General features: G+C 71.9%; 51 protein-coding genes and 1 pseudogene (2 of these 52 only partly in view). 35 read left to right on the forward strand and 17 right to left on the reverse strand.

What is annotated here, in order from left to right:
* From pheS to ACH45E_RS17890, 5 genes are all read left to right on the forward strand, one after another.
* Positions 1–316 carry the final stretch of a phenylalanine--tRNA ligase subunit alpha gene (pheS, locus tag ACH45E_RS17870; protein ID WP_361440854.1) on the forward strand. Its footprint begins 806 nt before the window's first position, so 316 of the gene's 1,122 nt are visible here — the last part of the coding sequence; its start codon lies off the left edge, out of view; the stop codon is at positions 314–316.
* Positions 316–2,838, forward strand: a complete 2,523-nt coding sequence (gene pheT / locus ACH45E_RS17875) for a phenylalanine--tRNA ligase subunit beta (RefSeq protein WP_361440857.1) — start codon at positions 316–318, stop codon at positions 2,836–2,838. The genes pheS and pheT overlap by 1 nt, the downstream gene beginning before the upstream one ends.
* A 198-nt stretch (positions 2,839–3,036) precedes the next feature.
* Positions 3,037–4,074 carry a PP2C family protein-serine/threonine phosphatase gene (locus ACH45E_RS17880; RefSeq protein WP_361440860.1) on the forward strand — a complete coding sequence of 346 codons (1,038 nt, stop codon included), beginning with the start codon at positions 3,037–3,039 and terminating at the stop codon, positions 4,072–4,074.
* Between the two features lie 132 nt (positions 4,075–4,206).
* Positions 4,207–5,547, forward strand: coding sequence for a transcriptional regulator (locus ACH45E_RS17885; protein WP_361440863.1), 1,341 nt, complete (start codon positions 4,207–4,209; stop codon positions 5,545–5,547).
* A gap of 57 nt (positions 5,548–5,604) precedes the next feature.
* Entirely contained in the window at positions 5,605–6,141 is a 537-nt protein-coding gene (locus tag ACH45E_RS17890) for an NUDIX hydrolase (RefSeq protein ID WP_132853692.1), read from the forward strand.
* Here ACH45E_RS17890 and ACH45E_RS17895 read toward each other — a convergent pair.
* Both ACH45E_RS17895 and ACH45E_RS17900 read right to left on the reverse strand, forming a co-directional pair.
* Complete coding sequence (locus tag ACH45E_RS17895; RefSeq protein WP_361440866.1) at positions 6,138–6,395, reverse strand: hypothetical protein; 258 nt, start codon at positions 6,393–6,395, stop codon at positions 6,138–6,140. The genes ACH45E_RS17890 and ACH45E_RS17895 overlap by 4 nt on opposite strands.
* Before the next feature lie 195 nt (positions 6,396–6,590).
* A complete protein-coding gene (locus tag ACH45E_RS17900) occupies positions 6,591–7,463 on the reverse strand; it encodes a 3-hydroxybutyryl-CoA dehydrogenase (protein ID WP_361440869.1) in 873 nt (290 codons plus the stop codon).
* A gap of 177 nt (positions 7,464–7,640) precedes the next feature.
* Here ACH45E_RS17900 and ACH45E_RS17905 point away from each other — a divergent pair, with 177 nt between their 5' ends.
* Complete coding sequence (locus tag ACH45E_RS17905) at positions 7,641–8,864, forward strand: family 10 glycosylhydrolase (RefSeq protein WP_361440872.1); 1,224 nt, start codon at positions 7,641–7,643, stop codon at positions 8,862–8,864.
* 4 nt (positions 8,865–8,868) lie between these two features.
* Here ACH45E_RS17905 and ACH45E_RS17910 read toward each other — a convergent pair whose 3' ends face one another.
* Positions 8,869–9,075: a DUF1918 domain-containing protein gene (locus ACH45E_RS17910; protein WP_361440875.1), complete on the reverse strand. Its 207-nt coding sequence runs from the start codon at positions 9,073–9,075 to the stop codon at positions 8,869–8,871.
* 13 nt (positions 9,076–9,088) lie between these two features.
* Positions 9,089–10,009, reverse strand: a complete 921-nt coding sequence (locus ACH45E_RS17915) for a DMT family transporter (RefSeq protein ID WP_361440878.1) — start codon at positions 10,007–10,009, stop codon at positions 9,089–9,091.
* On the opposite strand from ACH45E_RS17915, the gene ACH45E_RS17920 reads away from it, so the two are divergent.
* From ACH45E_RS17920 to ACH45E_RS17930, 3 genes are read left to right on the forward strand one after another with little or no spacing between them, the layout of a single operon-like run.
* Positions 10,008–11,459, forward strand: coding sequence for a PLP-dependent aminotransferase family protein (locus ACH45E_RS17920; protein WP_361440881.1), 1,452 nt, complete (start codon positions 10,008–10,010; stop codon positions 11,457–11,459). The genes ACH45E_RS17915 and ACH45E_RS17920 overlap by 2 nt on opposite strands.
* Positions 11,456–11,914: a GNAT family N-acetyltransferase gene (locus ACH45E_RS17925; RefSeq protein WP_361440884.1), complete on the forward strand. Its 459-nt coding sequence runs from the start codon at positions 11,456–11,458 to the stop codon at positions 11,912–11,914. The genes ACH45E_RS17920 and ACH45E_RS17925 overlap by 4 nt, the downstream gene beginning before the upstream one ends.
* 53 nt (positions 11,915–11,967) lie before the next feature.
* Positions 11,968–12,564, forward strand: coding sequence for a histidine phosphatase family protein (locus ACH45E_RS17930; RefSeq protein ID WP_361440887.1), 597 nt, complete (start codon positions 11,968–11,970; stop codon positions 12,562–12,564).
* 97 nt (positions 12,565–12,661) lie between these two features.
* On the opposite strand, the gene ACH45E_RS17935 is transcribed toward ACH45E_RS17930, so the two are convergent.
* Positions 12,662–13,105 (reverse strand): DUF6314 family protein, encoded by a 444-nt coding sequence (locus tag ACH45E_RS17935; protein WP_361441474.1) that lies wholly within the window; start codon positions 13,103–13,105, stop codon positions 12,662–12,664.
* Positions 13,106–13,271: 166 nt separating this feature from the next.
* Here ACH45E_RS17935 and ACH45E_RS17940 point away from each other — a divergent pair, with 166 nt between their 5' ends.
* Complete coding sequence (locus tag ACH45E_RS17940) at positions 13,272–15,755, forward strand: alpha-L-arabinofuranosidase C-terminal domain-containing protein (RefSeq protein WP_361440890.1); 2,484 nt, start codon at positions 13,272–13,274, stop codon at positions 15,753–15,755.
* On the opposite strand, the gene ACH45E_RS17945 is transcribed toward ACH45E_RS17940, so the two are convergent.
* On the reverse strand, positions 15,742–16,182 hold the full coding sequence (locus ACH45E_RS17945) for a carboxymuconolactone decarboxylase family protein (protein ID WP_361440893.1): 441 nt from the start codon (positions 16,180–16,182) through the stop codon (positions 15,742–15,744). The genes ACH45E_RS17940 and ACH45E_RS17945 overlap by 14 nt on opposite strands.
* A gap of 321 nt (positions 16,183–16,503) precedes the next feature.
* On the opposite strand from ACH45E_RS17945, the gene ACH45E_RS17950 reads away from it, so the two are divergent.
* The 8 genes and pseudogenes from ACH45E_RS17950 (at position 16,504) to ACH45E_RS17985 (ending at position 26,398) form a co-directional block, all read left to right on the forward strand.
* Positions 16,504–19,185 carry a YfhO family protein gene (locus ACH45E_RS17950; RefSeq protein ID WP_361440896.1) on the forward strand — a complete coding sequence of 894 codons (2,682 nt, stop codon included), beginning with the start codon at positions 16,504–16,506 and terminating at the stop codon, positions 19,183–19,185.
* An 86-nt stretch (positions 19,186–19,271) separates the two neighbouring features.
* Positions 19,272–20,006 (forward strand): HEAT repeat domain-containing protein, encoded by a 735-nt coding sequence (locus ACH45E_RS17955; protein ID WP_361440899.1) that lies wholly within the window; start codon positions 19,272–19,274, stop codon positions 20,004–20,006.
* 166 nt (positions 20,007–20,172) lie between these two features.
* Positions 20,173–21,513, forward strand: a complete 1,341-nt coding sequence (locus tag ACH45E_RS17960) for an MFS transporter (RefSeq protein WP_361440902.1) — start codon at positions 20,173–20,175, stop codon at positions 21,511–21,513.
* Between the two features lie 59 nt (positions 21,514–21,572).
* Positions 21,573–22,601, forward strand: a complete 1,029-nt coding sequence (argC, locus tag ACH45E_RS17965) for an N-acetyl-gamma-glutamyl-phosphate reductase (protein ID WP_361440905.1) — start codon at positions 21,573–21,575, stop codon at positions 22,599–22,601.
* Positions 22,598–23,749 carry a bifunctional glutamate N-acetyltransferase/amino-acid acetyltransferase ArgJ gene (argJ, locus tag ACH45E_RS17970; RefSeq protein ID WP_361440908.1) on the forward strand — a complete coding sequence of 384 codons (1,152 nt, stop codon included), beginning with the start codon at positions 22,598–22,600 and terminating at the stop codon, positions 23,747–23,749. Before argC ends, argJ begins: the two co-directional genes overlap by 4 nt.
* A complete protein-coding gene (gene argB, locus ACH45E_RS17975; RefSeq protein ID WP_361440911.1) occupies positions 23,746–24,657 on the forward strand; it encodes an acetylglutamate kinase in 912 nt (303 codons plus the stop codon). The genes argJ and argB overlap by 4 nt, the downstream gene beginning before the upstream one ends.
* A complete protein-coding gene (locus ACH45E_RS17980) occupies positions 24,654–25,850 on the forward strand; it encodes an acetylornithine transaminase (RefSeq protein ID WP_361440914.1) in 1,197 nt (398 codons plus the stop codon). Before argB ends, ACH45E_RS17980 begins: the two co-directional genes overlap by 4 nt.
* Before the next feature lie 7 nt (positions 25,851–25,857).
* A pseudogene (locus tag ACH45E_RS17985) lies at positions 25,858–26,398 on the forward strand (arginine repressor).
* A gap of 194 nt (positions 26,399–26,592) precedes the next feature.
* On the opposite strand, the gene ACH45E_RS17990 reads toward ACH45E_RS17985, so the two are convergent.
* From ACH45E_RS17990 to ACH45E_RS18010, 5 genes are all read right to left on the reverse strand, one after another.
* On the reverse strand, positions 26,593–27,396 hold the full coding sequence (locus tag ACH45E_RS17990; RefSeq protein WP_361440918.1) for an FAD:protein FMN transferase: 804 nt from the start codon (positions 27,394–27,396) through the stop codon (positions 26,593–26,595).
* Positions 27,389–28,168, reverse strand: a complete 780-nt coding sequence (locus ACH45E_RS17995) for an FMN-binding protein (protein ID WP_361440921.1) — start codon at positions 28,166–28,168, stop codon at positions 27,389–27,391. The genes ACH45E_RS17990 and ACH45E_RS17995 overlap by 8 nt, the downstream gene beginning before the upstream one ends.
* A 49-nt stretch (positions 28,169–28,217) precedes the next feature.
* A complete protein-coding gene (locus ACH45E_RS18000) occupies positions 28,218–29,600 on the reverse strand; it encodes a ferredoxin reductase family protein (RefSeq protein WP_361440924.1) in 1,383 nt (460 codons plus the stop codon).
* A gap of 61 nt (positions 29,601–29,661) precedes the next feature.
* Entirely contained in the window at positions 29,662–30,159 is a 498-nt protein-coding gene (locus ACH45E_RS18005) for an FMN-binding protein (RefSeq protein ID WP_361440927.1), read from the reverse strand.
* A gap of 21 nt (positions 30,160–30,180) precedes the next feature.
* A complete protein-coding gene (locus ACH45E_RS18010; protein ID WP_361440930.1) occupies positions 30,181–31,533 on the reverse strand; it encodes a ferredoxin reductase family protein in 1,353 nt (450 codons plus the stop codon).
* Positions 31,534–31,683: 150 nt separating this feature from the next.
* On the opposite strand from ACH45E_RS18010, the gene ACH45E_RS18015 reads away from it, so the two are divergent.
* Together ACH45E_RS18015 and ACH45E_RS18020 are read left to right on the forward strand one after the other, a co-directional pair.
* Entirely contained in the window at positions 31,684–32,424 is a 741-nt protein-coding gene (locus tag ACH45E_RS18015) for a response regulator transcription factor (RefSeq protein ID WP_361440933.1), read from the forward strand.
* The gene (locus ACH45E_RS18020; RefSeq protein ID WP_361440936.1) at positions 32,421–33,899 is read left to right on the forward strand and encodes a HAMP domain-containing sensor histidine kinase; all 1,479 of its coding nucleotides are present in this window, start codon (positions 32,421–32,423) and stop codon (positions 33,897–33,899) included. Before ACH45E_RS18015 ends, ACH45E_RS18020 begins: the two co-directional genes overlap by 4 nt.
* On the opposite strand, the gene ACH45E_RS18025 is transcribed toward ACH45E_RS18020, so the two are convergent.
* The 3 genes from ACH45E_RS18025 to ACH45E_RS18035 form a co-directional block, all read right to left on the reverse strand.
* Positions 33,886–34,584: a L,D-transpeptidase family protein gene (locus tag ACH45E_RS18025; RefSeq protein ID WP_361440939.1), complete on the reverse strand. Its 699-nt coding sequence runs from the start codon at positions 34,582–34,584 to the stop codon at positions 33,886–33,888. The two genes, ACH45E_RS18020 and ACH45E_RS18025, sit on opposite strands and share 14 nt — an antisense overlap.
* Positions 34,585–34,587: 3 nt before the next feature.
* The gene (locus tag ACH45E_RS18030) at positions 34,588–35,175 is read right to left on the reverse strand and encodes a pyridoxamine 5'-phosphate oxidase family protein (protein ID WP_361440942.1); all 588 of its coding nucleotides are present in this window, start codon (positions 35,173–35,175) and stop codon (positions 34,588–34,590) included.
* 118 nt (positions 35,176–35,293) lie between these two features.
* Positions 35,294–36,220, reverse strand: a complete 927-nt coding sequence (locus ACH45E_RS18035; protein WP_361440945.1) for a hypothetical protein — start codon at positions 36,218–36,220, stop codon at positions 35,294–35,296.
* A 192-nt stretch (positions 36,221–36,412) separates the two neighbouring features.
* On the opposite strand from ACH45E_RS18035, the gene ACH45E_RS18040 reads away from it, so the two are divergent.
* The 5 genes from ACH45E_RS18040 to ACH45E_RS18060 all read left to right on the forward strand — a co-directional run bounded on the left by ACH45E_RS18040 (position 36,413) and on the right by ACH45E_RS18060 (position 42,395).
* Positions 36,413–37,606, forward strand: a complete 1,194-nt coding sequence (locus ACH45E_RS18040; RefSeq protein WP_361440948.1) for an argininosuccinate synthase — start codon at positions 36,413–36,415, stop codon at positions 37,604–37,606.
* A 98-nt stretch (positions 37,607–37,704) separates the two neighbouring features.
* The gene (gene argH / locus ACH45E_RS18045) at positions 37,705–39,132 is read left to right on the forward strand and encodes an argininosuccinate lyase (RefSeq protein ID WP_361440951.1); all 1,428 of its coding nucleotides are present in this window, start codon (positions 37,705–37,707) and stop codon (positions 39,130–39,132) included.
* 112 nt (positions 39,133–39,244) lie between these two features.
* Entirely contained in the window at positions 39,245–40,216 is a 972-nt protein-coding gene (locus tag ACH45E_RS18050) for an aldo/keto reductase (protein WP_361440954.1), read from the forward strand.
* A gap of 104 nt (positions 40,217–40,320) precedes the next feature.
* Complete coding sequence (locus tag ACH45E_RS18055) at positions 40,321–40,872, forward strand: helix-turn-helix domain-containing protein (RefSeq protein ID WP_361440957.1); 552 nt, start codon at positions 40,321–40,323, stop codon at positions 40,870–40,872.
* Positions 40,869–42,395 carry an MFS transporter gene (locus ACH45E_RS18060; RefSeq protein WP_361440960.1) on the forward strand — a complete coding sequence of 509 codons (1,527 nt, stop codon included), beginning with the start codon at positions 40,869–40,871 and terminating at the stop codon, positions 42,393–42,395. The genes ACH45E_RS18055 and ACH45E_RS18060 overlap by 4 nt, the downstream gene beginning before the upstream one ends.
* A 112-nt stretch (positions 42,396–42,507) precedes the next feature.
* On the opposite strand, the gene ACH45E_RS18065 is transcribed toward ACH45E_RS18060, so the two are convergent.
* The gene (locus tag ACH45E_RS18065; protein WP_361441477.1) at positions 42,508–43,179 is read right to left on the reverse strand and encodes a lysophospholipid acyltransferase family protein; all 672 of its coding nucleotides are present in this window, start codon (positions 43,177–43,179) and stop codon (positions 42,508–42,510) included.
* Between the two features lie 366 nt (positions 43,180–43,545).
* Between ACH45E_RS18065 and ACH45E_RS18070 the strand changes: the two genes are divergently transcribed.
* The 3 genes from ACH45E_RS18070 (at position 43,546) to ACH45E_RS18080 (ending at position 45,856) form a co-directional block, all read left to right on the forward strand.
* Positions 43,546–44,730, forward strand: coding sequence for a glycerophosphodiester phosphodiesterase (locus ACH45E_RS18070; protein WP_361440963.1), 1,185 nt, complete (start codon positions 43,546–43,548; stop codon positions 44,728–44,730).
* 76 nt (positions 44,731–44,806) lie between these two features.
* Complete coding sequence (locus tag ACH45E_RS18075) at positions 44,807–45,313, forward strand: sigma-70 family RNA polymerase sigma factor (protein WP_361440966.1); 507 nt, start codon at positions 44,807–44,809, stop codon at positions 45,311–45,313.
* A 45-nt stretch (positions 45,314–45,358) separates the two neighbouring features.
* Positions 45,359–45,856 carry a GNAT family N-acetyltransferase gene (locus tag ACH45E_RS18080; RefSeq protein ID WP_361440969.1) on the forward strand — a complete coding sequence of 166 codons (498 nt, stop codon included), beginning with the start codon at positions 45,359–45,361 and terminating at the stop codon, positions 45,854–45,856.
* A gap of 92 nt (positions 45,857–45,948) precedes the next feature.
* Here the strand turns inward: ACH45E_RS18080 and ACH45E_RS18085 are convergent, their stop codons facing one another.
* Both ACH45E_RS18085 and ACH45E_RS18090 read right to left on the reverse strand, forming a co-directional pair.
* Positions 45,949–46,374, reverse strand: coding sequence for a hypothetical protein (locus ACH45E_RS18085; RefSeq protein ID WP_361440972.1), 426 nt, complete (start codon positions 46,372–46,374; stop codon positions 45,949–45,951).
* Between the two features lie 2 nt (positions 46,375–46,376).
* On the reverse strand, positions 46,377–46,736 hold the full coding sequence (locus ACH45E_RS18090) for a hypothetical protein (protein WP_361440975.1): 360 nt from the start codon (positions 46,734–46,736) through the stop codon (positions 46,377–46,379).
* An 86-nt stretch (positions 46,737–46,822) separates the two neighbouring features.
* On the opposite strand from ACH45E_RS18090, the gene ACH45E_RS18095 reads away from it, so the two are divergent.
* From ACH45E_RS18095 to cobT, 7 genes are all read left to right on the forward strand, one after another.
* Complete coding sequence (locus tag ACH45E_RS18095) at positions 46,823–47,473, forward strand: HAD family hydrolase (protein ID WP_361440978.1); 651 nt, start codon at positions 46,823–46,825, stop codon at positions 47,471–47,473.
* A 392-nt stretch (positions 47,474–47,865) separates the two neighbouring features.
* The gene (locus ACH45E_RS18100; RefSeq protein WP_361440981.1) at positions 47,866–48,909 is read left to right on the forward strand and encodes an ATP-binding cassette domain-containing protein; all 1,044 of its coding nucleotides are present in this window, start codon (positions 47,866–47,868) and stop codon (positions 48,907–48,909) included.
* On the forward strand, positions 48,906–49,643 hold the full coding sequence (locus tag ACH45E_RS18105; RefSeq protein WP_361440984.1) for a methionine ABC transporter permease: 738 nt from the start codon (positions 48,906–48,908) through the stop codon (positions 49,641–49,643). Before ACH45E_RS18100 ends, ACH45E_RS18105 begins: the two co-directional genes overlap by 4 nt.
* A 133-nt stretch (positions 49,644–49,776) precedes the next feature.
* Positions 49,777–50,610 (forward strand): MetQ/NlpA family ABC transporter substrate-binding protein, encoded by an 834-nt coding sequence (locus ACH45E_RS18110; RefSeq protein WP_361440987.1) that lies wholly within the window; start codon positions 49,777–49,779, stop codon positions 50,608–50,610.
* 131 nt (positions 50,611–50,741) lie between these two features.
* Positions 50,742–51,380 carry a GNAT family N-acetyltransferase gene (locus ACH45E_RS18115; RefSeq protein WP_361440990.1) on the forward strand — a complete coding sequence of 213 codons (639 nt, stop codon included), beginning with the start codon at positions 50,742–50,744 and terminating at the stop codon, positions 51,378–51,380.
* 165 nt (positions 51,381–51,545) lie between these two features.
* Positions 51,546–52,766 (forward strand): precorrin-6y C5,15-methyltransferase (decarboxylating) subunit CbiE, encoded by a 1,221-nt coding sequence (gene cbiE, locus ACH45E_RS18120; protein ID WP_361440993.1) that lies wholly within the window; start codon positions 51,546–51,548, stop codon positions 52,764–52,766.
* 394 nt (positions 52,767–53,160) lie between these two features.
* Positions 53,161–56,688, forward strand: the 5' portion of a protein-coding gene (gene cobT / locus ACH45E_RS18125) for a nicotinate-nucleotide--dimethylbenzimidazole phosphoribosyltransferase (protein ID WP_361440996.1). Its footprint extends 261 nt past the window's final position; the window shows 3,528 of its 3,789 coding nt (coding positions 1–3,528); it begins with the start codon at positions 53,161–53,163; its stop codon lies beyond the right edge, outside the window.

Here is a 56,688-nt window from a genome sequence, read left to right on the forward strand (position 1 = left end):
GCCGAACTTCTTCCCGTTCACCGAGCCGAGCGCCGAGATGGACATGCTCTGCTACGTCTGCAAGGGCGACTCGGTCGGCAACCCCGACCGGCCCTGCCGCACCTGCTCCAGCGAGGGCTGGATCGAGCTGGGCGGCTGCGGCATGGTCAACCCGCGGGTGCTCACCGCCTGCGGCGTCGACCCCGAGAAGTACAGCGGCTTCGCCTTCGGGTTCGGCATCGAGCGGATGCTGATGTTCCGCCACAACGTCGAGGACATGCGAGACATGGTCGAGGGTGACGTCCGGTTCACCCGGCCGTTCGGGATGGAGATCTGATGCGGATCCCGCTTTCTTGGCTGCGGGAGTACGTCGACCTGCCGGCGACGGAAACCGGCCGCGACGTCCAGGAGAAGCTCGTCTCGGCCGGCCTCGAGGTCGAGACCGTCGAGCAGCTCGGCGCCGACCTCAAGGGCCCGCTGGTCGTCGGCCAGGTGCTGACCATCGAGGAGCTGGAGGGCTTCAAGAAGCCGATCCGCTTCTGCACCGTCGACGTCGGCCGGGCCAACGGCACCGGTGAGCCCCAGGAGATCGTCTGCGGCGCCCGCAACTTCGCGGTCGGCGACAAGGTCGTCGTGGTCCTGCCGGGTGCCACCCTGCCCGGCGGCTTCTCCATCGCCGCCCGCAAGACGTACGGCAGGACGTCGCACGGCATGATCTGCTCCGGCGACGAGCTGGGCATGGGCGACGACGGCAGCCACGGGATCATCGTGCTGCCGCCGGAGACCGAGGTCGGCAAGGACGCCATCGAGCTGCTCGAGCTGGTCGACGAGGTCCTCGACATCGCCGTCACCGCCAACCGCGGCGACTGCCTGTCCATCCGCGGTGTCGCCCGCGAGACCGCCATCGCCTACGGCCTGCCGCTGCGCGACCCGGCGCTCATCGACGTACCCGGCCCGAACGCCTTCGGATACCCGGTCCAGGTCTCCGACCCGCACGGCTGCGACCGCTTCACGGCCCGCACGGTCACCGGCCTGAGCCCCGAGGCGCGCTCCCCGATCTGGCTCCAGCGCCGGCTGCAGAAGGTCGGCATGCGCCCGATCTCGCTCGCCGTCGACATCACCAACTACGTGATGATGGAGCTGGGCCAGCCCCTGCACGCCTACGACCGGCAGCTGGTCCAGGGCACGATCGGGGTGCGCCGGGCCGAGGAGGGCGAGAAGCTCGTCACCCTCGACGGCGTCGAGCGCAAGCTGCACGCCGAGGACCTGGTCATCACCGACGAGCGCGGGCCGATCGGCCTGGCCGGCGTCATGGGCGGCGCCAACACCGAGATCGCGGACCACGAGGCCCCCGAGAACGGCGCGAACGCCACCACCGACGTGGTCATCGAGGCGGCCCACTTCGACGCCGTCGCGATCGCGCGCACGGCCCGCCGCCACAAGCTGCTGTCGGAGGCGTCCCGCCGCTTCGAGCGCGGCGTCGACCCGCAGGCCGCCGCTGCCGCCGCCCAGCGCACCGTGGACCTGCTGGTGCTGCTCGCCGGCGGCACCGCCGAGGCGGGCGTCACCCAGGTCGTCGCGCCCTCCGCGCCGCACACCATCACCGTCCCGGCCGACCACCCGGACAAGGTCGCGGGCGTCGGCTACGGCCGTGAGACGGTCGTACGCCGTCTCCAGGACGTCGGCTGCGACGTCTACGGGCAGGACGAGCTGATCGTCACCGTTCCGTCCTGGCGGCCCGACCTCGCCGAGCCCAACGACCTGGCCGAGGAAGTCATCCGCCTGGAGGGCTACGAGAACCTGCCCTCCACGCTGCCCAAGCCCCCCTCGGGCCGCGGTCTGACGCACCGCCAGCGGCTGCACCGCAGGGTCGGCCGGGCGCTGGCCGGTGTCGGCTACGTCGAGGCGCCGAACTACCCCTTCGTCGCCGAGCAGGTCTTCGACCAGCTGGGCCTGGAGGCAGACGACCCGGCCCGCCGTGCCGTCAAGCTGGTCAACCCGCTCAGCGACGAGGAGCCCGCGCTCCGCACGACGCTGCTGCCGGGCCTGCTGGGCGCCCTGCGGCGCAACGCCGGCCGGGGTTCGCACGACCTGGCGCTGTTCGAGACGGGCCTGGTCTTCCACCCGCGTGAGGAGCAGCGCGTCGCCGGGCACCTGCCCGTCGACCGGCGCCCCACCGACGAGGAGCTCGCGCGGCTCGACGCCGCGCTGCCCGATCAGCCGCGGCACGTGGCCGTCGTCCTCGCCGGGGCCCGCGAGCAGGCCGGCTGGTGGGGCAAGGACCGCCCCGCCGACTGGGCCGACGCCGTCGAGGCCGCCCGCGCCGTCGCCCGCGAAGCCGGTGCCGAGCTCATCGTCCGCAAGGGCCAGTACGGTCCGTGGCACCCGGGCCGCTGCGCCGAGCTCGCGGTCGTCGTGGACGGCAGCGAGCGGGTCGTGGGCCACGCGGGTGAGCTGCACCCGCGCGTGCTGAAGGCTCTCGGTCTGGCCGAGCGCAGCGCCGCCATGGAGATCGACCTGGACGCCCTGGAGACGGTCGGCGACGGCACCCCGCAGGCGCCGCGCATCTCGACCTTCCCGGTCGCCACGCAGGACGTCGCCCTGGTGGTCCACAAGCCCGTCCCGCACGCGGACGTCGAGGCCGCGCTGCGCGAGGGCGCCGGTGAACTCCTGGAGTCCATCCGCCTGTTCGACGTCTACGAGAACGCCGAGCAGCTGGGCGACGGCAGGAAGTCCCTGGCGTACGCGCTGCGGTTCCGCGCGGGGGACCGGACGCTGACCGTGGACGAGGCCTCCGCCGCCCGTGACGCGGCGGTCGCTCTCGCGGGCGAGCGCACGGGAGCGGTGTTGCGGAGCTAGCCGTGAAGCCAGCCGTGAAGCGCCCCCCACGGGGCGCTTCACCTGCATAAATGCAGGAGCCCGCCGAGTGCTCACTCATTCGGGTGAGAACCGCGGGTGATCCGGCCCCTCCGGGCCATGACGTCGACAGAATCGGACCGGCCTCTCGGGGCCGGTCCGATTCTGCTCCGTCAGGACCTGCATGGGGGGGCCACCGGCATGATCCGTATCAAGGCACGCGCACCCACCCGCCAGGGCTACGTACGCCGGCCGCTGCGCCGCGCACTGGCGCTGGCGGTGCCCACGGGGTGGGGCGCTCTGGCGGTCGGCACCGGCCTGATCGTCCACGTCCACAGGACCCTCCTGCACGAGCTCAGGCAGGCCCGCAGGGTCGCGGGCGCCGCGCAGAGCGTGCTGCTGCGGCCGCCGCCGCCCCGCGTGGGCGGTCTGAGCGTCGCCGCGGCGCAGCTCTCCGCCGACCGCGGGGCGGCGATGGGCGGCGACCTCTACGAGGCGGTGGCCACCGAGCACGGCGTACGCGTGGTCATGGGCGATGTGCGCGGCCACGGCCTGTCCGCCATCGGCACCGTCGCCGCCGTCCTCGGCAGCTTCCGCGAGGCCGCCCACGACGAGCCCGCCCTCGACCAGGTCCTGCGGCGCCTGGACCGCACCCTGGCCCGCCACCTGCGCGAGCGGGCCCGGACCGAACACCCCTGGAGCGGCCTGGAGCCGGACACACCGGTCGCCGAGGAGTTCGTCACCGTACTCCTGCTGGAATTCACCCACGACGGCGAGATCCACGCCCTGAACTGCGGCCATCCCTGGCCGTACCTGCTCAGCGGTGCCCGGATCGAGCCCCTGACCCGAGCGGACCCCCTCCCGCCGCTCGGCCTCTTCCCGCTCCCGCCCGACCTGCCCGCCCTGCACCGCGGCCGTCTGCTTCCGGGCGAGACCCTGGTCCTCTACACGGACGGCGCGGAGGACGCCCGGGACGCGCGGGGCCGGTTCTTCTCCCTGCCGACGGTGCTGGCCGAAGCCGCCGGCGGTCACTCCGTGACGCCGCAGACGATCCTGCGCAAGGTCTTCACGGCCCTGCTCCGCCACACGAACGGCACCCCGACGGACGACATCGCCCTGCTCGTACTGCGCGACGACCGCCCATCCCGCGCCTGGCCCACGGGCGCCGGAGCGGGCGGCCAGGCCACCGCTTTTCGAGGGGGAGCCGGCGGCCCGGCCGGCCTCTTGCGAGGCAGTTAAGTCAAGCGGCCGGACACGCTGAGCGACACCGCGCACACAGCGCGGATTCGCGTACTCCGTTCACACCCCGTGTGAAGACGAACCCACTACCCTGACGAAGGTGGCGTTCACCGAGCCATCCGGGGGGCCTTGATGCAGCCCAACACTCTGCTCGACGCGATCCTCGACGAGGCCGGGATCTCGCACGCCGGTCTCGCCGCCCATGTCAACCAGGCGGGCCGGGTACGCGGTCTCGCGCTCCGGTACGAACACACCGCCGTCGCACGGTGGTTGAAGGGACAGCGGCCGCGCGGCCAGGTGCCCGACCTGATCTGCGAGGTGCTCGCCGCCCGGCTGCGACGGCCCGTCACCCTCGACGACATCGGTCTCGGCGTGCCCGGCGAACCGAGCGTCCCGCACGGCACCTCGCTCTCCGGCTTCGTCGAACGCGCCACCGCCCTGTGGCGCTCCGACGAACAGCAGCGCCCGCACATCCTCGGCGCCCCCGCGGTCACCGGCACGCCCGCCGTCATGCCGGTGTGGGAGTGGGAGAACCCTCCGGAGGACGTGGACGTCTCCCGCGGCGGCCGGCACCGGGTCACCCCGGCCGACCTCGAGATGCTGCGCGCCGCCCGCGCCCACTACGAGCAGATGTACCGCAAGGCCGGCGGCATAGCGACCCGCACCCGTATCGTCGGCTTCCTGAACGCCGAGGCGGCCCCGCTGCTGCGCGGCAGCTACACCGACGCGACCGGCCGCCAACTGCACCGGGCCACCGGCGGGTTGGTGGCGATCGCGGGCATCTGCGCGTACGACTCCGACGCGCACGGGCTCGCCCAGCGCTACTTCCACCAGGCGCTCAGGCTGGCGAAGGCCAGCGGGGACCGGGGACTTGGCGCGTACGTGATCGCCCTGCTGGTCAACCAGGCGCTGTTCATGCGGGAGTACCGGCAGGCCGTCGCCTTCGCGGAGGCCGCGCTGCGCGCCGCCGGCCGGCACATCACCCCCGCCCTCGCCTCCGACCTGTACGCGATGCAGGCGAAGGCGTACGCCCACCTCGGCGACGGCACGAGCGCCCTGTCCTGCATCCGGCGGGCGGAGACGGCCGCCGAACGCATCCGGCGCGGGCACGAGCCCGACGAGACCGGCTATGTCCAGCCGGGCCTGGTCAACGTGCAGGTGGCCGAGGCGCTGCTCAGCCTCGGGGAACTCGCCGCCGCCCGGGAGCACGCGGCGGCGGCCGTGGACAACCCGGCCCACGACCGGGGCCGGGTGCACCGGCTCGCCATGCTCAGCACCATCGAGGTCCGCCAGGGCAACGCGGACAAGGCGGTGGCCACGGCCGTGCAGATGGCCGAGCAGGCCAGGGGCATGGAGTCCCAGCGGCTGCGGGACAGACTGCGCGCGGTACGCGAACACCTCGTGCGCAGTGGCTGCGCGGGCACCGCCGAAGCCGCCGAACTCATCGACGGGGCACTGCGCGTACCGCTGTAGGTGCAGGAGACACGCTGCTGCGATATTGCCACTTACTCGGCGGAAGGTGGCAGAACCGTGCAGTGGACGAAACAGAACGAACAAACTGTGTACGCAAACCGCTGGTTCAGCGTCAATCTCGCAGATGTCGAGCTGCCGGACGGCCGGCACCTCGACCACTTCCTCATACGGCTGCGGCCCGTGGCCGTGGCCACGGTCGTCAACGAGGCCAACGAGGTGCTCCTGCTGTGGCGCCACCGCTTCATCACGGACAGCTGGGGGTGGGAACTGGCCGCGGGGGTGGTCGAGGACGGCGAGGACATCGCGTGCGCGGCCGCCAGGGAACTCGAGGAGGAGACCGGCTGGCGGCCGGGGCCCCTGCACCACCTCATGAGCGTGGAGCCGTCCAACGGCCTCACGGACGCCCGGCACCACATCTACTGGGCCGACGAGGGCGAGTACGTCGGACATCCCGTGGACGACTTCGAGTCGGACCGCCGGGAATGGGTCCCCCTGAAACTCGTTCCCGACATGGTCGCCCGTGGGGAGGTCCCGGCCGCCAACATGGCGGCCGCGTTACTGCTGCTGCATCACCTCAGGCTCGCCGATGATTAGTGGGCCAGCGTCTGCCAGATCGTCACGACCAGGGCCCCCAGGGCCGTGAGCGCGGCGATCGAGGGTAGGGGCCAGCGTGCGTGTTCCAGCGAGACCATGCGGGTGTTCAGCTCGTCCAGTTCCTTGGCGGTCTCCTCGGTGCGGTGACTGAGCAGGGCGAGTCCGCCCTCCACCCGGGCGTAGGCCACGTCCAGGCGGCGACGTAACTCTGCGAGTTCTCCATGGACCACGGGATGCTCCGGATCGGCGGTCACGGGTCCACTCCTTTCCGTAGTCGAACGTGGTTGTTTCCGCATCCCTTGCATGCGCATGATGAGTGAACTCGCCTGGTGGGCGCGTGGGGAGCGTGTGCGACGGGCATATGCGTGCCCGGCGCGCACACGGGGAGTGAAATGGATGGGCCCGGCACCGAACTCGGTGCCGGGCCCACAGGGCGTCGCTCGGGGTAATCAGCCGTACGTGTAGAAGCCGGACCCCGTCTTCCGGCCCAGCCGGCCCGCCTCGACCATGCGCTGGAGCAGCGGGGGAGCGGCATACAGCGGCTCCTTGTACTCCTGGTACATCGAATGCGCGATGGAGACGATGGTGTCCAGGCCGATCAGGTCGGACAGCTTCAGCGGGCCCATCGGGTGGGCGCAGCCCATCTCCATGCCGTTGTCGATGTCCTCGCGGCTCGCGATGCCCGACTCGAACATGCGGATCGCGGACAGCAGATAGGGCACCAGCAGCGCGTTGACGACGAACCCGGAGCGGTCCTGGGCGCGGATGGAGTGCTTGCCGAGCACCTTCTCGGCGAAGAGCTGGGCCCGGCCGAGCGTCACCTCGGAGGTGGTCAGCGCCGGGATCACCTCGACGAGCTGCTGCACCGGGGCCGGGTTGAAGAAGTGGATGCCGATGACGTGGTCGGGGCGCGAGGTGGCGACCGCGAGCTTGACCAGCGGGATGGAGGAGGTGTTGGAGGCGAGGATCGCGTCCGGCCGGGTCACCACCTGGTCGAGCACCTGGAAGATCTCGGTCTTCACCTGCTCGTTCTCGACCACGGCCTCGATCACCAGGTCCCGGTCGGCGAACTCGCCGAGGTCGGTGGTGAAGCTCAGCCGCGCCTGCGTGGCGTCCCGCTCCTCCTCGCTGATCTTGCCGCGCTCGGCGGCCTTGTTCAGGGAGTTGAACAGCCGGGTGCGGCCGATCTCCAGGGCCTCGCCGGTGGTCTCGGCGACCTTCACGTCCAGTCCGGCGCGGGCGCACACCTCGGCGATGCCCGCTCCCATCTGGCCGCAGCCCACCACCCCGACCCGCGCAATGTCTCCGGCGATGTCCGTCACGTCGTCCCCTTCGCTGCTCAACGGCTGAGGCAGGTGCTCCGGGTTCCGCTCCTGCTCCGATCGTGCACGTTACTCCCAAGTATCGATGATCGATCGCCCGGGTAGGGGCATCCTTGGGCCCGAGACGATCCGTGACGGAGCGGATCCGCAGCGTATGGGGGTACCTCCATGGGGTCCATGAGGCAGGTGTCACGGCGCGCGTTCGCGCTGGCGGCGCTGTCCACGCTGACGATGGCGCAGAGCGCGCCGGCCGCCCCGCGCGGCCGGCGCGCGGCCACGGAGATGCGGGGCGTGTGGCTGGCGACGGTCAGCAACCGGGACTGGCCCTCGCGCCCGGGCCTCACGGCGGCCGAACAGCGCACGGAGCTGATCGCCCACCTCGACCGGGCCGTCCGCGACCGCCTCAACACCGTGGTCTTCCAGGTGCGGCCCACCGCGGACGCCCTGTGGCCCTCGCCCTACGAGCCCTGGTCGCAGTACCTGACCGGCACCCAGGGCAAGGCACCCGGCTGGGACCCGCTGGGCACCGCCGTCGCCGAGGCGCACGCGCGCGGGCTGGAGCTGCACGCCTGGTGCAACCCGTACCGGATCGCCAACCACACCGACCCGACGAGGCTCGCCGCCTCCCACCCCGCCCGCCGGCACCCGGACTGGGTCGTTCCGTACGGCGGCAGGCTCTACTACAACCCGGGCCTGCCCGAGGTGCGTGCCTTCGTCGAGGACGCGATGCTCGACGCGGTCGCCAAGTACCCGGTCGACGCCGTCCACTTCGACGACTACTTCTACCCCTATCCGGTCGCCGGGCAGACCTTCGACGACGACGCCGCGTACGACGCGTACGGCGGGGACTTCGACAACCGTGCCGCCTGGCGCCGCGACAACATCGACCGGCTGGTGCGGGAGACCGCGGCCCGGATCAGGAAGGTGCGGCCCGGCACCCGGTTCGGGATCAGCCCGTTCGGGGTGTGGCGCAACGCCACGACCGACGCGCGGGGCTCGGACACCCGGGCGGGCGTGCAGACGTACGACGACCTGCACGCGGACACCCGCACGTGGGTCCGCGAGCACTGGATCGACTACATCGTGCCGCAGCTGTACTGGAACATCGGCTTCGCCGCCGCCGACTACGCCAAGCTCGTCGCCTGGTGGGCGGAGGTCGCCAAGGGCACGAAGACCCACCTCTACGTCGGCGAGGCGCTGTACAAGGCGGGTGCCGCCGGGCAGCCCTCGGTCTGGCAGGACCCGGTCGAGCTGTCCCGGCACCTCACGCTCGCCGCCGGGTACGCGAAGGTGCGCGGTCATGTCTTCTTCGCCGCGCAGGACGTCGCGAAGGATCCGATCGGGGCGATGGCGCGGGTGGTCGCCGACCACTACGGACAGCCGGCGAAGCCACCGCGCTGAATCCCTACTGCCGTGTCTGGTGTTCCTGTTCCCGGTGCCGGACCTGGCAGTCCGGGCCGGGGGACATCACGGCCTCGTGACCGTCCGGGAAGCGGACGCGGTAGGGCGGAGTACCCTCCCTACCCATCACCTCGACGACTTCCGATACCTGGTCGTGCTGGCCAACCACCCTGCCGTGCTGGACAAGCTGGTCGCCCACGGATGCGCGCATCTGCGGGTCCTCCTCACGATCGCGACCGTTGGGTGACGGCGATGCACACGAGCACGGCGGCGGCCGTCAGCGGAGCGGCAACCGTCAGGTGCTCGCCCAGCAGCAGCACCGACCACACCAGTGTGAGCAGCGGCTGCGCCAACTGCAACTGGCTGGCCCGCGGGATCCCGATGGCCGCCATGCCCCGGTACCAGACGACCAGCCCGAGGAACTGCGAGCCGGCCGCCACCCACAGCAGCCCGGCCACGCCGTGCGCGGTCAGCCGCACGGGTTCGTACGACAGCGCCAGCGCGGCGGCCGGGACGGTGAGCGGCACGCAGAACACCAGCGCCCAGCCGATCACCTGCCAGCCCGGCATCACCCGGGCCAGCCGGCCGCCCTCGGTGTAGCCGGCCGCGCACACCAGCAGCGCGCCGGCCAGATAGCCGTCGGCCGCCGTCAGCGCGCCGCCGCTCTGCTGCACGGTGAAGGCGAGGACCGCGCACGCGCCCGCGAGGGCCGCCGCCCAGAAGGTACGGGAGGGCCGGGTGCCCATCCGCAGGGCGGAGAAGAGCGCGGTGGTCAGCGGGAGCAGGCCGACGACCACGGCGGCGTGCGCGGTGGTGGAGGTCTGCAGGGCGAGGGTGGTCAGCAGGGGGAAGCCGAGCACCACACCGGCGGCGACGACGGCGAGCCCCGGCCAGTGCCGGCGGGCGGGCGGGGGTACCCGCAGGGCCAGCAGGCACGTGCCCGCGATGGCCGCCGCGAGAACGCTGCGCACCGCCACCAGCGACCAGGGCCCGAACCCCTCCAGGCCCCAGGCGGTGGCCGGGAAGGTGAGGGAGAAGGCGACCACGCCGAGGGCGGCCTGGAGGGTGCCGCCGGCGCCGGGACGCTGTCGGCGAGTGGTGACCGCTATCGCGGGTGCGGTAGTAGCGCTACTCTGTGCTCTCATGCAACAGCGTAGCAGCGTCGCCGAACTGGCCGATCAGCTACGGCGGGAGCTCGACCGCTACTCACCTGGTGGAAAGCTCCCGTCGAGCCGTGCCCTGGTCGAGCGATACCGGGTGAGCCCGGTGACCGTCTCACGCGCGCTGGCGCAGCTGGTCGCCGAGGGCCTGGTCGTGACCCGGCCCGGCGCCGGCGCCTTCCGCGCCCACACACGCGGTGCGCCCCAGGCCACCGGGGACACCTCCTGGCAGGCCGTCGCGCTCAGCGCCGACGGCGCCACCGAACTCGTCCCGCGCACCGTCGACGCCTCGGGGGTCACGGTCTCCCTGGCCGCCCCGCCGCCGGGCGTGCTGGAGTTCAGCGGTGGCTATCTGCACCCCTCGCTCCAGCCGGAGCGGGCGATGGCCGCGGCGCTGGCCCGTGCCGGGCGGCGCCCCGGTGCCTGGGGCCGGCCGCCGATGGAGGGGCTGCCGGAACTGCGGGAGTGGTTCGCGCGCGGCATCGGCGGGGCCGTCACCGCCGCCGAGGTGCTGATCGCGGCGGGCGGTCAGTCCGCGCTGGCCACCGCGCTGCGCGCGCTCGCCCCGCCCGGCGCGCCGGTGCTCGTCGAGTCGCCCACCTACCCGGGCATGCTGGCCATCGCCCGCGCCGCCGGACTGCGCCCGGTGCCCGTGCCGGTGGACCCCGACGGGGTGCGCCCTGAGCTGCTCGCCGACGCGTTCCGGGCGAGCGGCGCCCGGGTGTTCGTCTGCCAGCCCCTGTTCCAGAACCCCACCGGAGCCGTGCTCGCCCCCGAGCGGCGCGCCGAGGTGCTCGGCATCGCCCGGGAGGCGGGCGCCTTCGTGGTCGAGGACGACTTCGTACGGCGCCTGGTGCACGCGGACGCGGGCCCGCTGCCGCGCCCGCTGGCCGCCGACGACCCCGACGGCGTCGTCGTGCACGTCGGCTCACTGACCAAGGTGACCTCGCCCAGCTTCCGGGTCAGCGCCCTGGCCGCCCGGGGACCGGTCCTTGAACGCCTGCGCGCGATCCAGGTCGTCGACTCCTTCTTCGTGCCCCGCCCGTTGCAGGAAGCGGCCCTGGAACTCGTCGGCTCGCCCGCCTGGCCCCGCCATCTGCGTACCGTCGCGACCGAGCTGAAGGCCCGCCGGGACGCCATGACCACCGCCCTGCGCAGCGCACTGCCCGAGCTCGCCCTGCCGCACATCCTCTCGGGCGGCTACCACCTCTGGCTCCGCCTCCCCGACGGCACCGGGGAGTCCGCCCTCACGTCCGCCGCCCTCCGCGCGGGCGTGGCGATCACCCCCGGCCGCCCGTACTTCAGCGCCGAGCCCCCGGCGGCCCACCTCCGGTTGAGCTTCGCGGCGGTCGCCGGGACGGGGGAGATCGCGGAGGGGGTACGGCGACTGCGGACTGCGTGCGACGAGGTGCTTCAGGGCAGGGGGCAGGCATGACCGACATCGCTGCCCTCCCCGAGGGCTACGAGTTCTCCGCCGACTCCGGGCGCGTCGACGTCGACCGTGTCCACGGCTGGCTGTCCACCGACACGTACTGGGCGACCGGCCGCCCCCGCGAGACGCACGAGCGCGCGATGGCCGCCTCGCTGAACTTCGGGGTGTACGACACGGCCTCGGGAGAGCAGGTGGCGTACGCGCGCGTGGTGACCGACGAGGCGCTGTTCGGCTGGCTCGCGGATGTGTACGTCGACCCGTCGGTGCGGGGCAAGGGCCTCGGGACGGCGATGGTCGGCGCCATCCGCGAGCACCTGCGGCCGTACGGGCTGCGCCGTCTCCTGCTCGCCACCAGCACCGCCCACGGCGTCTACGAGAAGGTGGGGTTCCGGCCGCTGGACCGTCCTGACCAGTGGATGGTGCACAGCTTCGTCCAAGGTCCCGCAGACCCTCGGTAACTCCCGGGTAACGCCCCCTTGACCTGCTTACTTGCGCGGCCCACCATCACCGCATGCAACTTCGGGTCACGTTCGTCGCCGCAGCGCGCAGCGCCCCCCTGCTCGCGGAGCGCTTCGAGGACGACCGGCCGCTGGACCAGGCCGGCTGGGACGAGGTGCAGCGGGTCGCGGGGGAGCTGCTGCCGCTCGCGGCGGCCGAGCTGCGCTACTGCTCGCCGACGCCGCGCAGCCGCGCCACCGGTGACGCGCTGGGGTACGCACCGCTGGTGCAGCTCGCCCTGCGGGACTGCGACATGGGCCGCTGGCGCGGGTTCACCCTGGGCGAGGCGATGGCCCGGGAGCCGGAGGCGGTGGACGCCTGGCTCGCCGACCCGCGCTCCACCCCGCACGGCGGTGAGTCGCTGCTGGCCTTCGTCTCCCGTGTCGGCGGCTGGCTGGACACCCGTCCCGCCGACGACGGCGGCCGCATAGTCGCCGTCGCCGAGCCCGCGGTGATCCGCGCCGCCCTGGTCTACGCCCTGAAGGCACCGCCCTCGACCTACTGGAACATCGACGTCCGTCCCCTGTCCACCGTCACCGTCATAGGCCACGCCGGCCGCTGGAACCTCCGCTTCGACGGCGCGTCCCCCCAACGCCTCGGCATCCCCTGACCCGCCGCACCTGGCCCCTGCCTCGCTGGACGGGCGGGGATGTGTGGGCCGGGGCTGAGAGCCGCTGCCGGAAACCTCGTCGCCACCCCGTCCGGGCTCAGCTCACGCGCGTGTACTCCGTGGTGAGGACGAGGTCTTTCGCCGGACCGCCCACCCGCCACACCGTCCGCCAGTGGTCTGAGTCCTGGACGGTGAACTCGCCCCGGTAGAGGTCCGCCGCGCACGGATGCTGGGCGACGTGGCGTCCGGACGTCAGGTCCAGCTCGTGGAAGAACCGTCCGTCGGCGAACCGTACGTCGGCCGTGCCCGGCGCCGCGCCCGGGAGGAAGCGCAGGGTGCGCTCGGCCGGCCGTGGGACGCCCTGCCAGGTGAAGTGGCCGGACTCCTCGTGCAGCAGGCCGCCGCCCTCCAGCGGGCCGAAGACGGTGATCCCCTGGAACAGTCCCTCGTCGCCGCTCGCCAGGTCCCGCACGGTGCGCTCCACGTGCCACCGCCCGGCCAGATGCCCGAGCACGTCCGCCACGGGCCAGAACCCGCCCATCGTCGTCCCCGCGTCGGCCGTCAGCGCATCCATGTCCTCGACGATACGTCCCGCCCCATTGACGCGCTCATGCCTCCTGCCTATCTTGCCGTTCGAAGTGCTGACCACTGCTCGATATTTCGAACGCCTGTAACGACCGCAACGACCCCAGAGCCGCGGAGTATCCATGTCACGCACCACCCGCAACCGCCTCAGACTCGGCCTAGGAGCAAGCGCTTTCCTCCTGGCCGTCGGCCTCGTCCCCGCCCCCGCGCACGCCGAGGACGTCACCGACTACGCGATCACCGTCGACCCGGGCGCCAAGGGCGCCAAGATCGACGACACGATGTACGGCGTCTTCTTCGAGGACATCAACCGCGCCGCCGACGGCGGCCTCTACGCCGAACTCGTCCAGAACCGGTCCTTCGAGTACTCCACCGACGACAACAAGTCGTACACCCCCCTGACCGCCTGGACGGTCACCGGCACCGCGCAGGTCGTCAACGACTCCGGCCGGCTGGGCGAGCGCAACCGCGACTACCTCTCCCTGGGCGCCGGTTCCTCGGTCACCAACTCCGGATACAACACCGGCATCGCCGTCGAACAGGGCGAGAAGTACGACTTCTCGGTGTGGGCGAGGGCGGCGAGCGGCAGCAGCCTCACCGTCACCCTCCAGGACGCCGACGGCACGCTCGCGACCGTCCGCAAGGTGGCCGTGAAGGGCGGCTGGGCCCAGTACAAGGTCACGTTCAAGGCGACCCGCACCAGCACCACCGGCCGCCTGACCGTCGCCTCCTCCGGCGCCGCGGCCCTCGACATGGTGTCCCTGTTCCCGCAGGACACCTACAAGCACGAGCCGAACGGCCTGCGCAAGGACCTCGCCGAGAAGGTCGCCGCCCTGCACCCGGGCTTCGTGCGCTTCCCCGGCGGCTGCCTGGTCAACACCGGCTCCATGCAGGACTACAGCGAGGCCTCCGGCTGGCAGCGCAAGCGCTCCTACCAGTGGAAGGACACCATCGGCCCGGTCGAGACGCGCGCCACCAACTCCAACTTCTGGGGCTACAACCAGAGTTACGGCCTCGGCTACTACGAGTACTTCCGCTTCGCCGAGGACATCGGCGCCATGCCGCTGCCCGTCGTCCCCGCCCTGGTGACCGGCTGCGGCCAGAACAAGGCTGTCGACGACGACGCGCTGCTCAAGCGGCACATCCAGGACACCCTCGACCTCGTCGAGTTCGCCAACGGCCCGGTGACCTCCACCTGGGGCAAGAAGCGCGCCGAGATGGGCCACCCCGAGCCCTTCCACCTCACCCACATCGAGGTCGGCAACGAGGAGAACCTCCCGAACGAGTTCTTCGCCCGCTTCAAGCAGTTCCGCGCGGCCATCCAGGCGAAGTACCCGTACATGAAGGTGATCTCCAACGCGGGCCCGGACGACTCCGGCTCCACCTTCGACACGGCCTGGCAGCTCAACAAGGACGCCAAGGTCGACATGGTCGACGAGCACTACTACAACAGCCCGCAGTGGTTCCTCCAGAACAACGACCGCTACGACTCCTACGACCGCAGCGGCCCCAAGGTCTTCCTCGGCGAGTACGCCTCCGGCGGCAACGCCTTCAAGAACGGCCTCGCCGAAGCCGCGTACATGACCGGCCTGGAACGCAACGCGGACGTCGTCAAACTCGCCTCCTACGCCCCGCTGTTCGCCAACCAGGACTACGTCCAGTGGAGCCCGGACATGGTGTGGTTCAACAACCACGCCTCCTGGGGCTCGGCCGACTACGAGGTCCAGAAGCTCTTCATGAACAACGTGGGCGACCAGGTGGTGCCCTCGAAGGCGACCGGAACACCGTCACTGCTCGCCCCCATCACCGGCGCCGTGGGCCTGTCCACGTGGAACACCAGCGCCGCCTACGACGACGTCAAGGTGACCGACGCCGACGGCAACACGCTGCTCACCGACGACTTCTCCGGCGACGCCGCCAAGTGGACGCACACCGGAACCGGCAGCTGGAGCGTCCAGGACGGGAGTTACGTCCAGACGGACACCGCCGCCGAGAACACCATGGTCTCCGCCGGCGACACCGCCTGGCACGACTACGACCTGCATGTGAAGGCCACCAAGAAGTCCGGCAAGGAGGGCTTCCTCGTCGCCTTCGGCGTCAAGGACACCGGCAACTACTACTGGTGGAACCTGGGCGGCTGGAACAACACCCAGAGCGCCGTCGAACAGGCCGTGGACGGCGGCAAGTCCACGCTGCTCTCCAAGGCGGGGTCGGTGGAGACGGGCCGTACCTACGACGTCGACGTCAAGGTGCGCGGCCGACAGGTCACCCTCTACCTCGACGGCCAGGAGTGGGGCAGCTTCACCGACGACAAGCCGGCCGAACCCTTCCGGCAGGTCGTGACCCGGGACGCGAAGACCGGTGACCTGATCGTCAAGGTCGTCAACGCCCAGTCCTCGGCGGCCCGTACGGCCATCGACCTGGGAGGCGCCAAGGTGTCCCACAAGGCCCGCGTGACCACGCTGGCCGCCGCGCCCGACGCGGTGAACACGGAGACCGCCACCCCGGTCGCTCCCGTCACCTCCACCTACCGGCGGGTCACCGACAAGTTCACGTACACCTTCCCGGCGAACTCCGTCACGTTCCTGCGGATCAAGCAGAAGTAGCCGCGGTCTCGCTCGCGGGCTGCTGCCCCACCGGCAGCAGCCCGCGCTCGGCGAAGACCTTCTTCGCGGCGAAGGTCGCGTTCAGCGCCCGAGGCATGCCGCAGTACACGGCCGAGTGCAGCAGCGCCTCGACTATCTGCTCGGGCGTGAGACCCACATTGAGGGCCGCGTTGACGTGCACGTCCAGCTGGGCCTCGCAGCCGCCGAGCGCGGTGAGCACACCGAGGGTCACCAACTGGCGGTCGCGCGGGGCGAGTCCGGGACGGTCGTAGATCTCCCCGAAGGCCCAGGAGACGACCTGGTGGCCCAGTTCGGGGCTGATGTCCGCGAGCGAGTCGACGACCCGCTGACCGGCCTCGCCGTCGACCCGCTTCAGGACCTCCAGGCCGTGGGCGAAACGCTCTTCACGGGTGGTGCTCTCGCTCATGCCGGGTCTTCCGTTCCCGGCTGCCCGGGCACGTGGCCCAGCAGCCGTCAGTAGGTTTCGATCTTCACGTCCAGCACCGAACGGTAGAACCTGGAGTGCGCTCCAGGTCAAGCGTCGCTCCGTCGAGGTCCGGCCGCACCCGTTAACCGGCCGATCATTCACCGGACAGCGCTTATTCACCTGAAAGTCGAAAATCCCATACCGGAAACACCGGCTCGCATATTCGGAATTCCGACACCCACTTTTCGGTGAGGAGACAACCGTTCTGGAATTCGGCCCGTCTAAGGGGGTGGATCAACGAATTCTGGGGGCTTTCCGAGAATGCGACGAATCATCCTGCCCGGGCGCGCCGGCAATGTCCGGCGGGCCGCCTCCCTGCTCGCGGCGGCCTTCACGGTCACCGCGTTGTGCGCCGGCGACGTCATCGCCCGCAGCTACCCTTTCGGCCCCCGGACCCGGAACGTCAACGACCTGGGAAACCAGTACGTGCCCTTCCACGCGCACCTGTGGGACCTGCTGCACGGACACGCCGACGGGGGGCTCCTCGTCAACTGGCAGTCGGGATTCGGCTCCGGTTTCCTGCCCGACTTCGGCACCTACCTCAGCAGCCCGTTCGCTTTGCTGGTGGCGGTGTTCCCGCGGGACAGGATCGACCTCGCGGTGTATGTGATCACCGTGCTGAAAACAGGGTGCGCGGCCGCCGCCATGGCCTTTCTGCTGCTCACCCTGCGCCCGGGCCGCTGGTGGGCCGCGGGACTGCTGGGCGCCTCCTACGCCCTGTGCGGCTGGAGCGTGGCGGCCGCCTCGTACAACCCGATGTGGCTCGACGGACTCATCGCCCTTCCGCTGCTGTGCCTGGCCGGTGAATGGACGCTGACCGGACGGCGTCCGCTGCTCGGTGTGCTGGTCGTCGCGGCCGCCTGGATCGCCAACTTCTACACCGCGTACATGGCCACCGTCGGCGCCGGCCTGGTGCTGCTGCTCCGACTGCTGCTCGCCGGTCTGCCGCGGCGGCGGGCGCTGGCGACGGCGGGCCGGGCCGGTCTCACCTTCGCGCTCGGCGTGGGCCTGGCCGCACCGCTGGTGACGGTGGTGTACTTCGGCTCCGAGCACGCCTCCCCGGGCAGATTCCAGGAGTTCGTCCCGGCGACGGGCCAGGACCTGGCGGCGCGTCTGCTGCCGACGACGTACAGCTTCGCTACGCCGGCCGTGTACGTGGGTGTCACGGCACTGCTGCTCGCCCTGGCTCTGCCGTTCCAGCGGGCGGTGCCCCCGGCGGTGCGCGCGGGGTGGACCCTGCTGGTGGTGGCGGTGGCGCTGTCGATGCAGTGGAACCCGACCCACCTCGCCTGGCACGCCTTCACCGCACCGCAGGGCAGTCCGTACCGCCAGGCCTTCGTCCTGTGTGCGCTGCTGGTGATCGCCGCGTGGCACTCGCTCTCGTACGGCCCGCCCGACCGGCGCGCGCTGCTCACGGCGAGCGCCTTGCTCGTACTGATCGTGGCCGTCGCGAGCCGGAGCCATCTGGTACGCCCGTACGCCTGGCCGGTGCTCCTGCTCGCCGCCGTGGGTGCGCTGGGCGGGCTGGGCGGACTGGCCCTGCTCGCCCGGCGCACCCACGGCGGGCGGCCCGCAGGTGGCACCCGCCGCACCGTGCTGACCGGGCTGGCCGTCACGCTGCTCGTCGGCGCGCAGTTCGGGGAGGCCACCGCCAACTCCGCCGCGACCACCCGGCAGCGGCTCGCGAGCATGGACAACTACGCCCCTTGGGGAGAACGGCAGCGGCAGCAGTCGGAGGCGATCGCCAGGGCCGACGGCTGGCCCCGCCACCGCACCGACCCGGGCCGGGAACAGACTGTCGGCAACGACCCGTTGCTGGTGGGCGGCCAGGGCGCCCAGTACTACAGCAGCCACACCTCCGACGTCCTCTACCGCACGCTCACCGCCCTCGGGGCGGGCTGGACCTCGGGCGGCCGGAGCCCGCAGAGCCTGGACAACGCCGTCACGGACGTGATCTTCTCCGTCGGCGCGCGGGTGCACTCCCCGCCGGACCCGCACCACAAGTGGCCGCCCCAGGACGGCAGTCGGCTGACCGTGTCCCGACGGGACGTGCCGCCCCTGGTCACGGTGCGACCGTCCGGCTCCGCCGCACACCGGCGCACGGGTGTCTCCGCCTTCGGCCCGTCGCCGTACCGCAACCAGGAACTGCTCCTCGGCACCCGGGTCTACACCGTGCCCCGCCTCACCGTGCGGACCGCCACCGGCAAACCCCCGCGCGGCGGCGACGCCCGGCATCCGGGACTGCTCCTCGGCGCCCCCGCCCCCGGGACCGTGCGGAAGCCGACGATCACGGCCCGGTGTCCGGCCGGCGACGAGGTGTACCTGTGGGCACCGCACTTCTGGGGCACCGCCCGGGCGGCCGGTGACTTAGCCGGCCGGCCGGCCGCGTCGTTCAGGTCCGATCCCCACGGCGCCAGGATCGCCGCCATGCAGCCGCTCGGCAGGGTCCCGTCCTCCGGACGCCTCCGCATCGAACTGGCCCCCGAGCGGGCCGGCCGCATCCCGTACGGCGCGGTCGGCTGCCTGGACACCACCCGGCTGCACGACGCCGTCGCACGGCTCTCGGCCACCGGCGCCACCCGGGTGCGCGTCTCCGACGGCACCATCCGGGCCGAACTCCCCGCGGGCAGCACGGGCACCGCGGTCGTCGCGGTCCCCCGGACCGCCGGCTGGCGCTGCGCCGTGGGCGACGCCGCCGCCGTACCGGCCAGGAACCACTACGGCCTGATCGGAGTCCCTCTCGACGGTTCCTCGACCAGCCTCACCTGTACATTCCACCCACCCGGCCTGCGGCTCGGCGCGACCGTCGGGGCCGCCTCGCTCCTCACCCTGGTCCTGCTCGCCGTCCTCGGCGCCATCCGGGGGCGACGGCGTGCCACTGAACCGCCGGTGCCGACGCCCACGCCCGCACGGCCGCGTGCGCCGATGGCCGACGCCCGCTGAACGCGACCGGCCGTCCACGGCCTCCGCCGGCGAGAGGGCGGATATCGGGGCGCGGCCGATGCCGCCCGGCGGGCAGACTGACCGCCATGGAGGACGAGATCAGCCGCCTGGTGGCCGGCCTGGACGCCGACTCGAGCGAGGTGGCCGAGGACGCCCAGCACGCGCTGACCGCCCTGGGGACGGACGTACTGGAGCCGCTGATCGCGGCGGCTCCCGCGCTCGACCCGTTCGGGCAGCTGTGTGCCATCGAGGTGTTCACCGCGCTCGGCGACCCACGCCCCGCCGACGTCCTGATCGGCATGCTGGCGAGCGAGAGCGCGACCGTACGGCAGTGGGCGGCCGAGGCACTGGCCGAGCTGGGCGTCCGGCGTGCCGTGCCGGGGCTGTGGCAGGCCTACGACGCCTTCCGGCGGCGCGGCGAGGCGCCCGACGACAGCGAGGGCGAGGCGCTGCGCCGGGCGCTCACCGAGCTGGGCGCCCGCCGGGACGTCCTCCCGGCGCGGTCGTCCGCGCTCAGGCGGCCGGACGGGGCGCTGAACGACCTCTGGCCGGTGGGACGGCTGCCCGAGGTGATCCGCGATCTCGCCGACCACGGGCAGGCGGTGCTGTACTTCCAGATCTGGGAGGTCCGGCCGGACGGTCGCCGCCTCTGGTCCCGCGGCCCCGGCATCGACTGGGACCCCGACCGCGGCCGTCCCTGGTCCGAGATCGTCGCCCATTGCCGCGACTGGGCCCTGCTGGCCGCAGAGGCCGCAGAGGCCGCAGAGGTGGCGCCGGACCGGGTGGCGACGATCAGCTGGATCGACGCGGCGGATCTGTGACCGCTGGGGTTGAATGTCGTAGATTCACTGGTTCGTCCCGATTAGCATGCGTACTGCTCACGGGTTCCGCGGACAGGACGGGGTTGGCGAGGTGTCTTGCGCGGAGTCGGCCGGTGGCGGCGAACCGGGATCCCCGGGGCCGGCCCCGACGGGCGCACGGCGCTCCGTGGCGCCCCTGCTCGCCGTGTGCGCCGGGTACTTCATGGTCATCCTGGACGTCACGATCATCAACGTCGCCGTGCCCGCGGTGGGCCGGGACCTGTCGGCCTCGCTCACCGGCATCCAGTGGATCACGGACGGGTACACCCTGGTCTTCGCCGGATTCCTGATGACCGGTGGCGCGCTGGGCGACCGGCTGGGCAACCGGCGGGTCTTCTGCTCGGGCGTGGTGGTGTTCACGGTGGCCTCGGCCGCGTGCGCCTTCGCGCCGAGCGCCCCCTTCCTCGTCGGGGCCCGCCTGGTGGAGGGGCTCGGCGCCGCGCTGATCGTCCCCGGCTCACTCGCCCTGCTCCAGGAGGCCTATCCGGCGCCGGCGGCCCGCTCGCGCGCCTTCGGTCTGTGGGGGTCGATGGCGGGCATCGCGGCCTCCGCCGGGCCGCTGCTGGGCGGGCTGCTGGTGTCCACCGTGGGCTGGCGCTGGGTGTTCCTCATCAACCTGCCCGTCGGCGTGGCCTGCCTGGTGCTGACCTCGCGGTACGTCGCGCCCTCGCCGCTCCACCCCGACCGGGCCCTGGACTGGCCGGCCCAGTGCGCCGTCGTGGCGGCCGTGGCCCTGCTGACCGCCGCGCTGAACGAGGCCGGACGGCGCGGCTGGTCCGACACGGCCGTTCTCGCCGGGCTGGGCCTGGCCGTGCTCGCCGTCGCCGCGTTCGTGCTGCGCGAGCGGCTCGCCCGGTTTCCGGCCCTTCCGCTGCGTCTGCTGCGCTCACGCACGATGAGCGGCGGGGCCGTCATCGGCCTGCTGTTCAACTTCGGCTTCTACGGCATGGTGTTCACCGCCAGCCTGGACTTCCAGCACCAGCGCGGCTTCAGCGCCCTCCAGACCGGCTTGGCGCTGTTCCCGGCGGTGGTGATGACCACGTTCGCCTCCGTTCTGTCCGGGCGGCTGACCCGCCGCACCGGTGACCGTCCGCTGGTGGTCTCCGGCATGCTCCTGGGCGCCCTCGGGCTGGCCGGCTGGGCCGCGGCGGGTCTGGATCCCGCCTATCCGCTGCTGGTGGCCCCGATGATGGCCACCGGCTTCGGCACGTCCTTCGCGCTCACCGGTTCCACCGCCACCGTGATGGGCGCCGCGCCTCCGGCGTACGCGGGAGCCGCCTCCGCCCTGTTCAACACCACCCGCCAGATCGGCAGTGCCATGGGCGTGGCACTGGGCGGCAGCCTGCTCGCCACCAGCACCGGCTACGGGGCCGGACTGCGCACCAGCATGATCATCGGGGCCCTCGCCTATCTGACGGCCGCCGCCCTCGCGTGGCGGTGCGTGCCCGCCAAGGCCCGCATTGCGTAAACCCGCATTGCATAAACGTGCAGCGAAACGTATAGTCATGCCATCCAGAGGAGGGTGACATGACGGTACGTGCGGCGGTGGCCGGAGCGAGCGGATACGCGGGCGGAGAGGTCCTGCGGCTGCTCCTCGCGCACCCCGAGGTCGAGATCGGTGCCCTGACCGGCAACTCCAACGCCGGCCAGCGGCTCGGCGCGCTCCAGCCGCATCTGCTGCCGCTGGCCGACCGGGTGCTGACCGAGACCACACCCGAGGCCCTCGCGGGGCACGACGTCGTCTTCCTCGCCCTTCCGCACGGGCAGTCCGCCGCGGTCGCCGAGCAGCTCGGACCCGAGGTGCTCGTGGTCGACATGGGCGCCGACTTCCGGCTGAAGGACCCGGCCGACTGGGAGCGGTTCTACGGCTCCCCGCACGCCGGGACCTGGCCCTACGGCCTCCCCGAACTGCCGGGTGCCCGCGCCGCGCTGGAGGGGTCCAAGCGCATCGCGGTACCCGGTTGCTACCCGACGGCCGTCTCCCTCGCGCTCTTCCCGGCCTACGCCGCCGGGCTCGCCGAGGCCGAGGCCGTGATCGTCGCCTCCTCCGGCACCTCGGGCGCGGGCAAGGCGCCCAAGCCGCACCTGCTGGGCAGCGAGGTGATGGGCTCCATGTCGCCGTACGGCGTCGGCGGCGGCCACCGGCACACCCCCGAGATGATCCAGAACCTCAGCGCGGCGGCGGGGGAGCGGGTGACCGTCTCCTTCACGCCCACGCTCGCGCCGATGCCCCGCGGGATCCTCGCCACGTGCAGTGCGAAGGCGGTCCCCGGCGTGACCGCCGAGTCCGTGCGGGCCGCGTACCAGAAGGCCTTCGCCGACGAGCCGTACGTGCACCTCCTCCCCGAGGGGCAGTGGCCCGCCACCGCGTCCGTCCAGGGTTCCAACGCCGTTCAGGTGCAGGTCGCGTACGACGAGACAGCGGGGCGCATCATCGCGATCAGCGCCATCGACAACCTGACCAAGGGCACCGCGGGCGGTGCCGTGCAGAGCATGAACCTCGCCCTGGGGTTCCATGAGACCACCGGGCTTTCCACGATCGGAGTCGCACCGTGAGTGTCACGGCAGCCAAGGGATTCACGGCGGCGGGCATCGCCGCCGGGATCAAGGAGAACGGCAACCCGGACCTGGCCCTCGTGGTCAACACCGGGCCGCGCCGCGCCGCCGCGGGCGTCTTCACCTCCAACCGCGTCAAGGCGGCACCCGTGCTCTGGTCCGAGCAGGTACTCAAGGCCGGGCAGGTGTCGGCGGTCGTCCTCAACTCCGGTGGCGCCAACGCCTGTACGGGGCCGAAGGGCTTCCAGGACACCCACGCCACCGCCGAGAAGGCCGCCGAGGCACTGGGAAGGGGCGCGATCGAGGTCGCGGTCTGCTCCACCGGCCTCATCGGTGTGCTCCTGCCCATGGACAAGCTGCTGCCGGGCGTGGAGAAGGCCGCCGCCCAGCTCTCCGAGCACGGCGGTGAGAAGGCCGCCATCGCCATCAAGACCACGGACACCGTCCACAAGACGTCGGTCGTGACCAAGGAAGGCTGGACCGTCGGCGGCATGGCGAAGGGCGCGGGCATGCTCGCCCCCGGCCTCGCCACCATGCTGGTCGTCCTCACCACCGACGCCGACCTGGACGACACCACACTGGACAAGGCCCTGCGGGACGCCACCAAGGTCACCTTCGACCGGGTCGACTCCGACGGTTGCATGTCCACGAACGACACCGTGCTGCTGCTCGCCTCCGGCGCCTCCGAAGTCACCCCGGAGTACGCGGAGTTCGCCGAGGCGGTCCGCGAGGTCTGCGCCGACCTGGGCCGGCAGCTCATCGGCGACGCCGAGGGCGCCAGCAAGGACATCAAGGTCGAGGTGATCAACGCCGCGACCGAGGAGGACGCCGTCGAGGTGGGCCGCTCCATCGCCCGCAACAACCTCCTCAAGTGCGCCCTGCACGGCGAGGACCCCAACTGGGGCCGCGTGCTGTCCGCCATCGGCACCACGTCCGCCGCCTTCGATCCCGACCAGCTCAACGTCGCCATCAACGGCGTCTGGGTGTGCAAGAACGGTTCGGTGGGCGAGGACCGCGACCTCGTCGACATGCGCTACCGCGAGGTGCACATCGTCGCCGACCTCGCCGCCGGCTCCGAGACCGCCACCATCTGGACCAACGACCTCACCGCCGACTACGTCCACGAGAACAGCGCGTACTCCTCATGAGCAATGTGACCAGGAAACACACCGCTCTGCCCAAGGCCCAGATCCTCATCGAGGCGCTGCCCTGGCTGGTCCGGCACAACGGCAAGACCGTCGTCATCAAGTTCGGCGGCAACGCCATGATCGACGACGAGCTGAAGGCCGCGTTCGCCCAGGACGTCGTCTTCCTGCACCACGCCGGCCTCAGGCCCGTCGTCGTGCACGGCGGCGGCCCGCAGATCAGCGCCGCCCTCGACAAGCACGGCATCGTCAGCGAGTTCAAGGCCGGTCTGCGCGTCACCACCGAGGACGCCATGGACGTCGTACGCATGGTGCTCGCCGGACAGGTGCAGCGCGAACTGGTCGGGCTGCTCAACCAGCACGGGCCGCTCGCCGTCGGCCTCACCGGCGAGGACGCGCACACCATCACCGCCACCAGGCACCAGCCCGAGATCGACGGGGAGTTGGTCGACATCGGGCGGGTGGGCGAGATCACCGAGATCGACACGGGCGCCATCGAGGCGCTGCTCGCCGACGGCCGCATCCCGGTCGTCTCGTCGATCGCCCGTTCCCAGGACGACGGACATGTCTACAACGTCAATGCTGATACGGCGGCTGCGGCTCTCGCTGCGGCACTTGGCGCCGAAACCCTCATGGTCCTCACCGACGTCGAGGGCCTCTACGAGGACTGGCCGAACTCCGACGAGGTGATCAGCCGCCTCACCGCTTCCCAACTGGAGAAGCTGCTGCCGGAGTTGTCCGCCGGCATGGTGCCGAAGATGGAGGGCTGCCTGCACGCCGTGCGGGGCGGCGTGCAGACCGCGCGCGTCATCGACGGCCGGGTCCAGCACTCGATCCTGCTGGAGATCTTCACCGACGAAGGCATCGGCACGATGGTCGTGCCCGACGAGCAAGAGGGGGAGTCGTCATGAGCAACGAGGAACTGACCGCACGCTGGCAGGGCGCGCTCATGAACAACTACGGCACGCCGCGACTGCCCCTCGTGCGCGGTGCGGGCGCGAAGCTGTGGGACGCCGACGGCAAGGAGTACACCGACTTCGTCGGCGGCATCGCGGTCAACGCGCTCGGCCACGCCCACCCCGCCGTCGTCGAGGCCGTGAGCAAGCAGATCGCCTCCCTCGGCCACGTCTCCAACCTGTTCGTCGCCGAGCCGCCCGTCGCCCTCGCCGAGCGGCTGCTCCAGCTCTTCGGCCGGGACGGCAAGGTCTTCTTCTGCAACTCCGGCGCCGAGGCCAACGAGGGCGCCTTCAAGATCGGCCGGCTGACCGGGCGGACCCATATGGTCGCCACCCAGGGCGGCTTCCACGGCCGCACGATGGGCGCCCTCGCGCTCACCGGCCAGCCCGGCAAGCAGGAGCCCTTCCTGCCGCTGCCCGGCGACGTCACCCATGTGCCGTACGGCGACGCGCAGGCGCTGGCCGCCGCCGTCACCGAGGAGACGGCGCTCGTCGTCATCGAGCCGATCCAGGGCGAGAACGGAGTCGTGGTCCCGCCCGCCGGGTACCTGAAGGCGGCCCGCGCGATCACCGCGGCCACCGGGTCGCTGCTGGTCCTCGACGAGGTGCAGACCGGGGTCGGGCGTACCGGCAACTGGTTCGAGTACCAGGCCCACGAGGGCGTCCTGCCGGACGTCGTGACCCTCGCCAAGGGGCTCGGCGGCGGACTGCCGCTCGGCGCCACCGTCGCCTTCGGCCGCGCCGCCGAACTGCTTCAGCCCGGCCAGCACGGGACGACCTTCGGGGGCAACCCGGTCGCCTGCGCCGCCGGACTCGCCGTCCTCGACACCATCGCGAACGAGGGGCTGCTGCAGAACGTCAAGCGGCAGAGCGAGAAGTTGCGCGGCGGAATCGAGGCACTGGGCCACTCATTGATCGACCATGTCAGGGGTGCGGGCCTCCTCCTGGGTATCGTGCTCACCGAGCCGCTCGCGCCCCAGGTGCAGCAGGCGGCTCAGGAGGCCGGATTCCTGGTGAACGCGCCCGCCCCCGACGTCGTCCGGCTGATGCCACCGCTGAACCTCGGCGACGACGAGGCGGACGCCCTTCTCCAGGCACTGCCCGGCATCCTCGACGCAGGTCACGGGGACGGACGAGCCGGAGAATGAGGCGACGATGAGTCAGGCGCAGGACCACGAGCAGCCCGGGGGGCCTGCCGTGCCGCAGACCCGAACCGCCCGCCACCGCCGGATCGTGGACATCCTCAACCGGCAGCCGGTGCGCTCGCAGAGCCAGCTGGCGAAGCTGCTCGCCGACGACGGGCTGAGCGTCACCCAGGCGACGCTCTCCCGGGACCTCGACGAGCTGAACGCGGTGAAGATCCGTAACACCGACGGCGACCTGATCTACGCGGTGCCGAGCGAGGGGGGCTTCCGTACGCCTCGCGCTCCGCTGGGGGGGGTCGGCGAAGGAGGAGCGGATGCGGCGCCTGTCACAGGAGCTGCTGATCTCCGCGGAGGCCTCGGCGAACCTCGTGGTCCTTCGCACCCCGCCCGGCGCGGCCCAGTTCCTCGCCTCGGCGATCGACCAGGCCGAGCTGCACGACATCCTCGGCACGATCGCGGGCGACGACACGTTGCTGCTCATCAGCCGGGAGGCGACGGGTGGGCAAGCCCTGGCGGACCACTTGCTGAGGCTGGCTCAGAACGGCCACTGAGTGGGGTGGTGGCGGTGGTGTGCCGACTGCGGGTGCGGTGGGGGCTGGTCGCGCAGTTCCCCGCGCCCCCTGGTCGGCCTAGCTGCGGGCAGTCGTGCCGCTGGGGCGGCACGGGTGGGCGCAGCGGCTCCCCGCCAACGCGGGCAAGTGAAGCCCCCGCCCGAGCAGGAACCCCGGCCGGCTGGGAACCCCGCTCAGCCCAAACGCGCTGCCAGGCCCCCGGTACACCGCACTTCATCCCCCGCGGTGATCAGTAAAGCCTCCACACCCGGCAGGGATTCCAGCCAGGCCAGCCCCTCCCGCGACCCCATCGCGAACGCGGCGGTGGCCCAGGAGTCGGCCCAGGTCAGCCGGGGGCCGACCACGGTCACCGCGACCAGGTCCGTGACCGCCGACTTCCCGGTCCGCGGGTCCACGATGTGCGCGCCCCGCTCCGCCGTACCGGACGTGGCCACGGCCAGCTCCTCCACCCCGGTGGAGGAGATCACGGCCGCCAGCCCCCCGGGCCGCAGCGGGTCCGACACCCCGACCCGCCAGGGCCGGTGCGGCTCGGGCGCGCCGAGCATCTGGACGTCCCCGCCGCCGTTGACGCTGACGCCGGTCACTCCGGCCGCCTCCGCGATCCGCCGCGCGCAGCGCTCCGCGGCCCAGCCCTTGACGATCCCGGTCGGGTCCAGCCGGCCCCCGTACGTCATGCTGAACCAGCCGCCGCTCTCCCGCTCCGCCACGGCGCCCAGTTCGAGCACCTCGGCGACCTCGGCATCGCAGCCGGCCACGGTCACCTCGCCCCGCGCCAGCCGTGACACCTGGCTGTCCTCGCGGTAGGTGCTGAACACCTCGTCGACCCGGTGCAGCCCGGCGACCGCCTCGTCGAGGGCCGCGCGCACGGCATGCGGTTCCCCGCCGCGGACGTCGAAGGAGAAGACCGTCCCCATGACCTCCTCCGCGTGACGCACCGCGGCGGGAGCTTCCGGTGACTCCGCCACCGTGTCAGCCACCGGCCTGGTCCAGCGCGGACTGGAGGGACTGTTTGTAGCCGGTGCTGGTGTACGTCGCCCCGGACACGGAGTCGATGTTCGCGGTCCCGGCCGCCACCGCCTCCTGGTTGAGCTTCGGCACGGACAGCGCGGTCTTCTGGTCGCTGGTGCCGCCCTTGGGCGCCTGCACCGCCTCCGCCTTGGTCACCTTGCCGTTCGCGACGGTGATCCGGACCTGCACCGGCCCGTACTGGGTCTGGGCGACCTTGCCGGTGAGCACACGGCTCGCCTGGGCCGCACCACCGGAGGACGACGACCCGCCGCCACTCTGCGAGGAGGACGCCTTCACCTTGTCCAGCGCGGACTGGAGCGACTTCTTGTACCCGGTGCTGGTGTACGTCGCCCCGGACACGGAGTCGATGTTCGCGGTCCCGGCCGCCACCGCCTCCTGGTTGAGCTTCGGCACGGACAGCGCGGTCTTCTGGTCGCTGGTGCCGCCCTTGGGCGCCTGCACCGCCTCCGCCTTGGTCACCTTGCCGTTCGCGACGGTGAGGCGCACCTGGACCGGGCCGTACTGGGTCTGCACCACGTCACCGGTGACGGCGCCCGTCCCGGCGGCCGCCGCCCCGCCCTGCGGGGACTCCTGTCCCGCCGCGGTCTGCTGCGGGGCCGCGCCGGCCGCCTGCGCGGAGGTTGGATCCGAGGCCGGCTTCAACGCCAGCAGCAGCACGACGCCGGACACGGTGGCGGCGGTGGCGAGCACGACGCGCCGAATGGGGTGGCTCTTCCTCATCGTTCCTGAGCTCCTGATTTCCCGTGGGTTTCCCGACGATTCCCGTCGCTCACATCTCGAACGACTCGTGATGGATGCGGCGGGCGGGAACCCCCGCGCCGCGCAGTGCTTCGTACACTCCCTGCGCGAACCCGGGCGGGCCGCACATGAAGACGTCGTGGTTCTCGACGTCCGGGATCTTCCGCTGGAGGTTCTCCGCGGAGATGTCCGGCCGCTCGCCCTCGGGGCTGTTGACCGCGTACATCAGCCGGGCGCCGCGTTCCTTGGCGATGGCGGCCAGCTCGTCCCACAGGGCGAGGTCCTGGGTGGTGTTGGCCCGGTAGAGGAGCGTGATGTCCCCGGCGCCGCCCGGCAGCGTCTCGAACAGCGTGCGCATCGGCGTGATGCCGACCCCGCCCGCGACCAGCAGCACCTTGCCGCGGCTGCGGCGCTGGGCGGTCATCGCGCCGTACGGACCCTCGGCCCACACCCGGGTGCCGGGCGTCAGCTCGCGCAGCCGGGCGGTGTGGTCGCCGATCGCCTTCACGGTGATCCGCAGCATGTCCGGGCGGGGCGGCGCGGACAGCGAGTACGGGTGGGAGCTGAACCGCATGCCCGGCGCCAGGAACCGCCACCGGAAGAAGTGCCCGGCCTCGGCGCCCATCCGGTGCAGCTTCCGCCCGCTGATCAGCACCGACACGATGCCCGGCGTCTCCTCGATGACCGCCTGCACGCGCATGCGGTGACGCAGGTTCAGCCGGATCGGGACGAGGATCCGGTACCAGATCACCAGCGCGGTGACCGTGCCGTACAGGCCGTACCAGAAGGTCTTCGCGGTCGGTTCGATCGCGAAGTCGTTGCCCGTCGTGATCTGGTGCCAGAACGTCAGGAACACCGCCCCGTACGTGAACACGTGCACGTGGTACCAGGCGTCGTACGGCAGCCTGCGGCGGACCGGGCCGATCGAGGTCAGCCCGATGACCACGAACAGGCCCGTGCCGATGGCGGCCTTGCCCATGTCCGGGAGCTGGTTGATGGAGTCGATGGTCTGCTGGACGATGTCGCCGAGCGACTTGCCCGCCTGGAGTGCGTAGCCCCACATGATCAGGAAGACGTGGGCGAAGACCAGGCAGAGCGTGTAGCGGCCGCTCATCGCGTGCCAGCGGGCCACCCGGTCGGAACCGACCCGGCGCTCCAGCGCGGGCACCCGGGCCATCTGGAGCACGACCAGGGCCATCAGGTATCCGGCGAGCAGACCGGTGATCCGGCCGGCGTTGAGGATCTTGCTGTTGTCGTCGGCGATGGACGGCGTGTTGTGCCACCACAGCCACAGCACGCCCGCCGCGCCCGCCCAGACGGCGAGCAACAGCGGGACGGCCGGGGAGCGGCGCGGACGGATGCGGCGCATCGTCTGGCGGCGGGCGGCGCGTCCGCCTGCGATCGTGGTGGTCACGGTTCCTCCGTGGGGACTTGACCCTTGGCGCCCACAGATACGTGCCGTGACGCGGGAGTGTTCAGAAACCGGCCGAGTCCAGTGCGGACTGGAGTGACTGGCGGTAACCCTCACTCGTGTACGTGGCTCCCGAGACGGTGTCGATGTCGGCGCTCTGCGCGGCCAGCGCCTCGCGCCGCAGTTGGGGGATGGCGTAGCTGTTGATCTCCTGGTCGCGCGGGTTCTCCGTCGGATAGGTGACCGCGGTCACCTCGGTGAGCTTGCCGCCCTTCACCGTGATCCGCACCTGGACGGGGCCCCAACGGGTCTGGACCGTGTCGCCCGTGGCGGACTTGGTGCCGGTGGAGCCCGATCCACCGGACCCGCCGGAGCCGCCCGATCCACCGGACCCGCCGGGGGCCGCGGTCGTGCTGCTCGACGGCGCCGGGGACGACGCGCTCACGGTGAGGCCGGGGCTGTCGTGCGGCTTCAGCGACAGCAGCAGCACCATCCCGGAGACGGTGGCGGCACTGGCCAGCACGATGCGGCGCAGGGGGCGGTTCTTCTTCAACGCGTGCACTTCTACTGCCTCTCTACTGCCTCACAGCTCGAACGACTCGTGGTGGATGCGGCGGTCCGGCACCCCGGCGGCGCGCAGCTCCCGGTACAGCTCCTGGGCGAAGCCGTGCGGCCCGCAGATGTACACGTCGTGCTCGGCGAGACCGGGGACGGTGGCGGCCAGCGCCGCGGCCGTGAACCTCGGGCGCTCGCCCCGCGGCCCGTTGAGCGCGTACAGCACCTTCGCCCCGCGCCAGTCCGCGATGCGCTCCAGCTCGCCGCCCAGGGCGAGGTCCTCGGCCGTACGGGCCCGGTACAGGAGGGTGACGTCACCGGGCAGCGTCTCGAACAGCGCCCGCAGCGGGGTGATGCCGACGCCGCCCGCGATCAGCAGCGACCGGTGGGTGGTGGCCCGGTCCGCGGTCAGGGAGCCGTACGGGCCCTCCGCCCACACCCGGGTACCCGGCCGCAGCAGGGGGACGGCCGCGCTGTGGTCGCCCAGCGCCTTCACCGTGATCCGCATCAAGTCCGGGCGGGGCGGCGCGGACAGCGAGTACGGCGTCGACGCCCAGCCCATGCCCTCGCCGAGGAACCGCCAACGGAAGAACTGCCCGGGCCGCGCGCCCAGCTCGTCCAGCCGCCGCCCGCGCACGACGACCGAGTACACGCCCGGCGCCTCCTTGTGCACCGACTCCACCTGCAGCCGGTGCCGCAGGTTGAGCCGCACCGGCGCGAGGATCCGGTACCAGAGCACCAGCGCGGCCACGCCCAGGTACAGGGCGTACCAGGCGGCCGTGGACACCGGCTTGCCGTTGAAGTCGTTCCCCAGCGACAGCTGGTGGAAGAAGGCCAGGAAGACGGCGGCGTACGTGAGCAGGTGCACGTAGTACCAGAACTCGTAACTGGTCCGGCGGCGCACGGCCCGCGCGGAGGTGATGCCGACCGCGAAAAGGATCACCGTGCCGGCCGTCGCCATCAGCATGTCCGGATAGTCCAGGATCACGGTGAGCGTCTCGTGCACGATCGAGGCGCGGTCCTGGGCGGCGTACCCGGTCAGGATCAGCACGACGTGCGCGACGAGCAGGCAGACCGTGTACCGGCCCGCCATCGCGTGCCAGCGGGCCACCCGGTCCGAGCCGATCCGCCGCTCCAGCAGCGGCACCCGGGCCATCAGCCCGACCAGTACCGCGCAGGAGTACCCGCACAGCAGCCCGGCGATCCGCCCGGCCCCGGTCAGCCAGCCCTCGGTGCCGACCACCGAGCCGGTGTCCGTCCACCACAGGACCAGCACGGCCGCCGCCCCCGCCCAGAGCAGGGCGAGCAGCGGGCCCGCGGGGGAGCTGCGGGGGGCGGGCAGCACGGGCGGTGCCGTCCGCCGCTCGTACACGGTGGTCATGAGGCGGGTCCTTTCTGCCGTTCGGTACGCAACTGTGCGCGGCGGACCTCTGAGCCAGCTCTGAGCGGGCCCGTTCCCAGCCCACTCAGAGGAAACTCAGAGCTTCGGCGGACGTCGGGCACCCCGGGCAGGGGTGATCCTGGAAGGGCGATGAACACGACCCGCTCCGGCCGCCCGGCCTTCACCCGACCCGACGGCACCCCGCTGCGCGTCCTCGTCGTCGACGACGACCCCGACCTCGCCGAGGTGCTCACCGGCGCCCTGCGCTACGAGGGCTGGGAGGTACGCGCGGCCGGCGACGGCGCTTCGGCGCTCGCCGCGGCGCGCGAGCTGCTGCCCGACGCCGTCGTCCTCGACGTGATGCTCCCCGACACCGACGGCTTCGCCGTGCTGCGCAGCCTGCACGGGGTGAAGCCCGACGTCTGCGTGCTCTTCCTCACCGCCCGGGACGCGGTGGAGGACCGTATCGCGGGCATCACGGCGGGCGGCGACGACTACGTCACCAAGCCGTTCAGCCTGGAGGAGGTCGTCGCCCGGGTGCGCGGCCTGCTGCGCCGGGCCGGCATGGCCCGGCAGCTGGACGAGGGACCGCGGCTGATCGTGGGCGACCTGGTCATGGACGAGGAGTCCCACGAGGTGACCCGGGGCGGAGAGCTGATCGAGCTGTCCCCGACCGAGTTCGAGCTGCTGCGCTTCCTCATGCGCAACCCCCGCCGGGTGCTCAGCAAGGCGCAGATCCTCGACCGGGTGTGGTCGTACGACTTCGGCGGCCGGGCCCATGTCGTCGAGCTGTACATCTCCTACCTGCGCAAGAAGGTGGACGCGGGCCGCGAGCCCATGATCCACACGGTGCGCGGGGCGGGCTATGTGCTCAAGCCGGTGATCAAGTGAGGTACCCGCGCCGCCTGCCCCGGCCCCGCACCCTGCGGGCCCGGCTCACCGTCGGCCTGGTGGTGCTGCTGGCGGTCAGCTGCGCGGCGGTCGGGCTCGCCGCGGTGGTGGAGCTGAACGGCTTCCTGACCCAGCGCCTCGACCAGCAGCTCGAACAGGTCGGTACCCGGTTCCCGCAGAGCCTGGAGCACGGTGGCAAGCTGCCGGACGATCACGACGGGGACGAGCACGGCGACGACCGCAGGCAGGCGACGGGCACCTTCGGCGCGCGTCTGGTGGACGGGAGAGTCACCAACGCGGCCGTCGTCCGCCCCGGCGGCATCGAGAACGTGATCGGCAGGCTGACCGACAGGGACAGGAAGCAACTCGCTGCGGTCGGCACCGACGGCAGAGCCCACAGCGTCGAACTCGCGCCGCTGGACGACTACCGGGTCCACGCGATCCAGGGCATCGACGGCGACGTCCTGATCACCGGGCTGCCCCTGGAACCCGTGCAGGCCGCCGTGCACCGCCTGGAACTGGTCGCCGGGATCGTCTTCGGGCTCGCCCTGGCCGCCACCGGCGTGATCGGCGCGCTCTGGGTGCGCTGGTCGCTCAGGCCGCTGAGCCGGGTCGCGGCGACCGCCACCCGGGTCAGCGAACTCCCGCTCGCCAGCGGCGAGGTCACCCTGCCGCCGCGCGCCCCCGAGTCCGACCCGCGCAGCGAGGTGGGCCGGGTGGCGGCGGCCTTCGACCGGATGCTGGGCCACGTCGAGGACGCCCTGACCAAACGGCACGCCAGCGAGGAGCGGCTACGCAGTTTCGCGGCCGACGCCAGCCACGAGCTGCGCACCCCGGTCGCCTCGGTACGCGGCCACGCGGAACTCGCCCTGCTGCACCCCGGGCCGGTGCCGGCGGAGGTCGAGCGGGCCCTGGTGCGCATCGCCGCCGAGTCCTCCCGCATGGGCGAGATGGTCGACGACCTGCTCCTGCTCGCCCGCCTGGACGCCGGCCGCCCGCTGGAGCGCCGTCCCGTCGACCTCACCCACCTCGTCCTCGACGCCGTCACCGACGCCCGCGCGGCCGGCCCGGGCCACCGCTGGACCATGGAGCTCCCCGAGGACCCGGTGACCGTGACCGGTGACGCCCACCGCCTCCACCAGGTGCTGGCCAACCTGCTGGCCAACGCCCGGCTGCACACTCCCGCCGGCACCAAGGTGTCGGTGTCCCTGGAGACCGACGGCACGGGGGCCCGCCTGGAGGTCCACGACGACGGCCCCGGTGTCCCCGAGGAGGTACAACCCGGCGTCTTCGAACGCTTCACCCGGGCCGAACACCGCCGCCGCACGGATGCCTCCGGCGGCGGAGCGGGGCTGGGTCTGGCGATCGTGGCGGCGGTGGTGGAGGCGCACGGGGGCACCGTGGGGCTGGAGAGCCGGCCGGGCAGCACGACGTTCACGGTGCGGTTGCCGCTGGGTGACGTCAGTACCGGGTGAGGGCCAGTTCCCCGCTCTCCGTGCCCGTGGCGAGGTGCGGCCCGCGCGCGGGATCCACCCACTGCAGGATCCGCCGCATGGCGTCCTGAGGCACCGACACACAACCGGCCGTCGCCCCGGCCCCGTTGACGTGCAGGAAGATGCCGGCGCCGCGGCCCCGCTCGGGATGCTCGTAGTTGAAGCCGATGACGAGCGCGTGCGCGTACTGCGTCCCGTAGTCGACGAGGTGCTCGGACTCGGTGGCCCGGCAGTCGGCGGGCAGGGGCTCGGTCCAGCGGTTGTAGGAGCCGGAGTCGTTGTCCTGGCACCACCAGGAGTCCGTGTGGACCGGACGGTAGGGCATCCTCGTCCCGTCCGGCGCCGCCGTGGTGCCGAAGGCGAACGGCAGGTCGTAGAGCCCGGTGGGCGTCGTGTTCGTGCCCTGGGTCCGGGTGGCTCCCTCGACGAGTCCGCGCGCGCCGAAGCGCGCCGGTGCGGAACCCGTCTGCTCCCACCGCCCGTCCCGCAGATCCCACCAGAGAAGCGTGCCCGTCGTGGAGCCGGCGTCCGGCGCCTGAGCCGTGATCAGCTGGGTGCCGCCACCGGTGTCCGCCATCCGGGCGGGCAGCGGCTCCGGGTCACCGCGGGGCGCGGCACCGAGCAGCAGGAGGGACAGGGACGCGAGGGCGATGACACCGGGGCGCATGGCTCAGACGCTAGAGGGCGGCAGCGGCAACGGCAGCCCGGGTAGGCCGTCCAGGCTGCTGGCGACGTGGTCCTTCTTGCTGAAGTACTCGCTGAGCGAGGCGTCGTCCTCGCGGGCGAAGCGCTTTCCGTGCAGGTCGCGGTCCGTCTCGTAGGCCATGAAGGGCACCGCGTACCCGCAGGTGTCCCGGACGAGCTCGGCGTGCACGACGATGATCGCGCGCAGCCCGTGCCGGCCCGGGTCGATGTCCGGGAAGCGGGTGAGCAGTTCCCGGAAGCGGGGATCGTCGCGGAAGACCGGCTCGCCCCGGCCGTGCACCCGCACGATGTTCGGCGGGCCCTGGAAGGCGCACCACATCAGGGTGATCCGCCCGTTCTCCCGCAGATGGGCGATGGTCTCCGCGTTGGACCCGGCGAAGTCGAGATACGCCACGGTGTGGTCGTCGAGCACCGCGAAGGAGCCCTTGAGGCCCTTGGGGGAGAGGTTGACCGTGCCGTCGCCGGAGAGCGGAGCGGTCGCGGTGAAGAAGAGGGGTTGTTCTTCGATGAACGTACGGAGCCTGCCGTCTATGCCCTCATAGGTCTTTCCCATGGTTGACGATTATCGGCGAATTCCTTTCGGCTGTCTAAGGAATTCGCCGTTCGGTCGCGGCTCGACCGCGGCCGCCCCGGCCGGCGCTCACTCGGGGCGGCCACGGCTGCCTGTCACGTCACTTGTTGAGCGTGCAGGCAGCCAGGGAGTCGAGACCGGCCGGCTTGGCGGCGGTGCGGCCGATCGCGGTGGCGATGCGGTCGACGGTGGACTTCCGCTTGTCGGCCAGCGGGCCGAGGATCGCGTTCTGCACGAAGTTGGGGCCGCCCTGGCCGACGGTGTCCTGCAGTCGCTTGTTGGCCTCGTCGATCTGCGTCTGGAGCAGGGTGAGGTTGCGGTCCACCTCGGCCTGCGCGGAGGCCGGGATCGCCGGGAGCTGCGACTTCACGTCGGGGCAGGTGATGGTGCCCGCTGCGCCGCCGGCGCCGGCGTTGCCGGTCTCGCCGCCCGCCTGCTGGGTGGCCGCGGCCGAGGCCTCGCCGGTCGCGGCGCCCGCACCGGAACCGTTCGCGTCGTTGCCGGCCGCGTTTTCGCCGTTCGCGTTGTTACCGTTCGCGTTGTTACCGGCCGCGTTGTTGCCGGTCGCGTTGGTGCCGCCCCCGTTCAGGGTGCAGGTGGCGAGGGAGTCGAGGCCGGCCGGCTTGGCGGCGGTGCGGCCGATCGCGGTGGCGATGCGGTCGACCGTGGACTTCCGCTTGTCGGCCAGCGGGCCGAGGATCGCGTTCTGCACGAAGTTGGGGCCGCCCTGGCCGACGGTGTCCTGCAGTCGCTTGTTGGCCTCGTCGATCTGCGTCTGGAGCAGGGTGAGGTTGCGGTCCACCTCGGCCTGCGCGGAGGCCGGGATCGCCGGGAGCTGCGACTTCACGTCGGGGCAGGTGATGGTGCCGGCGCTGGCGAGGGTGCGCGCGTTCGTGGCGTCGTTGCTCTTGTCGGGCGTCCCGGCGAGCGCGGTGGTGGCGATCACCGCGCCGGACAGCACCACGGCGGCAGCGCCGCCGATGATCGCCACGCGACGCTTGTTGTACTTCGGAAGGGCCCTGGACATGCGGATGCCTCACTTGGGTCAGAGGTGGGTGTAACCAACGCGGGGTTTCAAACGCGGCGCCAGCGTTCGGAGTTGAGTACGGGAAAGCGGTTTCGTCTGTTCAACGCGCCCACAGAATCTTCCGAGATTGACGAATCATGCAGAGTGCTGCATACTCATGCATGTCAGCGAATGCACTGTGAGGAGAAACCCGTGACCGAGCGCGTCGTACTCGCCTACTCAGGCGGTCTGGACACCTCCGTCGCCATCGGCTGGATCGCCGAGGAGACGGGCGCCGAGGTCATCGCCGTTGCGGTCGACGTCGGCCAGGGCGGCGAGGACCTGGACGTCATCCGCAAGCGCGCTCTCGCCTGCGGTGCGGTCGAGGCCGAGGTCGCCGACGCCAAGGACGAGTTCGCCGACGAGTACTGCCTCCCGGCGATCAAGGCCAACGCCCTCTACATGGACCGCTACCCGCTGGTCTCCGCCCTCTCCCGGCCGACGATCGTCAAGCACCTCGTCGCCGCCGCCAAGAAGCACGGCGCCACCACGGTCGCCCACGGCTGCACCGGCAAGGGCAACGACCAGGTCCGCTTCGAGGCCGGCATCGTCGCCCTCGCCCCCGACCTCAAGTGCATCGCCCCGGTCCGCGACTACGCGATGACCCGGGACAAGGCGATCGCCTTCTGCGAGGACAAGCAGCTCCCGATCGCCACCACCAAGAAGTCCCCCTACTCCATCGACCAGAACGTCTTCGGGCGCGCGGTCGAGACGGGCTTCCTGGAGGACATCTGGAACGCCCCGATCGAGGACATCTACGAGTACACCTCCAACCCCGCCACCCCGCGCGAGGCCGACGAGGTGGTCATCACCTTCAAGGAGGGCGTCCCGGTCGCCATCGACGGCAAACCCGTCACCGTCCTCCAGGCCATCCAGCAGCTCAACGAGCGGGCCGGCGCCCAGGGCATCGGCCGGATCGACATGGTCGAGGACCGCCTCGTCGGCATCAAGTCCCGCGAGGTGTACGAGGCTCCCGGCGCGATCGCCCTGATCACCGCCCACCAGGAGCTGGAGAACGTCACCGTCGAGCGCGAACTCGCCCGCTACAAGCGGCAGGTCGAGCAGCGCTGGGGCGAACTGGTCTACGACGGCCAGTGGTTCTCCCCGCTCAAGCGCGCCCTCGACGGCTTCATCAACGAGGCCAACCAGCACGTCTCCGGCGACATCCGGCTGACCCTGCACGGCGGCCGCGCGGTCGTCACCGGCCGGCGCTCCGAGTCGTCCCTGTACGACTTCAACCTCGCCACCTACGACACCGGCGACACCTTCGACCAGGCCGCGGCCAAGGGCTTCATCGACATCTACAGCCTGTCGTCGAAGATCGCCGCCAAGCGCGACCTCGCGTAACGCCATCGGTCACCTCGCACGCACTAGCCTGACAACCGCCTCCCCATGCACGTCGTGGGGAGGCGGTGGCACATCCACACCTCCGAGGAGCAACCCAAGTGAGCAGCAACAGCGGTGACGTACGGCTCTGGGGCGGCCGTTTCGCCGACGGCCCCGCCGAGGCCCTGGCGAAGCTGTCCGCGTCCGTCCACTTCGACTGGCGGCTCGCGCCCTACGACATCGCCGGTTCCCGCGCCCACGCGCGCGTGCTGCACAAGGCGGGGCTGCTCACCGAGGACGAGCTGACCCGGATGCTCGCCGGGCTCGACCGGCTCGAGGCGGACGTGGCGTCGGGCGACTTCACGGGCACCATCGCCGACGAGGACGTCCACACCGCCCTGGAGCGCGGCCTGCTGGAGCGCCTCGGCCCCGACCTCGGCGGCAAGCTCCGCGCGGGCCGTTCCCGGAACGACCAGGTGGCGACCCTCTTCCGGATGTACCTGCGCGACCACGCCCGCGTCATCGGCGGCCTGATCGCCGACCTCCAGGACGCCCTGATCGGCCTCGCCGAGGCACACCCGGACGTGGCGATGCCCGGCCGCACCCACCTCCAGCACGCCCAGCCGGTGCTCTTCGCCCACCACGTCCTGGCCCATGTGCAGTCCGCGTCCCGGGACGCCGAGCGGCTGCGCCAGTGGGACGAGCGGACGGCGGTGTCGCCGTACGGCTCCGGCGCCCTGGCGGGCAGCAGCCTCGGCCTGGACCCGGAGGCGGTCGCCAGGGACCTCGGCTTCGAGCACGGCAGCGCCGGCAACTCCATCGACGGCACGGCCTCCCGGGACTTCGTCGCCGAGTTCGCCTTCATCACGGCGATGATCGGGGTCAACCTGTCCCGTGTCTCCGAGGAGATCATCATCTGGAACACGAAGGAGTTCTCCTTCGTGACCCTGCACGACGCGTTCTCCACGGGCTCGTCGATCATGCCGCAGAAGAAGAACCCGGACATCGCGGAGCTGGCGCGCGGCAAGAGCGGCCGTCTCATCGGCAACCTCACCGGACTCCTGGCCACCCTCAAGGCCCTGCCCCTCGCCTACAACCGCGACCTCCAGGAGGACAAGGAGCCGGTCTTCGACTCCTGCGACCAGCTGGAGGTGCTGCTTCCCGCGTTCACCGGCATGATCGCCACCCTCACCGTCAACCGCGAGCGCATGGAGGAGCTGGCCCCGGCCGGCTTCTCGCTCGCCACCGACATCGCGGAATGGCTGGTCAAGCAGGGCGTGCCGTTCCGCGTCGCGCACGAGGTGGCCGGCGAGTGCGTGAAGGTGGCCGAGGCCGAGGGCAAGGAGCTGGACGAGCTGACGGACGAGCAGTTCGCCAAGATCAGCTCTCACCTCACCCCCGAGGTCCGCTCGGTCCTCAACGTCCCCGGCGCCCTCGCCTCCCGCAACGGCCGCGGTGGTACGGCACCCAGCGCGGTCGCCGTCCAGCTGGCCGAGGTCAAGGCGGACGTGGCGGCGCAGCACGCGTGGGCGGACGCCAAGAAGTAGCGGGCGCAGAGAAACAGTAGGAGCCAAGAAGCAGCAGGCCGTCACGCATACCCGGGGCGTCGCGGGTTAGGTTGGTCCGGAGCCGGATGGAGCCGACCGAACGGAGCCCGCGATGCCCTTCGCACGACTGGCCTCGGCCACGACTCCCACCTGCCACATCGGCCTGGGCCTCGCCGCCGTCGGCCGGCCCGGCTACATCAACCTCGGCCGCGAGCGGGACCTCCCCGCGGACCGGACCGTCGAGGCCCTGCGCGAGCGCACCCACGAGCTCCTGGACGCCGCCTACGCCCAGGGCGTCCGGTACTTCGACGTGGCCCGCTCCTACGGCCGTTCCGAGGAGTTCCTCGCCGGCTGGCTGAGTGCCCGGCCGGACGTCGCCGACGTCGTCGTCGGCAGCAAATGGGGCTACACCTACACCGCGGGCTGGTCCACCGACGCCGAACGGCACGAGGTCAAGGACCACGGCCTCGCCACCTACGAGCGGCAGCGAGCCGAGAGCGCCGAGCTGCTCGGCGACCGGCTCGACCTCTACCAGATCCACTCGGTGACCCCGGACAGCCCCGCCCTCACCGACAAGGAACTGCACGCCAGGCTGGCCGAGGCCGCCGCGCAGGGACTCACCGTCGGCTTCTCCACCAGCGGCCCGGCCCAGGCCGACGCCATCCGCGCCGCCCTCGCCGTGACCGTCGACGGCGAGCCCCTCTTCCGTACGGTCCAGTCGACGTACAACGCGCTGGAGACCTCCGCCGACCCCGCCCTGGCCGAGGCGCACGAGGCCGGGCTCACCGTGATCGTCAAGGAGGGCATGGCCAACGGCCGGCTCGCCGAGCCGCACGCACCCGAGGAACTGAGGGCCGTGGCCGCGGAGACCGGCCTGGGCTGCGACGCGGTCGCCCTGGCGCTGATCCTCCGCCGGCCGTGGGCCGGGGTGGTCCTCTCCGGCGCGGCCACCCTGAACCAGCTCGCCTCCAACCTGCACGCCGCCGCCGTGGACCTCGACGAGGCCCAGCTCACCCGTCTCACCGCCCTCGTCGAGGAGTCGGGGTCGTACTGGGAGCGGCGCGGACAGCTGCCCTGGCACTGACCGAAGACCGAACCCCCTGCCTGACCAGTGGCTACGAGCGGCCGACGTGAGGCGCATACGCCTCGTGTGAGACATCAATGTCTCACATGGGCTATTCTCGTCTCATGGCTGTCGACCGTGCCCATGTGCTGCGCAGCGCCGCCGCGCTGCTGACCCGTAGATCCACCGCGACCATGGACGAGGTCGCCAAGGCCGCCGGGATCAGCCGTGCCACCCTGCACCGCCACTTCGCCGGGCGCGACGCGCTCGTCCGGGCGCTGGAGGCGCTCGGCATCGAGGAGTGCGACGCCGCGCTGGACGGTGCACGGCTCGACGAGGGGCCGGCCCAGGACGCCCTGCGCAGGTTCGTGAAGGAGATCGAACCGGCCGCCGGACTGATCGCCTTCCTCTACTCCGAGAACCAGCTCTTCGAGGGCGAGGAGCAGAACGAGGGCTGGTCCCGGCTCGACGACCGCGTCTCCGCCCTGTTCCGGCGCGGCCAGCTCAGCGGCGAGTTCCGCATCGACCTCACCCCCGCCTGGCTGACCGAGGCGCTCTACGGCCTGCTGGCCTCCGGCGTCTGGGTCGTACAGAGCGGCAAGGGCGCCCCCAAGGACTTCCACCACATGATCGTCGAGCTGCTGCTCGGCGGTGCGCTACGGAGAGAGGAATCATGACCAGCACCCTGCGGCCGGTGGCAGCGACGCGGGAGGCGGAGAAGCGCCCGGACCGCTGGCTCGCGCTCTGTGTCCTCGTGCTCGCCGTGCTGCTCGTGGCCGTGGACGCGACGGTCCTCGGCCTCGCCACCCCGTACATCAGCGAGGACCTCCAGCCGACCGGCACCCAGCTGCTGTGGATCGGCGACGTCTACTCCTTCGTCATCGCCGGTCTGCTGGTCTCCATGGGCAGCCTCGGCGACCGCATCGGCCGGAAGCGCATCCTGCTCGGCGGCGCGACCGTGTTCGGCGCGATATCCGTCCTCAACGCCTACGCCACGACGCCCGAGCTGATGATCCTGGCGCGGGCGCTGCTCGGCGTGGCCGGTGCCACCCTGATGCCCGCCACGCTGGCCCTGATCCGCAATCTCTTCCACGACCCGCGCGAGCGGAGCCTCGCCGTCGGCATCTGGGGCGCCACCGCCTCCGCCGGCACGGCGGTCGGCCCCATCGTGGGCGGTTTCCTGCTGGAGCACTTCTGGTGGGGCTCGGTCTTCCTGATCAACCTGCCCGTGATGGCGGTCCTGGTCCTGGTCGGCATCCGGACGCTGCCCGAGTCCCGCAACCCCGACCCCGGCCCCTGGGACCTGATCAGCGTGGTCCTGTCCCTGGTCGGCATGATCGCCCTGGTGTACGCGGTCAAGGAGGCCGCCACCCACGGGTTCACAAGTGCCACGCTCGGCGCGGGCCTGCTGGGCGCGGCGGCCCTGTACGGGTTCGTACGCCGCCAGTTCACGCTCCCGGTCCCGCTGCTGGACGTGCGCCTCTTCCGCAACCGGGGCCTCAGCGGCGCGGTCCTGGCAGACCTGCTCACCATCCTCGGCCTGTCCGGACTGGTGTTCTTCCTCTCCCAGTACCTGCAACTCGTGCAGGGCAGGCACCCGTTCGAGGCGGGGCTCGCGGAACTGCCCGCCGCCGTCGGCGCGGTGGCGGCGGGCCTGGTCGCGGGCCGCGCGGCCCGGCGCTTCTCGGTCCGGTCCGTGGTCTCCGGCGGCCTCGCGGCCATGGGTCTCGCCCTGGCCGCGCTGACGACGCTGGGCCAGTCGACCGGCTACCCGGTAATCGGCGCCGCGCTCCTGGTCGTCGGCGTCGGCGCGGGATTCTCCTTCACCGTCACCGCCGACGTCATCCTCGCCGGCGTACCCAAGGAACAGGCGGGCGCCGCCTCCGCGGTCTCCGAAACGGCCTACGAACTCGGCGCCGCCCTCGGCATCGCCCTGCTCGGCTCGATCATGACGGCCGCGTACCGCGACTTCACCGGCCCGCCCGGCACCCCCGAGGGGGCACACGAGTCACTGGGCGCGGCGGTGGAGGCGTCGACGAGCATGCCCCCGCACCCGGCGGCGGCCCTCCTCGACGCGGCCCGCGACTCCTTCGTCCACGGCCTGCACCTGGCCGCGGGCGCGGGCGCGGCGGTCCTGCTGGCGACAGCGGTGGGGGCGTGGTTCCTGCTGAAGGGACAGAAGCTGGACAGCACGGGCTGAGTGAAGCGCGCCCCAAAGGGGCGCGGGGCTGTGTCGATATGCGGCTCCGCCGCGTGGGCGCGACCAGCCCCCACACACCTGTACTTGACGTACTGCCGAACCGCCGGAGGCGTCAGGCGGCCTTGGCCTTGGTCGCATACATGTCCACGTACTCCTGCCCGGAAAGCCGCATGACCTCGGCCATCACCGAGTCGGTCACGGCCCGAAGCACATACCGGTCCCGGTCCATCCCCTCGTACCGCGAGAACTCCATCGCCTCGCCGAAGCGAACCGTCACGCGGCCGGGCCGCGGAATACCCCGCCCCCCCGGCTGCAACTTGTCCGTGCCGATCATCGCGAAGGGAACCACCGGCGCCCCGGTCATCAGCGTCAGCCGCGCGATACCGGTACGCCCCCGGTACAGACGGCCGTCAGGCGACCGTGTGCCCTCGGGGTAGATCCCGAAGATCTTCCCCTCCTCCAGCACCCGCCGCCCGGTCATCAGCGCGGCCACGCCACCGCGCCCGCCGTCACGGTCGACGGGGATCATGCCGACGCCGGTGAAGAACCACGCCATCAGCCGGCCCTTGAGGCTCTTGCCGGTGACGTACTCGTCCTTGCCGATGAAGAAGACCTGACGGTCGCACACCAGGGGGAGGATCATCGAGTCGATGAACGTGAGGTGGTTGCCGGCCAGGATGACCGGGCCGTCGCCCGGGATGTGCTCCACGCCCTCCACCCGTGGGCGGAACATCAGGCGCATGATCGGTCCGAGCACTGCCTTGATGAGCGCGAAGCGGGACAACGGGTCCTCCGATGTCAAGGGGCCGGTATGTGTATGTGCAGGTGAGGACGATACTCGCGACGTGCTGCGAAGCGCACATCGGGGACGTCCGGTTCACCGATGTCTTACGCACTGTTGACGCGGGTTTACCTGCGGCACCGTACCGACGACTGGCCGTAACGCCACCGCGACGATGTGACGGACCTCGCTCCAGAGCCTTGTTCCGGCGGGTACCCGGGTCCCGCCGGCCGAAGCCGACGGATCGTCACATCTTGCCCGCGATACGCCATCTGGCGTCACCCACCTGTTCGGACCAGCGTCTCCCGCGGGTCATGTCCACGGACCTACCATCGGCCCGCACCGACGGCTCACGGCAGGAGGACCCTGATGGAAACCCGGGACTCGAACGAACGGGACGCGAACGCGCGGGCGCACGGCACCGGACGGCGGGCACTGCTCGGCGCCGCGGTGCTCGGCGCGGGCGGAGCGGTCCTCGGGCTGCCCGGCGCGGCCAGAGCCACGGAGGAGAAGGTGAGCGGGGGGAGGGGCCTCAAGAGCCTGCCCGTGCCGACGATCATCGGCCACCGGGGTGCCAGCGGCTACCGGCCCGAGCACACCTTCGGCTCGTACCAGCTGGCCCTGGACCTCGGCGCGGACGTCGTCGAGGCGGGCGACCTGGTGCCCACCAGGGACGGTCACCTCGTCTGCCGTCACGAGCCGGAGATCGGCGGCACCACGGACGTCGCCTCCCATCCGGAGTTCGCCGGCCGCAGGACCACCAAGGTCCTCGACGGGGTCTCCACCACGGGCTGGTTCACCGAGGACTTCACGCTCGCCGAGCTGAAGACGCTGCGCGCCATCGAGCGCATCCCGGCCAACCGCCCGCACAACACCCTCTACGACGGACGCTGGGAGATCCCCACCTTCGAAGAGGTCCTGAAGTGGCAGGACGAGCAGACCCGCAAGCGCGGCAAGCAGGTGTGGATCTACCCCGAGACCAAGCACCCCACCTACTTCCGGGGGCTCGGCCTCGGCCTCGAGGAACGGGTGGCCAAGCTGCTGCGCAAGCACGGCAAGGACAAGCGGACCTCGCCGGTCATCCTCCAGTCCTTCGAGCCGAGCAGCATCCAGCGCCTGAACACGCTGGTGGACAACCCCCTCGTCGTCCTGCTCTCCGCCGCGAACACGCAGCCCTACGACTTCGTCGCGACGGGCGACCCGCGCACGGTGGCCGACCTCATCACGCCGAAGGGCCTCAGGGAGATCGCCGGTTACGCGCAGGGCATCGGCCCGACCCTGGACCTGGTCATCCCCAAGGACGCGAGCGGCAGGCTCACCACGCCGACCACCCTGGTCAAGGACGCCCACGCGGTGGGCCTGGTCCTGCACCCGTACACCATGCGCAACGAGAACCCCTTCCTCCCGGCCGAGTTCCGCAAGGGCACCGAGGCGGACGCCTACGGTGACGCCTTCGGGGCGTTCAAGACGTACTTCGCGACCGGTATAGACGGCGTGTTCACCGACAACGCGGACACCGGTGTGCTGGCCCGCGCCGACTTCGTCAACGGCTGACCCGCCCGGCCCCTCGTTCGAGGGACTCGCGGCCGCCCCGGCAACCTGCCTTTGGGGCGGCCGCGTCGCACTGCATATGACGCACGACCTGGTTGCCTCCCTGCACCCGCTCCTGACCGCCGAGGCAGCCGCCGAGGCATATGCGGCCGGGGCCGAGCCGGGAGACCTGGAGCAGGCGGTCTGGCTCCGTCTGCTGGAGCGGCTGGAGTCCGACGGGCCGCCGAACGATCCGCAGGGCTGGCTGCGCAGGGCCGTCCGCGCCGAGGCGCGCCGCAGCCGTCGTGCGACCCGTCGCGAGCAGCCGTACGACGGCGATCCCGCCGACGACCAGGGCCACGACCCGGAGCAGCTGGCCCTCGCCGCCGCCCGGCGCCGTGCCCTGCGCGACGCGGTGCGCCGGCTGCCGGGCCGCTGCCCGCGGCTGATGGAGGCCCTGCTGTCGTCGCGGGACCTCACCTACCGGGAGATCGCGGGGGAGTTGGGTATCTCACAGGGCAGCCTTGGCCCGGAACGTTCCAGATGCCTGGGATGTCTTCGGCGATCGCTGACACCGGAGGTTGCGGCCCGCGAAGTGCGGGGATAGGAGTGAGGAACGACCGGTGATCAGGTGAGCGGGAGGCGTGCGCACATGGGCATGAGCGTGACCATCTCGGTGGCGACCGAGCAGGATGCAGAGCAGATCTTCAAGCTCCAGTACCTGTCTTTCCAGAGCGAGGCCGCGCTGTACGGCAACTACCGCATCGACCCGCTCGTTCAAACCCTCGAATCGGTCCGCCAGGAGGTCACCTCCGACTGCGTCTTCGTCGCCCGGCTCGGCGAGGAGGTGGTCGGCTCGGTGCGCGGCCGGATCACCGAGGACGGCGCGGCCTGCATCGGCAAACTCTGCGTCCACCCGCGCCTCCAGGGACACGGCATCGGTGCCCGCCTGCTGCGTGCGGCCGAGGAGGCCCTGGCGCAGGAGCGCGGCGCCAAGAGGTTCCGCCTGCACACCGGACACCGCAGCGAGGGCAACCTCCGCCTGTACCGCCGGGTCGGCTACCAGACGGTGGGCACGTCCAGGGGTGCCGACGGCGTGGAGATGATCGTCCTGGAAAAACCGGCCGGAACGTATGCGGCTACGGCATGATGACCAACCTAAGGGGCGCGGGGCGGCATCACCATGCGGCTCCGCCGCGCGGGCGCGACAAGCCACGACGCAACCGCGCCCGCCCACATGCCTCAGCCGTCCTGCTGAATAGGCGCCTTCCGCAGCCAGTAAATGGCGGAGAGCGGCAGCAGCACCGGGATGAACACGTAGCCCATGCCGTAGTCGGACCACACGGTCGCGTCCGGGAAGGCCGACGGCTCGACCAGGGTCCAGGTACCGACGACCAGTACACCTGCCAGCTCGGCGGCACAGCACACCAGTGCCGCCCTGCGGGCGGTCTCCCCGCCGCGCACCAGCGTGTACGTGATGAAGCCGTAGACCACGCCCGCCACCGCCGACAGCGAGTAGGCGAGCGGCGCCCGGCCGAAGTCCGTCGCGATCTGGTAGGCGGACCGGGACACGGCCCCGACGACCATCACGCCGTAGAACCAGACGAGCAGCATCCCCGGCCCGCTGATGAGCCGCGTCCGCGCCGGCTTGTCCTCCACGGTGGCCATTGTCACCTTCCCCAGATGTCATAGAGCCGCACCTCGAGCACGGCCAGCACCACACCGCCGGCCGCGACCGTCACCGACCCCCAGCGGGTCCGCTCGGCCAGCGACATGAACCCCGCCGCCGGCACGCACGCGAACGCGCCCAGCAGATAGGCCACGAAGATCGTCGTACCCTGCTCCGGCTTCTCGCCCCGCGCCAGCTGCACGATCCCGATCACCAGCTGCGCCACGGCCAGCAGGGACACCACGGCCATCCCGATGAAGTGCCAGTCCTTGGTCGGCTGGTCCCGGTAGGCGGCCCACCCGCACCAGGCGGCGAGCAGCAGCGCGGCGACGCCGGTCACCAGCGTCAGGGCATTGAGCATGCGGTGACCCTATTACGGACCAAACGGCCCGATGCGCGCGGGCCCGCCCGTCGGCCGGGGCATACGGGGCCCGTAGGGTCCGGACCATGATGTTCGACGCACAAGCCCTCCTGTTCGACAACGACGGCACCCTGGTCTCCTCCCTCGACTCCGTGGAGCGCTGCTGGACGCGGTGGGCCGGGGAGTACGGGATCACGGCCGAGGAGTTCGGGCGGGTCGAGCTGCACGGGCGGCCCGCGGTGGAGATCGTCGCCGACCTGCTGCCCGCCGGGCTCGTGCCGGAGGCCGTCGCGCGGGTCGAGCAACTGGAGGTCGAGGACGTACCTGACGGCGGCGTCCATCTGCTGCCCGGCACCGAGGACCTGCTCGCCTCGCTGCCCGCCGAATCGTGGGCCGTCGTCACCTCCGCCACCCGGCGGCTCGCCCAGGCCCGGCTGGACGCCGTCGGCGTCCGCCCCAAGACGCTGATCGCCGCCGACGACATCACGAGCGGCAAGCCCGACCCCGAGCCCTACCTGCTCGCCGCCCGCCGCCTGGGTGTGGACCCGGTCCACTGCGTCGTCTTCGAGGACGCCCCCGCGGGCCTCCAGGCGGGCCGCGCCGCCGGGATGACCACCGTGGCCTTGACCACAACACACCAGGCCCACGAGCTGGTCGCCGACCTGGTGGTCGAGAACCTGTCGGCCCTGTCCGCACTGGTCACCGACGGCGGAATCCGGATATCCGCCCGCGGCTGACCCCGCACCGGCCCCTGTCCGCGGCCGTCCAGCATGCGGACAGCGGCGGCCTGTCAGGACCGTACGTCTGGTTTACTGATCGCATGACCACGACGAGCTGCCGCATCCCTGCGACCGAGGCGACCATGACGCCCGGTGCTCGTTGTATGTGTCGCATGTGCCGAATGTGCGCCTTCTAGAGGGCCCCCGCACCACCCCCGAGCTCGCGCCCCGAAGCGAGCCGCCGTGGCACGTTCGTACGCCGTGAGCCGTACGTGACCTGAGCCGCGCCCCGCGCACATGTTCTCCCCCGGTTCCATCGCCACCGCGAGAACCGTGCCGCGTCCCTGAACGAACGCACCCGTGCCCGGGCACACCCACGCCCGCGGCACTCGACAGTGACGGAAACCCACGTGATCACCACATCGGGCCTCACCAAGGTCTACCGATCCCGCGGCCGCGAGGTCACCGCCCTCGACGGCGTCGACCTGCACGTCCGCGAAGGCGAGGTGTACGGCGTCATCGGCCAGTCCGGCGCCGGCAAGTCCTCGCTGATCCGCTGCGTCAACCTGCTGGAGCGCCCCACCGCGGGCACGGTCAGCGTCGCCGGGCAGGACCTCACCGCCCTCGCCGGGCGCGGACCGCGCGCCGGCAAGGAGCTGCGCCAGGCGCGCAGCCGGATCGGCATGGTCTTCCAGCACTTCAACCTGCTGTCCTCGAGGACCGTCCAGGACAACGTCGAGCTGCCGCTCGAAATCCTTGGCAAGTCCGGGAAGGAACGTTCCCGCAAGGCGCTGGAGCTGCTCGACCTGGTGGGCCTCGCCGACAAGGCCAAGGCGTACCCGGCCCAGCTCTCCGGCGGCCAGAAGCAGCGCGTCGGCATCGCCCGCGCCCTGGCCGGCGACCCCAAGGTGCTGCTGTCCGACGAGGCCACCAGCGCCCTCGACCCGGAGACCACCCGCTCGATCCTGGCGCTGCTGCGCGACCTCAACCGGCAGCTCGGCCTGACCGTCCTGCTCATCACCCACGAGATGGACGTCGTGAAGTCGATCTGCGACTCCGCCGCGCTCATGGAGCAGGGCCGCGTCGTCGAGTCCGGCACGGTCAGCGAACTCCTCGCCACCCCGGGCTCCGAACTCGCCGCGGCGCTGTTCCCGGTGGGCGGCGAGGCAGCCGGTGCCGACCGCACCGTCGTGGACGTCACCTTCCAGGGCGAGGCCGCCACCCAGCCGGTCATCTCCCAGCTCGCGCGCACCTACAACATCGACATATCGATCCTCGGTGCCGCCATCGACACCGTCGGCGGCCTCCAGGTCGGCCGCATGCGCATCGAGCTGCCCGGCGGCTACGAGGACAACGTGGTGCCGATCGGCTTCCTGCGCGAGCAGGGACTCCAGATCGACGTGGTCGGCAACGAGGGCGAAGAGCCCGCACTTGTGAAGGAAGGTGCCAAGTGACCTGGAACGAGATGCAGCCCCTGCTGTCCCAGGCGTGTTGGGACACCCTTTACATGGTCGGCTGGTCCACGCTGATCGCCGTCGTCGGCGGGCTTCCGCTCGGCATCCTGCTCGTCCTCACGGACCGGGGCGGACTGCTGCAGAACCTCGTCGCGAACAAGGTCATCGGGCAGGTCGTGAACGTCGCCCGCTCCATGCCGTTCATCATCCTGATGGTGGCGCTGATGAACTTCACGCGCTCGATCACCGGAACGACCATCGGCCGTGAGGCCGCCATCGTGCCGCTCGCCATCGGCGCCATCCCCTTCTTCGCGCGCCTGGTCGAGACGGCCGTCCGGGAAGTGGACGGCGGGCTCGTCGAGGCCGTGCAGTCGATGGGCGGCAACACCTGGACGATCGTCCGCAAGGTGCTCGTACCGGAGTCCCTGCCCTCCCTGATCTCCAGCACCACCACCACGATCGTCGCGCTCATCGGCTACTCCGCCATGGCCGGCACGGTCGGCGCCGGCGGCCTCGGCGACATCGCCATCCGCTACGGCTACCAGCGCTTCGAGACCCAGCTGATGTGGATCACCGTGGCGATCCTCGCCGTCGTCATCTCCCTCATCCAGTTCGCCGGCGACTACGCGGCCCGCTCCCTGCACCACCGGGGCGGCCGTTCCGGCCCCGCGCCGAAGCTCCGCCTGCTCAAGGCCAAGGAGCCCGCGGCGGCCGACGTCGGCAAGGTCGCCTGAACCCCCCTGAGGACACCCCTGAGGCTCCCCGCACACGCCCACCCGTCACCCGACCACCACCCCTCAACGACGACGCTTCGCGCCGACACCCCTTGATCCAAGGGGTCGCACCACCATAGGAAAGGCACTTTTCGTGCGTAACACCGCCAAGATCACCACTGCCGTCCTCGCCGCCGGAGCCCTCACCTTCGGGCTGACCGCCTGCGGCTCGGGCGACTCCTCCGCCTCCGCCGCCGACTACAGCGGCCCGCTGGTCGTCGCCGCCAGCCCCACCCCGCACGCTGAGATCCTGAACTTCGTCAAGGACCACCTGGCGAAGAAGGCGGGCCTCGACCTCCAGGTCAAGGAGTTCCAGGACTACATCGTCCCGAACACGGCGACCGAGGACGGCTCGGTCGACGCCAACTACTTCCAGAACCAGCCCTACCTGGACGACTTCAACAAGAAGCGCGGCACCCACATCGTGCCCGTCGTCACGGTGCACCTGGAGCCGCTCGGTCTGTACTCCCACAAGGTCAAGAAGACCGACGCGCTCAAGAGCGGTGCGACCATCGCCCTCCCGAACGACGCCGTGAACGAGGCGCGTGCCCTCAAGCTCCTCGCCGCGAACAAGCTCATCACCCTCAAGGACGGCGCCGGCAACGAAGCGACCCCGCAGGACATCTCCAAGAACCCCAAGAACCTCAAGTTCAAGGAGGTCGAGGCGGCCCAGACCGTGCGTTCCCTCGACGACGTGGACGCCGCCGTCGTCAACGGCAACTACGCCATCTCCGCCGGGATCAAGCCCGCCAAGGAGGCCCTCGTCCTGGAGTCCCCGAAGAACAGCCCGTACGGCAACTTCCTCGCGGTGAAGAAGGGAAACGAGAAGGACCCGCGCGTGAAGAAGCTCGCGAAGCTCCTGACCTCCCCCGAGGTGAAGAAGTTCATCGAGGACAAGTACCAGGGTTCGGTCATCGCGTCGTTCTGATCCCATATCGCCACGCACGGGGTCCGCTCCTTCACCGGGAGTCGACCCCGTTGTGCGGTTCGGTGCTTTCATGCTGCATGCTGGGCAGTTGAGCAGGCCCTCAAGGTTTTCCGAAGGTTACGGAGCGGCGCATGACTAGCACCTTCCCCAACATCTCCATCAGCACGGAGCGGTTGGTGCTGCGGCCCCTCGACGAGGACGACGTGGCCGCCCTGGCCGAGATGATGAACGACGAGCAGGTCGGGGCCTGGACCGACGTGCCCCAGCCCTACACCGAGGACCAGGCCCGCCACTGGGTCACCCGGTACGCTCCCGCCGAGCGCGCCGCGGGGCGCGGCCTCGACCTCGCGGTCACCGAGTTCCTCACCCAGCGATTGGTGGGCATCGTCCAGCTGGCCAAGACCAGCTGGCACGTACGGTCCACCGAACTGTCGTACGTCATCGCCCCCTGGGCCCGGGGCGAGGGCTATGCCTCCGAGGCCGCTCTCGCCACCGCCCAATGGCTGCTGGGCGACCAGAAGTTCGAGCGCATCGAACTGCGCACCGCCGCCGACAACACCGCCTCCCAGCAGGTCGCCCAGAAGATCGGCTGCATCAGCGAGGGCGTGTTGCGCAACGCCTGCATAGCCCACGTCCGCGCCGAGGACGGCACCTGGACCGACGTCCGCACCGACTTCATCGTGTGGAGCCTGCTCCCGGAGGACCTGGAGGGCGCGGGCGAACAGCTCGCCGACACCGGTGGTTTCACGTCGTTCTCCGACTGGAACTGACTGGAACCGATTGAAACTGCGGGGGACTGAGGGGAAGAGACCCGGACGGGACCCCACGGCGACACCGCCCGCCGCGCGCCCGTCGGCTCCACCAGGTACTCTCACGGGACCCGCCTGTGGGCACCCGTACGCTGACGACCTGCGAAAACCTGGAGACTGACGACGATGGCCGACCGGGTCACGGTGATCGGCTGGGACGGCTCGCCGCTGACGGACGCGGCACGTTCCGCGCTCGGCGCCGCCTCCCTCGTGGCGGGCGCGGCCCACCACCTGGCGCTCCCCGAGGTCCCGCACACCGCCGAGCGCGTCCGCCTCGGCAGCGTGGCGCTGGCCGCCCGCCGCATCGCGGCCCACCGCGGCACCGCGGTCGTGCTCGCCGACGGCGACCCCGGATTCTTCGGCGTCGTACGGACCCTGCGCGCACCGGAGTTCGGCCTCGAGGTCGAGGTCGTGCCCGCCGTCTCCTCCGTGGCCGCCGCCTTCGCCCGCGCGGGCATGCCCTGGGACGACGCCCAGGTGGTGGTCGCACACCGGCGCACCCTGCGACGCGCGGTGAATGTGTGCCGCGCCCACACCAAAGTCGCCGTCCTCACCTCACCCGGCGCCGGCCCCGCCGAACTCGGTCTGCTCCTGGAGGGCGTCCACCGCACCTTCGTCATCTGCGAGGAACTGGGCACCGAACGCGAGCAGGTCTCGGTCGTCACCTCCGAGAACGCCGCCGACCACACCTGGCGCGACCCCAACGTCGTCATCGTCATCGGCGGCCCGGCGGGTCCCGCCGCCCCGGGTGACGGCTGGATCGCCGGCCGGGAACCGGGCACCGGCCCGCGCGGCTGGGTGCTGCCCGACGAGGCGTACGGCGGTGCGCTCGGCGAGGGGGAGACGGATCTGCTCCGTGCAGCCCAACTCGCCCGCCTGGGACCGCGCGTCGGCGACCTGGTGTGGGACATCGGCTGCGGCAGCGGCGCCTTCGCCACGGAGGCCGGGCGCGCCGGCGCCGCCGTCATCGCCGTCGACCGGCACCCGGAGGCCTGCGCCCGCACCGAGGCGGCCGCACGGCGCTTCGGGGTGCAACTCCAGATCGTGTGCGGCACCGCCCCGCACGTCCTGGAGAACCTGCCAGAACCGGACGTCGTCCGCGTCGGCGGCGGGGGAGCGGCCGTGGTCTCCGCGGTCGCCGACCGCCGGCCGCAGCGCATCGTCACGCACGCCGCGACCCGTGACGCGGCCGAACTCATCGGCAGGGACCTGAGCGAGCACGGCTACCGGGTCGAGTGCGCCCTCATGCAGTCCGTCGAACTCGACACGCGGGCCTGGACGGAGACCGAACGGAACGTCGCGTTCCTGCTCACAGGGGAATTGCTGCGGCGCGAAGCGCCTCGTTGAGGGGTGGTGGTCGGGCGACGGGCGGGATTGCCCGATCGCGCCCAGTGATCCGCTTGTCGTACCCGCGCGGTAGGCTGGCCGATCGTTGTACCGCACCGGGTGGCCCGGACATTCGTTCGTCAATGTCCGGAAAACCCGCCCGGTTTGGGGTGGGTGTGGTACGGCAGAACCGGAGGACGCGCAACGTGGCGCAGTCCACAGCGGCCTGTCGCGGATCAAGCTGTCACGACGGCGGCATGCCCGCGACAATAGCCACTGAATGGCTTTGTCGCCTTTTCCGGGCGGGCCGTTCGTGCCGCTGGGCACGGACGCTCGTTCTTCACTACGGGGCGGTCGGTGCGCCGTTCCGGATGAGCTGGTCGTAGGAGCACTAACCGATGGGCGAGGGGTACGCATGACGGACACCGGCCAGGTTCCGGCCGAGGGACTGCCGGAGGGCGCAGGCATGGTGGAGCAGCCGGGCGTCCCCGCGCACGGCGCGTACACCTACCTCTCCGACCTCTCCGAGACGCCCGCCGAGGACGAAGACCTGCTGCTGCCCGGTGCCCAGGGCGCGTGGGGCAACGAGGTGCCGCCGCCGCCTCCGGAGCCGGTCCTGGAGACCGTCCACGAGCCGGGCCCGCACGAGACGGACGGGCGCGACAGCGGCTCCGTCGACCTCGGCGGTGTCCGCCCGCTCGACCCGGGGCCCGTGTCCGTCCCGCCGTCCCCGATCCTCTCGGTGCCGCACGACCCCGCGGCGGCTCCGGCGGTCCCGCGGCGCCCGCTGCACCTCGGGCCGCCGATCCCCGACGCCTCCGCCAGCCCGGTCCGCTCCCTCGCCGACCGCGGCCCCGCCGGCGCGCCGGTACGGCAGCCCGGACCGCCGGCCCCCGGCCCCGAGTACCTCGACGCGCAGCCGCTGCGCGACCTCGCCCCGCAGGGCGCGGCGCCGTGGGGCGCGGCGCAGGGGGCGCCCGGGGCCCAGGTGAGCGCACAGGCCCCGGCTGCCGAAACGGTTGTTCCGGCGGCTGAGCCGATGCCCGAACCGGCCGCCGGCCCCGCCGGCGCGGCCCAGGCCGCCGTCGCCCGGCTCGCCACGCAGGCCGCCATGGCCGGTGCCACGACGGAGGTCGCCGCTGCCGCCGCTGCCGCCGCCCAGGCGGCGGCGCAGGAAGTGGCCGCCGGGGCCGTCGCTCAGGAGCCGGACGCGGCGGACACCGTGGCCGAGGAGCAGGGCGGCGAGGCCGCCGTCGCGCCGGAGGCCGCGCAGGACCCCGAGAGCCCCGAGAGTGCCCCGGTCCCGGAAGGCGCGCAGGCCGCTGACGGTGTCCCGGACTCCGCGACTCCGCAGGCTCCGGAAGCCGCGCCCGCCCCGCAGGCCGCCCAGGCCCCGGAGGCGTCCGGCGAGGCAGTCGTGGAGGCCCAGGAGGCCGCGCACGAAGAGGCCGCGCACGCCCCGGCGACCGTTCCGGCACCGGAAGAGGCGCAGATCCAGGAGGCTCTGGCCCAGTCCCCGGAGCCCGAGCAGGTTGCCGAGGCCGACGAGCCCGCCGAGGTCGCCGAGCCCGGGGTCCAGCAGACCGCCGACACCCCCGAGGCCCCGGAAGGTGTGCCGCCGATCGAGGGCACGGAGGTGCCCGACGCGGGTCAGGCCCAGGCCGCCCCGCTGGTCGAGGAGGCCCCGCAGGCCCCCGCCGACGCCCCGGCAGGCGCGCCCGCCACGGAACCGACAGAGCTCGCCGCTGTCCCCGTCCCGGAGCCGCCGCAGGCCGAGTCCGTCCCGGCCGCTCCGGAGGGCGCACCGGCTGAGCCCACCGACGCCGGCATCCCCGCGCAGGTCCAGGGCCCGCAGCTCGGCCGCCCCCAGGCCGGCGACCCGGCGCGGCCCACCACGCTCGTACCGGAGCAGCCGCAGCCCGACCAGAGCCCGGACGCTCAGCCGCAGGAGGAGCTCCAGGCCCCGGAGACGAGCCCGGCGGAGCCGGGCACCCCCGCGGCCACCACCGAGGACGCCCCCGCCGAGGACGTCACCCCCGCCGACGACGGCACCCACCCGGAGACCGCCCCCGCCCAGCAGGCGCCCGAGCCCGACGCCGAACCCCTGGCCCCCGCCGCCGAGCAGGCCCCGGCCCCCGGCGACCCCGCCGTCGCGCCGCCCGGCAGCGTGCCGGCGCAGGCGCAGCCGGACCAGCCGCTGGGCCGGTTCGTGCCCGTGCAGGGCTCGGTGCCGACCACACCGCACCTCGCGCCGACCCCGCCGCACCCCCTCGTCCTCCCGCAGGACGAGCCGGCGGCCCCGGCGGAGCCCGTCGCCACGGTCCCCGCACCCCGGGAGCCCGACTCCTCGCCGGCCCACCCGGACGAGGCGCCCGACCCGGAAGTCGTACAGCACGCGGAGGACCTGGACACCAGGGCCGCCGACCAGGAAGAGAGCACGGCCGAAGTGGCAGAAGCACGACAGTCCACCGGCCCGGCCGCGCCCGGTTACGAGGACGCCGAGCGCGAGGCCGTGCTCAGGGTGATGCGCGAGCGCCGCGACATCCGCAACGGCTTCCGCAACGACCCGATCCCGCACGAGGTGCTGCTCCGCGTCCTGGAGGCGGCCCACACCGCGCCCTCCGTGGGCCACTCGCAGCCCTGGGACTTCGTCGTCATCCGGTCCGCCGAGACCCGGCGCAGCATGCACGAACTGGCCATGCGCCAGCGCGATGCCTACGCCAAGTCCCTCCCGAAGGGCCGGGCGAAGCAGTTCAAGGAACTGAAGATCGAGGCCATCCTCGACACACCGGTGAACATCGTCGTCACCGCCGACCCGACCCGCGGCGGCCGCCACACCCTCGGCCGGCACACCCAGCCGCAGATGGCGCCGTACTCCGCGGCCCTCGCCGTCGAGAACCTCTGGCTCGCCGCCCGCGCCGAGGGCCTCGGCGTCGGCTGGGTCAGCTTCTTCGACGAGCGCGAGATGGTCCGCGCCCTCGGGCTGCCCGAGCACCTGGAGGTCATCGCCTACCTGTGCGTCGGGTACGTCGACGAGTTCCCGGACGAGCCCGAGCTGTTGCAGGCCGGCTGGTCCAAGCGGCGCCCGCTGTCCTGGGTCGTGCACGAGGAGACGTACGGTCGTCGCGCGCTGCCCGGCGAGGACCCGCACGACCTGCTCGGCGAGACCGTCTCGCAGATCCGCCCGCTGGACGCCAAGGCGCTCGGCGAGGCCTGGGAGCGGCAGAAGCGGATGACCAAGCCGGCCGGCGCGCTCGGCATGCTGGAGATCATCTCCGCGCAGCTGTCCGGCCTGTCCCGGCAGTGCCCGCCGCCGATCCCCGAGCCCGCCGCCGTCGCGATCTTCGCCGGTGACCACGGCGTGCACGCCCAGGGCGTCACCCCGTGGCCGCAGGAGGTCACCGCGCAGATGGTGGCGAACTTCCTCGGCGGGGGAGCGGTCTGCAACGCCTTCGCCGGGCAGGTGGGCGCCGAGGTCTGCGTCATCGACGTCGGCGTGGCCGCCGACCTGCCCGCCACGCCCGGTCTGCTGCCCCGCAAGGTCCGCGCGGGCACCTCGGACATGACCACCGGGCCCGCGATGACCCGCGAGGAGGCCAAGCAGGCCATCGAGGTGGGCATCGAGACGGCCCGCGACCTGGTGGCGGCCGGCAACAAGGCGCTGCTCACCGGCGAGATGGGCATCGCGAACACCACCGCGTCCGCCGCGCTGATCTCCGTCTACACGGGCGCCGACCCGGCCGAGGTGACGGGCCGGGGCACCGGCATCAACGACGAGACGCTGGCCCGCAAGACCGAGGTGGTCCGCCGCGCCCTCGACCTGCACAAGCCGGACCCGGCCGACCCCATCGGCGTTCTCGCCGCGATCGGCGGCTTCGAGCACGCGGCGATGGTCGGCCTGCTCCTCGGCGGCGCCTCCCTGCGTACGCCGGTGATCCTGGAC

It is taken from the genome of Streptomyces sp. NPDC020299, from assembly GCF_044387825.1.
In the GTDB taxonomy this organism is placed as follows: domain Bacteria; phylum Actinomycetota; class Actinomycetes; order Streptomycetales; family Streptomycetaceae; genus Streptomyces.

What these genes read in the sequence shown, in the direction of transcription:
- pheT (WP_361440857.1), top strand. Translation starts at nt 316, where the DNA reads ATGCGGATCCCGCTTTCTTGGCTGCGGGAGTACGTCGACCTGCCGGCG.
- ACH45E_RS17880 (WP_361440860.1), top strand. Translation starts at nt 3,037, where the DNA reads ATGATCCGTATCAAGGCACGCGCACCCACCCGCCAGGGCTACGTACGC.
- ACH45E_RS17885 (WP_361440863.1), top strand. Translation starts at nt 4,207, where the DNA reads ATGCAGCCCAACACTCTGCTCGACGCGATCCTCGACGAGGCCGGGATC.
- ACH45E_RS17905 (WP_361440872.1), top strand. Translation starts at nt 7,641, where the DNA reads ATGAGGCAGGTGTCACGGCGCGCGTTCGCGCTGGCGGCGCTGTCCACG.
- ACH45E_RS17910 (WP_361440875.1), bottom strand. Translation starts at nt 9,075, where the DNA reads ATGCGCGCATCCGTGGGCGACCAGCTTGTCCAGCACGGCAGGGTGGTT.
- ACH45E_RS17920 (WP_361440881.1), top strand. Translation starts at nt 10,008, where the DNA reads ATGCAACAGCGTAGCAGCGTCGCCGAACTGGCCGATCAGCTACGGCGG.
- ACH45E_RS17915 (WP_361440878.1), bottom strand. Translation starts at nt 10,009, where the DNA reads ATGAGAGCACAGAGTAGCGCTACTACCGCACCCGCGATAGCGGTCACC.
- ACH45E_RS17925 (WP_361440884.1), top strand. Translation starts at nt 11,456, where the DNA reads ATGACCGACATCGCTGCCCTCCCCGAGGGCTACGAGTTCTCCGCCGAC.
- ACH45E_RS17930 (WP_361440887.1), top strand. Translation starts at nt 11,968, where the DNA reads ATGCAACTTCGGGTCACGTTCGTCGCCGCAGCGCGCAGCGCCCCCCTG.
- ACH45E_RS17935 (WP_361441474.1), bottom strand. Translation starts at nt 13,105, where the DNA reads ATGGGCGGGTTCTGGCCCGTGGCGGACGTGCTCGGGCATCTGGCCGGG.
- ACH45E_RS17940 (WP_361440890.1), top strand. Translation starts at nt 13,272, where the DNA reads ATGTCACGCACCACCCGCAACCGCCTCAGACTCGGCCTAGGAGCAAGC.
- ACH45E_RS17945 (WP_361440893.1), bottom strand. Translation starts at nt 16,182, where the DNA reads ATGAGCGAGAGCACCACCCGTGAAGAGCGTTTCGCCCACGGCCTGGAG.
- ACH45E_RS17950 (WP_361440896.1), top strand. Translation starts at nt 16,504, where the DNA reads ATGCGACGAATCATCCTGCCCGGGCGCGCCGGCAATGTCCGGCGGGCC.
- ACH45E_RS17955 (WP_361440899.1), top strand. Translation starts at nt 19,272, where the DNA reads ATGGAGGACGAGATCAGCCGCCTGGTGGCCGGCCTGGACGCCGACTCG.
- argC (WP_361440905.1), top strand. Translation starts at nt 21,573, where the DNA reads ATGACGGTACGTGCGGCGGTGGCCGGAGCGAGCGGATACGCGGGCGGA.
- argB (WP_361440911.1), top strand. Translation starts at nt 23,746, where the DNA reads ATGAGCAATGTGACCAGGAAACACACCGCTCTGCCCAAGGCCCAGATC.
- ACH45E_RS17980 (WP_361440914.1), top strand. Translation starts at nt 24,654, where the DNA reads ATGAGCAACGAGGAACTGACCGCACGCTGGCAGGGCGCGCTCATGAAC.
- ACH45E_RS17995 (WP_361440921.1), bottom strand. Translation starts at nt 28,168, where the DNA reads ATGAGGAAGAGCCACCCCATTCGGCGCGTCGTGCTCGCCACCGCCGCC.
- ACH45E_RS18010 (WP_361440930.1), bottom strand. Translation starts at nt 31,533, where the DNA reads ATGACCACCGTGTACGAGCGGCGGACGGCACCGCCCGTGCTGCCCGCC.
- ACH45E_RS18015 (WP_361440933.1), top strand. Translation starts at nt 31,684, where the DNA reads ATGAACACGACCCGCTCCGGCCGCCCGGCCTTCACCCGACCCGACGGC.
- ACH45E_RS18025 (WP_361440939.1), bottom strand. Translation starts at nt 34,584, where the DNA reads ATGCGCCCCGGTGTCATCGCCCTCGCGTCCCTGTCCCTCCTGCTGCTC.
- ACH45E_RS18030 (WP_361440942.1), bottom strand. Translation starts at nt 35,175, where the DNA reads ATGGGAAAGACCTATGAGGGCATAGACGGCAGGCTCCGTACGTTCATC.
- ACH45E_RS18035 (WP_361440945.1), bottom strand. Translation starts at nt 36,220, where the DNA reads ATGTCCAGGGCCCTTCCGAAGTACAACAAGCGTCGCGTGGCGATCATC.
- ACH45E_RS18050 (WP_361440954.1), top strand. Translation starts at nt 39,245, where the DNA reads ATGCCCTTCGCACGACTGGCCTCGGCCACGACTCCCACCTGCCACATC.
- ACH45E_RS18055 (WP_361440957.1), top strand. Translation starts at nt 40,321, where the DNA reads ATGGCTGTCGACCGTGCCCATGTGCTGCGCAGCGCCGCCGCGCTGCTG.
- ACH45E_RS18060 (WP_361440960.1), top strand. Translation starts at nt 40,869, where the DNA reads ATGACCAGCACCCTGCGGCCGGTGGCAGCGACGCGGGAGGCGGAGAAG.
- ACH45E_RS18070 (WP_361440963.1), top strand. Translation starts at nt 43,546, where the DNA reads ATGGAAACCCGGGACTCGAACGAACGGGACGCGAACGCGCGGGCGCAC.
- ACH45E_RS18075 (WP_361440966.1), top strand. Translation starts at nt 44,807, where the DNA reads ATGACGCACGACCTGGTTGCCTCCCTGCACCCGCTCCTGACCGCCGAG.
- ACH45E_RS18080 (WP_361440969.1), top strand. Translation starts at nt 45,359, where the DNA reads ATGGGCATGAGCGTGACCATCTCGGTGGCGACCGAGCAGGATGCAGAG.
- ACH45E_RS18085 (WP_361440972.1), bottom strand. Translation starts at nt 46,374, where the DNA reads ATGGCCACCGTGGAGGACAAGCCGGCGCGGACGCGGCTCATCAGCGGG.
- ACH45E_RS18090 (WP_361440975.1), bottom strand. Translation starts at nt 46,736, where the DNA reads ATGCTCAATGCCCTGACGCTGGTGACCGGCGTCGCCGCGCTGCTGCTC.
- ACH45E_RS18095 (WP_361440978.1), top strand. Translation starts at nt 46,823, where the DNA reads ATGATGTTCGACGCACAAGCCCTCCTGTTCGACAACGACGGCACCCTG.
- ACH45E_RS18115 (WP_361440990.1), top strand. Translation starts at nt 50,742, where the DNA reads ATGACTAGCACCTTCCCCAACATCTCCATCAGCACGGAGCGGTTGGTG.
- cbiE (WP_361440993.1), top strand. Translation starts at nt 51,546, where the DNA reads ATGGCCGACCGGGTCACGGTGATCGGCTGGGACGGCTCGCCGCTGACG.